The organism is Sorangium sp. So ce448 (genome assembly GCF_051520915.1).
GTDB lineage: Bacteria > Myxococcota_A > Polyangia > Polyangiales > Polyangiaceae > Sorangium > Sorangium cellulosum_B.
On the sequence record NZ_CP150343.1, the window covers coordinates 2,303,671 to 2,361,341 of the forward strand.

Consider the following 57,671-nt stretch of genomic DNA (forward strand, 5'->3'; position numbering starts at 1 on the left):
TCGACGCGCGATCCACGGCGTGCGGAGGCGGAGGCCCGCAGGGTGTCGTCGCGCCCACGGGCTTCCGATCGCGGTCTGTCGTCGGACACGGACACCCACCCTTCGGACCAGGGGAGATGTTGTGTCCTGATGGCTCCATGTCTCACACCATCTTTGCGTGAACAAATCCTGTGTCGTCGAGCTCCGGGAAGCTCGGTTTCATGGGTCTTGAAAAGATCCAGCGAAACGGCGTTAAATCATGCGTGCCAGGGTGTTTCGTATCTGGACATGCCAGCGGTCAGGTGACACCGTGTCGTGAGCGAATCGAAGGGAGGCGCTGCGCTGCGTGGGATCGCGCTGTGCGCTACTCCGCCCCCTGAACAACGCTGTACTGGGGTGGCCCGTCGAGGTGTCGTGTGCCCCGGCGTACCTGCTGGCGCGAGCCGCGACGCAGGGGCGAGCCGAGCTCGGACGGGCTCAGAGAACCAAGGAGCATGCATATGAGCGCTTTGCACAGGACGCTTGTCCTCGCCTTCATCGCTGGCTGTTCTGCCGTCGGCTGCCTCGCCTCGACCGAGGTCGGCGAGGAGCCGTCGGCGGAGCTGCCTGCGGACCAGTCCTCGCCGCTCGCGGGGGCGGTCTGCGATACCGCGTCGGAGGGCTCGGATGTGGAGCTCTCCTGTCCTGCCGGCGAGGTCATCACGGCGATCCAGTTCGCGAGTTATGGCAGGCCGCGCGGCGTCTGCGGCGGCTACGCGGCCACCTCGTGCAACGCGCCGACGTCGAAGGCCGTCGTGGAGCGCGCGTGCGTCGGAAAGGCGAGCTGTACCGTGCGGGCGAGCAACGCGACCTTCTCCGGTGATCCGTGCAGGAGGACCGCGAAGCGGCTCTACGTGCAGGCGGCGTGCGGCCCCGCGACGCCGGGCAGCGGCACGGGAGGCTCGACGAGCGGCACCGGAGGCGCGGGCGGCGCGGGCGGCTCGACGAGCGGCACCGGAGGCGCGGGCGGCGCGGGCGGCTCGACGAGCAGCACCGGAGGCGCGGGCGGCTCGACGGGCGGTGAGGTCTGCGGCAATGGGGTTTGCGGCGCGGGCGAGGATTGCTCGAGCTGCTCGAGCGACTGCGGCGCATGCCAGATGTGCAGCGGCGCCGGGCCCAGCACGACTCCGCTCGACACCGAGGAGCAGGCGTTCCTCACCATCATCAACGAATATCGCGCGCAGAACGGCCTCGGGGCGCTCTCTGCCTGCACCTCGATGAACCGCGCTGCACAGGGGCACAGCGAGGACATGCGCGATCAGAACTATTTCTCTCACACGAGCCTCGACGGCCGGACGCCCTGGACCCGCATGTGCAACGCCTGCTACGAGCTCGGCTGCGGGGGCACCGCCATGGCCGAGAACATCGCCGCTGGCAACTCGGCAGCGCAGGCGACGTTCACCCAGTGGAAGAACTCGGACGGCCACAACAAGAACATGCTCGGCTCCGCCTACAAGGTCATCGGCATCGGGCGGGCGACCGGAGGCGGGACCTACGGGTCCTACTGGACCACGGTGTTCGGCGGCAGCTCCGAGGCGAGCTGCAATTAGGCCCAGGCACCCGCGGCCGCGGCCGTTTGCTCGCAACAGCGTGTCACGCGTGAGGCGTTCTGCCATGGCGGCGCGGCGCGACCCGGGAGCCGAGATGGCCCGGGCCGCGCCGCGCTCCGCAGCCGGAGAGCAGCGTCCGAGTGCGGCCTGGTGATTGCTTCACACCGGGACGGTGGAACAGCAGACCTCCGCGAAAACACATGTCATCTATCTCCTCGGTCCGTACCGAATTCCCGGCTTCGACGGGGAGCGCAACGTGCGTGTTTACCTGCCCGACGAGGGGGCGCGTGACGGGCGGCCATCGCCTGTGCTCGTCCTGTTCGATGGGCAGAACGTCTTTCACGACGACCCCTCCTACAGCGGAGGGTGGCACCTTCACGAGGCCGTCCATGATCTCGCAAATCGAGGTCTCGAAGCGCCGGTCCTGGTGGGGATCGATCACGGCGGGCCCGAGCGGTTGACGGAGCTGTCGCCATTTCCGGGCGACGGAAGCGAAGGGAAGCTCGACGAGTATCTGGGCTGGCTCACCTCCGAGATCGTGCCGGCCGTACAGGAGCGCTTCGCGGTGAGGCGCGACCCGGCCAGCACGGCGATCGGCGGCTCATCCATGGGGGGCCTCGCGGCGCTCTATGCTCATTGGCGTTGCCCCGACGTGTTCGGGGCCGCGCTCTGCATGTCGCCATCGCTCTGGTTCGCCGAGCGCAAGATCTTCGACGTCCTCGCGTCTCTGGCCGTCCCGGCGAGCTCGAGGCTGTACGTCGACGCCGGCGCTCACGAGGACGGGGGCTCGGTGCTGCGCGACGCCGCGCGGCTGGTCGAGCAACTTCGCCAGCAGGGCTACAGGGAGGACAACCTGCTGTTCTGCCTGGACGAGGACGGAACCCACTCCGAGGACGCGTGGCGCCGGCGCGCCCCGGGGGCGCTTCAGTTCCTGTTCACCGGGGCCGCAAGGGAGCCGCAGGGCGGCGTCGGAGCGCCGGAGGGGTCGCAGCAGGCCGCCTGATCTCCTGCGTTTCGGCGCTCTTCGCGCCGGCGGCCCAGGCCCGACCGTCCCCTACCGCCGCCCCTTGCTCCGCTTGCGCGTCCCCTGGACGATGCGCGCCGCGTAGCGCGGTATCGGGGCGGTCGCGCCGAGCGCCGCGGACAGGCGGTCGACCTCCGCATCCGAGAACGACGTCTTCCGGAGCGCGGCGATCGCGTCCGCCACGACGTCGCGCGACTCGGGGCGCTCCGCCCGGGTCTTCTCCTCGAGCCAGCGCACGACCTCGGGGAAGCGGCCGGCGAGGGCCGCGATCTGCGCGGGCATCCCCTGCCGGAGGACGCGCAGGCCCTGCAGCCGCTCGTCCGCGCGCGGGGAGCGATCCGACAGCACGAACGCCTCCTCGAGGCGCCCGACCACCTCCGCGCCCGCCGAGAGCCCGGCGAGAAGCGTGCGCTCGGCGAGCGCCTCGAGCGCGACATATGCCTGCAGGTAGCCGTCGGTCCACGACGAGAGCTCGCCGACCGCCGCGTCGCCGCGCGCCGCGATGACGGCGCGGAGCGCCGCCACCACCCCGTCGCGCACGACGCGCCGCGGGTCCTCGGCCAGCTCCTCGAGCGCCTCGAGCGGATCGAGCCCGCCCTTCCCGCGGCGCGCGCCGCCCGCGCCTTTCACCCGCCCCGCGTCGCCAGCCCTTCCCGCGCCCTGCACCGCGAGCGACGCGAGCGCCTGCGCCGCCACGATGAGCGCGTACTCCTCGGTGGTCGCGCAGAGCGCCCGCACGAGCCGCTCGGCCGGCGCGCCGCGGTCCGCGATCGCCGCGCCGACCGCCCGCGCGAGATCCATGTTCACGCGTGGTAAGGGGGCGTTCGGTCCGAGGTCGGGGCCGGGGGCGCGCACCCCGCCGCGCCGGGCGGGCAGCCCGGAGCTGCGATCGAGCAGCGCGAGCAGCTCGGCCGGATCGCCGAGCTGCACGGCGCGCTCGATCGCCGCGTCGATCTTCGGGTTGCGCAGCGCGCCCGGGGGAGTCGCCCCCCGGCGCATATCCGAGGTGTCAGCCATTCAGAACCCCAGGGAAAGACCGACCTCCGGGGAGAGGACGGTGGTCACGGCAGGAAAGGTGAGGCTCGCGCGGAGCGCGAGGTTCAGTGAGAGGGCCTCGATCGGGGCATAGGCAACGCCCGCGCCGATCGACGCGAACCCCTGGCAGCCACCCGGCGAGGCTCCCCGCGATCGCGAGGAACGCGCGCGGCGCGCAGGACACAGGGCCGTGGCGTGCGGACATCGGCGCGCAACGTAGCCCACCGGTGTGTCCGCGAGCGCCAGAAAAGCTTGGGGACGGGAACCCCGCTCACCCGATCCTGGAACACGCCACGCGCAGGAGGGACAAATAATCCACAGGTTGTTCCCAGGTTGTGGAAACCCCGTGGGACCCTGGCAACTCCGCGGAGTTACCCGTCCTGCGCCGATCGCGGGGCGGCAGCCCCTCCAAGCCCCGGCGCCAGCCGAAGCCAGCCCGGGCATGGACGCGCCGCCCACACCGATGCAACTGATTTTTCTGCGATTTCTGGCGCTCCGTGCCCCGGCGCGCCTCCCAACTTCCGGGCGCTAAACTCCCTCCTTCGGAACCAATCTGCAACCCAAAAATCACGTTCCCGAGCCCTGTTTGACAGTCCACATGCTTGTCCACAGATTGGCCACCTGATGGCCCCAGACGGCGCGCAGGTTTCGTGTCGGATGGGGGGCGCCGGGCGCGTTCTCGCTTGTCTTTCGGGTGGCGATCGACATGCGATTGACAAGCTCGCGATGACCTGGGTGGGGGAGGCAACGGGCGCCGGGGCTCGGCCGGAGCGCCCGGCGAGCGTCCATCCGGCGGACGCGCGGGCGTCGAGGCTCGTCCGGCCGGAGCGCCCGGCGAGCGGTCCATCCGGAGGCCGACCGGGCGAGGCGGCCGCGCCGGGCGCGGCGTCGCTGGGCCGCGCGGCGCCGCGCCCGGCGTGCTAGCGGGTGCGCATGCGCGTTCCGGAGATCCCCGAAGAGATGGCGTCGCCCCTGCGCGCCGGCGACCCGCCGGCGCAGGTCGCAGGGCGCCCGCTGATCCGGAGGAGCGCGCGCGTCCCACGTTGGTGCGCGCGGCTCGCCGACCACGACGCGGCCTCGCTCGCGGAGCTGCTCCGCCGGGCCGGCGGCACGGCGTCGGCGGCGCGCTCGGTCGCCGGCAAGGTGGTGCGCCACGCCTTCGGCGCCGAACCGGGCGCGCCGGCGCCGGCGCCGGCCTGGGACGCGCGCGCGCTCGCCGCCCTGGGCGTCGGGGCCTGGGCGCACGAGGCGTTGCTCGCGCTCGATCCGGCGCCGTCGCTCGAGATCGCCGAGCGGGCGCCGGCGCAGGATGACACGCTCCGGCTCGTCCTGCGCGCCCACGACGGCGCGCTCATCGAGTCGGTGCTCATCCCCGGGCCCGCCCGCACCACGCTCTGCGTTTCGAGCCAGGTCGGCTGCGCCCGGGCCTGCGCGTTCTGCGAGACGGGGCGCCTCGGGCTCGAGCGCCAGCTCGCCGCCGGAGAGATCGTCGATCAGGTCCGGATCGCTCGGGCGCTCGCGGCTGAGCGCGGCGGCGCGCCCCTCAGGAACCTCGTCTTCATGGGGATGGGGGAGCCGTTCGATAACCTCGGCGAGGTGCTGAAGGCCATCCGGCTGCTCACCGATCCGCGGGCCTTCCGGTTCGCGCCGTCGCACGTCACCGTGAGCACCGTCGGGGTGGCGGACAAGATCGAGCCGTTCTTCCGCGACGCGCGGGCGGAGCTCGCCGTCAGCCTCAACGCCCCGGACGACGCCCGCAGGCAGGCGATCATGCCCGTGAACGCGCGCTTCTCGATGGCGGCGCTGAAGGAGGCGATCGCGCAGGCGCTGCCGCGGGGGCGGCGCGTGCTCTTCGAGTACGTGCTCTTCGATCGATTCAACGACGCCCCGGAAGACGCGGATCTGCTCGCGGCCTACGTCGCCGGGCTCCGGTGCAGGGTGAACGTCATCCCCTGCAACCCCGGCCCGGATCCGGCGCTGCGCCCGCCGTCGGCCGCGCGGCTCGACGCCTTCGTGGCGCGGCTGTCCGGCCATGGCGTGACGACGCTGGTGCGACGGCCGCGGGGGCGCGACGTGGGCGGCGCCTGCGGTCAGCTCGCGGGGATGGCCCGCGTCAGGCAGCCAGAGCCAGCGTGAGGGCGGCGCCGCGGGCGAGCGGGGCCCCGACGCGGAGCGCCCCGTGGCCCGCCGCGAATGCACGGGCGATCTTCCCCGAACGCTGGTTCATCCCGGCGAGCACCGCGCGCTTGCCCGTCTCGCCGGTGTGCCCGAGCGTCGCGAGCAGGGAGAGCAGGTCGGTCCAGACCCGGTCGCGCCAGCGCCTCAGCAGGGACATCACGACGCTCGAGACAGCGCGCTCCACGTCCCGGCTGAAGGTCGCGACACGGGCGAGCGGGCAGCCATAACGAGCGCGCAGGATCGCGAAGATCTCCGGCATCGCCGCCGCGAGAATTTCATTCACAAGGTCGTGGTCGTGACGGTAGCGGTCGAGAAGCCGGGCGTCCTGCGCCGCGCCGTGCTGGACGATGTTCCGGTAGAGCCCGAGGGCCAGGTCGTAGTTGATGTGCGCGTTGATGCCGAGCAGCCCGTGCACCGCCGCCGCCGCCCCGCCCGCGCTGGCGCACTGGAACGCGACGTCCCACGCCTCGACGCCCGTCGACCGCCCGTCGAGCGACGCCGCGAGCGCCGTCAGGTAGTACTCGCAGAAGATCCCCGCCAGGCGCGAGATCCACGCCGGCTCGAGGAACCGGCCGTCCGAGCCCTCGACCGCCTCTTTCACGCGGCGCGTGATCACGGCGTAGACGTCGGGGAACACCGCCCTTGGGTCGTTCCTCTCGCGCAGCCGCGCGGCGACCGTCTCCAGCGCGATCAGCGCCTCGGAGACGGTCGCCGGCGTCATCGTCACGCCCTGCAGGACGGGATGACGCGCGGTGGATACCGCGGGACGGGACGCAGCCAATGACCGCGTCTGCTTGCTCCTCATCGCCAGGGGTTGATCCGAAGTAAGGGTGTTCATGGCTGCGCTGAGCGAGCGAATTCAAGGATCGTGCCCGTATGTCCGGTCCGCAGTCGTACACAGCCACAGGATGTACGAGCGCACGCAGCGCGGAGCTCGAGCGCGCGATCGGTGTCCGCACGCTCGTTCGCCTGCTCTCCCTTCACGTCGGATTTCCCGCGAATACAGCGGAGCGCGCTCGCCCGTCGGCCCGGGGCGAGCGGGTGAGGTCTCGGTGGCGCCACGCGGCTATCGGCGGCGGGAACGTCGAGCGGCGGACGCGTCAGCGCCGTACCGGGCCGCGGTGACAGCGCAGGCCGGCGCACCAAAGTGCCCCATGAGGCAGATTGTTACGCGCAGACGGATCTCCTTCAGGCAAAACAAGGGATCCCCCGACGCCGCACGCACCTGGGTGGCCTGGGTGCGGCGGTGTGTGCTGGATCGCGCGGGCGTTTTCGGGTTTCGGCCGGCCGGGTGATGCGCCGTATCCTGGCGCGGAGCGCTCCGCGCCTGCGCGCAGCCCTCGACGCCGCCTGGCGGTCGACGCCGCCTGGCGGCGGCGAGGGCGGTTGCGCTCCTCCGCGGATGCCCCTGCCGAGCACCATGAGCTTCCTCAAGATCGTCTGTTCCGAGCCCAGAAACGACCTCGCCTCCTTCCTCCAGTCGCTGCCGATCGAGCCGGCAAAGCCGGCCATCGCGCTCGTGATGGGCACCGCGGATCTCGCCTATCCGCTCGTGGCCGCGCGGACCTTCCTCGCGTCGGCGAGGGAGGTGGGCGCGTCGCACCTCCTCTGGGTGGCGCCGTACTTCCCTCCCTCGAGCCGGGTGGGGCAGCAGATCCGCGACGCCGAGGCGTCCGTGCGCGCCTCCGGCCAGGCGGTGACCACGGTCTGGCACGGACCTCTGCTGAGCGCGCTCAACCTCTGGCGCGAGGACATCCGGCTCCGTCGCACGCTGCCGCTGCCGCTCGGCGGCGGCGCGTTGCCCTGGGTGGCGCCCGCGGACGTGGCACGCAGGGCGATCCGCGCGCTCGAGCAGCCCGGCGCGCCGGCGCCCGTCGTCTGCGGCCCCGCCGCGTGCTCGGGCGCCGAGGTGGCGGCCGCGCTCTCCCGCGGCCTCCGCGCCGGCCTGATGAGCGAGCGCTTCGCCTGGCGCCGGTTCGAGGAGATCGATCGCGACCACGACCGCAAGCTCAGCGAGGATGAGCTCCTGCCGTACCTCACCGGCCTCGGGATGCGGGCCGACGAGGCGAAGGCGCTGCTCCTGGCCGCGGACACGACAGGGGACGGGACCGTCGACTTCGAGGAGTTCACCGCCGGGCTGCGGGGGCGGCTCGACAACCTGGTCCAGCAGCTGCTGCGCGAGGACCCGTTCGAGCTCCGGTACGTGGACACGCCGGCCGATCGGGCCGCGGCGGCGCTCGTCCAGGCGGGCCTGCGGAAGGCGGCGGCCGAGGCGCTGATCGAGGGCTGGGCGAGCCTGGCCAGGGAGGGGATCCCCGCGGACGTCCGCGGGTCCGACGAGGCCTGGCTCGAGCTGCCGCCCGCGAGCGTCGACGCCTGGGCCGAGCGGCACGCGCTCGATTTCGTCAACGTCCACCTCCTGCCCGGGCAGGGGCTGCTCTCCCGGCGCGAGGGGGTCGTCGAGAGCGGCGCCGCGATGGGCGCCCTGGCCGGCAAGGAGGCCGCGATCTCGAAGATCGTCGACAGCGGCGGCCGCATCCTGTCGCTCTCCCGCGCGCTCGACGGGAGCGGCGTCTCGGCGCGGTGGCTCGACGCGCCCATGGAGAGCCTCCGGTGGGTGCCGTGCGGGGATCGCGACAAGCGCCGCGCGCTGCTCCTGTCGAGCGGGCAGCTCACGGGGCTGCACGTCGAGGGGGAATGGAACGATCTCCCCTCGGCGATGCGGCTGCTCATGGCGCGCGGCCCGCTGCCCGGCTGGCAGCTCACGACGTTCCGGGAGCTCGGTGAGCTGAAGATCGACCAGCCCGCGGCGCTGTTCGAGCCGAACGAGGTCGTGTGCAACTGCGCCGGGCTCAAGCGCGGGCAGATCACGAGCCTCATCGAGGCCGGGTGCGCGACGCCCGCCGAGCTGTCGGAGCGGACGCGGGCGGGCCAGATCTGCGGCGGCTGCGCCCCCGCGGTCGCCGAGATGTTCGGTGGATCGAGCCTGCAGCAGGCCGAGGTGAAGGCCGCGCGGGAGCTCTCCCCCGGGATCTTCCAGATCACGCTCTCGCCGGTCGGCGGCGCGCCGGCGGCGTCGGTGCCCGGGCAGCACGTCCTCGTGCAGGGGTACCTCGATCGGCGCTGGGTGGCGCGCGCGTACACGCTCTCGGCGCCGGCGCGCGCCGGCGGCGACTACGAGATCACGGTGAAGCGCGAGGAGCTCGGGGTGTTCTCGCGGTGGCTGTGCGAGCGCGCCGCGGCCTCGCTGCTGCGGGCGTCGGCGCCGAAGGGCAGCTTCGTCCTTCCGGCGCCGCCGGTGGAGCGGGTGGTGTTCCTCGCGGGCGGGATCGGCGTCACGCCGGCGATGGCGATGCTGCGGGCGCTCGACGGCACGGCCGGCCGCCCCGACGCGCGGGCCTTCCTCCTCGACTGGTCGGCGTCGCGCGCCGCGGATTTCGCCTATTTCGAGGAGGATCTGCGGGCGATCGCCGGTCGTACGCCCGGCGTCGCGTTTCGCCTGCGCGCGACGAAGGCGGAGGGGCGGCTGTCCAGGGAGCAGGTGGCCGAGCTGTATCCTTACCGGCCGGGATCGCTGGCGCTCGTGTGCGGTCCCGATGCCTTCATGCGCGACGCGCAGGAGCACCTGCGCGCGGTGGGCTGGCCGCCGGACGCCATCCAGCGGGAGCTGTTCAGCTCGAACGTCGACACCGCCGGCGAGGTCCGCCCGACGCCGCTCCGGCGCGCCGGCGCGGCGCGGGCGGCTGGCGGCGTGTGTCCGGTCGAGCACGGGTCGTTTCACGTGACCCCCACCGCGCCCGAGGCGGTGCCGACCGAGGCCGAGGCGTTCCTGCGCCAGTGCTACGCGGAGCTCGGGGTGCCCTCGGCGGCGGACGAGCGCTGGCAGGAGGTGCGGGCGAGCCTGGAGAAGCACGGGACGTACACGCACTTGCCCGACGAGCTCGCCTATGGCGCCCGGCTCGCGTGGCGCAACAGCTCGCGCTGCATCGGGCGCTTCTTCTGGTCGACGCTCCACGTGCGCGACCTGCGCCACCTGAAGACGGAGGAGGAGATCTTCCAGGCGCTTGTCGAGCACCTCGATCTGGCGACCAACGGGGGCGACGTCCGGGCGACCATGACGGTGTTCAGGCCGGGTGAGCCGCGGATCCGCATCTGGAACGGCCAGCTGGTCCGCTATGCGGGCTACCGGCTCCCGGAGGGCGGCGTCCTCGGCGATCCGGGGAACGTGGAGCTGACGGACCAGGCGCTCGCGCTGGGCTGGCCGGGCGGGGAGCGGACGCGCTTCGATCTGCTGCCGCTGATCATCCAGATCGGCGACGGCCGGCCGAAGTGGTTCGAGCTGCCGCGGGAGAAGGTGCTCGAGGTGCCGATCGAGCACCCGCGGTATGCGTGGTTCGCCGAGCTCGGGCTGAAGTGGCACGCGCTGCCGGCGGTCTCCAACCTGGCCCTCGATCTCGGCGGGATCCAGTACACGGCGGCGCCGTTCAACGGCTTTTACATGGGCACCGAGATCGGCGCGCGCAACCTGAGCGACGTGACGCGGTACGACCAGCTGCCGCTCATCGCGGATCGCCTCGGGCTGGACCGGACGCGCAGCGACACGCTCTGGCAGGACGCCGCGCTGGTCGAGCTGAACGTCGCGGTGCTGCACTCGTTCCGGCAGGCCAAGGTGCGGATGATGGACCACCACACGCTCTCGGAGTACTTCAAGAAGTTCGAGCAGCAGGAGCGGCAGTGCGAGCGCCCGGTGTATGCGGACTGGACGTGGATCGTCCCGCCGATGTCGGCGTCGACCATGGCGGTGTTCCACACCAACATGGAGAACAAGATCCTGAAGCCGAACTACCTGTATCAGGACGATCCGTGGAAGCCGTCGAAGGACTAGGGTGGGGAAGGCGCCCTGCTCCGGCGGCTGCGCGCGTCAGCGGCCGCGGCCGCAGCGGAGCCGGCCGTTGTCGTTCTCGATGTCTCCTCTGCACCTCCTCCAGTCCACCATCCGTGTATTGTGGAAGTGGCCCCTCCGATCCTCGCAGCGGGCGAACAGCGTGCCTCGCTCCGTCCGGACGTTCCTGCACGTCTGGAGATACGAGCCGCGTGGCGGACGACCCCTGTCCTGGGCTTGCGCCACATCACTGCTGGACAGCACGGCGGACAGCGAGAGCGCGCCGAGGATCAGCGCGCCGAGCGTATTCTTCATGGTTCCCCCCTTGGCACACCGCCCCGCAGAGCGATGCAGTTGAGGGTTTTCTAGGGCGCGCGCTCCGGAGGCGCAATCCTGCTGGAACTGGGGACTCGGGCCAGCGCGTGGGCCGTCGAGCCGCAGAGACACGGCAGGAGAGGAGCGGAGAGCCGGAGCGCTGGTCTTTCTGTTCTCTCGAAGTGCTGATTCTCTGTGTCGCCATGGATCGAGACGCTCTGCGTCTTCCAGCGAATATCGGCCTACTCCTGCTCTGGCTCGCGGGCAACGCACGCAGATGGCGCGTCTATCGCGCTGGCATGTGATATGGGGAGGTGGCTAGAAGGGGCACGGAATGACGACATCGCGCAGATCCTGATCGGAGCCTGGCCTCCGCTCGCAGCTCATGGTGCTCATCGAAGCTGGGGGTCACCGGTCCGGCCGCGGTGTGCTGCCGCGGCCGTTCCGGTGCTGAGGTGCGCCCGCGGCGGCGCTCAGCGCAGGGCCTGCTCTGCGCTGGACGCCGCGAGCGCCTGACCGAGCCACCTCTCCAGGGTCGCGAGGTCGGTGCACGCCTCGATGCGCGCCGCATCCTCCGCGGTGAGCGCGAACTGCCGGTGCGCGAGCACGCGGCGTAGGGCCGCGCGCGCCTCGTCGAGGCGACCTTCGTCGACCAGACGCTGCTTCATCTTGGGATTGGCCGTGAGCAGGACTTCCAGGATGCGGTCCTGGCGCGCGTCGATCTCGGGATCGCCGGTCCTGGCGAACCGCCACAGGAGCTCCTCACGGGCTGTCGTCGACATGGGCAGGTACTGTAGCATGGACAGCACCCACTCAAGCGGCCGGCGCGGCGCCACCCAGCGGGCGAACTCGTCGAGCGGCTGCCCCGAACGGGCGACAAGGAACGGCACCAGCTCGTCCCGCAGCGGGAGCTCGTTCGCCGCCACCCACACGAAGCAGCGCCCCAGCGGCTCCACCGCGTAGCAGCCAGGAGCGAAGCGAACCGGATGGCGCGCCTGCCTCAGCCACTCCGGAACGTGCGGCGCCGCCAGCCAGAGCGGCGTTTCACCCGGCCAGGACGGAGCCCGCTCCTCGACCCGCTGCACCTGCCTGGCCTGCCGCCGAAGCAGGGCCCGCTCCACCGCGCTCATGTCCAGATGGTCCCCCGCGAGCTTCAGCTCCACCACGATTTCCTCGTACGCCTGCGCCGCCGGCCACGGGGGCGGCAGCCGTGCGAGGAGCCCCGGGCGGCGAATCGCGAGCAGGCCGTCGGTCTGTACCTTCTCCAGCCGTATCTCGGGCGGATCTTGCCACATCACAGCTCCAGCCGTGACCCGCTCTGTCTCTTCGGCAAACGTCCGCTTCGCAAACAGGTCCGGCTGACCCATCGTGTTGCGGGAGGTAGCAGACCGGGAGCGCTGCAGCCAATGTCGCGTGCAGGCGGCAACCTCACCGATCGCCCTCCGAGCACGACCACCGCAATGCCGCCGCTTGAAGCACGATGAAAGGTGCAATTCTCGAACTGAAACCGAGCTGTCTCCGTAAGCACCTGGCAGGTACGTTGCAGCCGGGATCTCGCCGTCAATGGCCTCGCGGATGCGCTGAGAGCATGGCTACGACGGCAAGATCGATTTCGAGAAGGAGACGAATCACCCCGCCTCCTCGGCCATCCTCGGCAAGACGTACTGGGAAGGCGGCATGCCGGAGCAGGTATGGATCGGGTACAAGCAGCTCGTCTACGACCTGCCGAACGGCGATGTGAAGCAGGAGCTCTGGATCGACGAGACCGACGGCGCGAGCGGAGGCACGTGGGTGAAGATCCACGAGCACGTCGACAAGGGGACCGACTTCGGCGTGGGAGGCGAGCCCTGTCGGCCGGGCATCGATCCCGCAATGAAGCTCACGCGGGAGCCGACCCGGGAGGGCTCGGAGACCGGCAAGCCCAACATCAGCGTCTATTTCCGGAGCGACGGGGTGGGCTCCGACGGGCTCCTGTACAAGAAGGGCAGCGTCCGCGAGATCGTGCCCTGACGGCGCCCGCGCACGAGCGGACGAGGGAGAGCGTGTGCGACCGGTTCCCTCGGGAGCGCCGGGGTGGCTAGGATATGCTCGGCGGCGGATGCCCAGCTCGTCGCCGAATCCCTCCGGAGCCCCGCTCGGGCAGGGCGCCCGCCTCGGTCCCTTCCGGCTCGTCCGGCAGCTCGGCAGCGGTGGGTTCGCGCCGGTCTGGCTCGCCGAGGAGATCTACGAAGGCAGGAAGCTCCGCGACGTCGCCATCAAGCTCTTCTTCGTACCCGAGCAGCTCGCGGGCTCCCCCGACGCGACGGCCGCCTGGCGAGACACGGTTCTCGACGAGGCGCAGGCGCTCTGCCGGGTCGAGCACCCGAACGTGGTGCGGTTCTATTCGTTCCAGCGCGACGACGCCCTCGGCGTGGTCGGCCTGGTGATGGAGTATGTGGCCGGCACGAGCCTCGATGAGCTGTCTCGCGAGGCAGGCCGCCTCCCCGAGCGCGTCGTCCTCGAAGCGGCGTCCGCCGTCGCCTGGGCGCTCTCCGCTGTGCACACCGCCGGGCTCGTCCATCGGGACGTCAAGCCCGCCAACGTCGTCCGCGGCTCGGGCGTCTACAAGCTGATCGATTTCGGGATCTCCGGGGGAAACGCGCGGAGCTGGGTCGAGCGGGGGCTCGCCGCCCCCACCGGGCCGCCGCCCACCGTGGCGGTCGACGGATACTCCGGCACGGTGCTGGCCGAGGAGCCGGCGGGCGCGACCATGACCTTGAGCGTGCCCGCGGTCGCCGGCCCCGTCCGGGAGCTGGGCTCCGTGCTCGCGGGCACACCCGGCTACATCGCGCCAGAGTGTGCCGTCGGCCAGTCCGCCACGCCCGCCAGCGATCTCTACGCGCTCGGCGTCCTGATCTTCCGCCTGAGGACCGGCAGCCTCCCCGCCGAGATCGAGCAGCGCAGCGGGGATCCCGCGCACTGGCTCCTCGTGCCGCGGCGACCGGCTCCCCCGCTCGAGGCGCTCGTGCCCGATCCGACGACGGCGACCGGCCTCCTCTCTGGCCTCACGGCGACGCTGGTCGCCCTGGATCCTCAGAGCCGCCCCCGGCACGCCGATCAGGTCGCGCGCGAGCTCGATCGCATCCTCGCCGCGCTCGATCCGGAGCTCGCCCCGCCAGGGAGCAAGGAAGGGTCGCAGCCGCCACTTCGCGGGTCCGACCGGTTCTCGCGGCCGCCGCCCGAGGACCGCCCCGCGCGGCCGTCGCCGGAGAATCGCCCCGCGCGTCCGCCGCCGGAGGACCGTCCCGTGCGGCCCCCGCCCGACGGCCGGCCGCCGATCCTCGGGCGGCGAGCCGAGCTCGACGCGATCGCGCGCGCCGCGCAGGCCGCGCAGGAGGGCCGCGTGCGCGGGATCGTGGTGGGCGGCCACCAGGGGATCGGTCGCAGCCGGCTGCTCGATGCGGCGGTCGAGCGCACCGGATGGGACCTGCGCCACGTCGTCCGGCTCCGGTGCCTGCCCGAGAGGCGGAGCCCGTTCTATCCGCTGCGCCGCGCCGCCGAGGAGCTCGGCGAGAGCGATCTCCCCGAGCTCCGCGCCCTCCCCGCGGCGCTGGAGCGGGCGCTGTCTCCGGCGCTGCTCCCCTCCGCGGACGAGGTCGCGCACACGGTCGAGGCCATCGAGGACGCGCTGCTGCGGGCGAGCGCCCGCGAGCCGCTGCTGCTCCTCGTCGACGATCTGCAGTGGGCAGACGCGGCGACGCTGGAGCTGATCAAGCTGCTCCTGCGGCGCGCCGCCGCGGAGGGGCAGGGCCGGCTGCTCGTGATGGCGGCCGCGCGCAGCGAGCCGAGCCGGCCGGCGCCCCTGCGCGCCCTGCTGGGCGAGGTGCGCGCGCGGGTGTGTCCCGGGGTGACCTACCTCGGCCTCGCGCCGCTCGACCCCGAGGCCGCCGCCGAGCTCGCGCAGGCGGTGGGCCGCGGCCTGCATCCGGAGGCCACGCAGGGCGGGGCCGCGGCGCTTGTTGCCCCGCTTGCCCCGCTCGCGCCCGCGCTGGAGCGGGCCGTTGTCGCGACGTCCGGAGGCGTGCCCTTCTACATCGTGCACGCGCTCATGGCGTGGCACGAGAGCGGCGCCCTGGCGCTCCGCGACGGGACCCTCTGCGCCGCGGACGACCGGGCCCTGCGGGGAGAGGTCCCCGGCGTGGCCGATCTGCTCGAGGCCCGGGTGGCCTCGTTCGCTGCCGACAGCGCCGCCGAGCGCAGCGCCCTGCGGACCCTCGCCGCGGTGGCGCTCTGCGGCGGCGGGCTCGGCGTCGACGTGCTCCTGCGCGTCGTGGGGGACGACGAGCGCGCCGAGGCGGCGCTCGAGGCGCTCGGCGGGTCGGGCGTGCTGACGGCCTCCGGCGACGCGCAGGAGTACAGCTTCCCGCAGGAGATGCTGCGGCAGGCGGCGCTCCACCTGACGCAGCGGCGGCCGTGGTTCCAGCGGCTGCACCGGGCGCTGCTCGACGCGCTCGCGGAGGGCGCGCAGGGGCGCGTGGACGCGGGGCTGCTCGGCGCGGGCTACGAGCGGCTCGGCGCCGTGGCCGAGGCGCGCCGCTGGCTCGGCCGCGCGATGGCCGAGGCGGCCGCCGCGGGGCTCTTCGAGGAGGCGGCGGCGTTCGCGGATCGGCTGGCCGCGCTCGCGGCGGATCCCGAGGCGCGCGCCGGCCTCGAGATCGACGCGGTCCGGGCGCTCATCCAGGGGCGGAAGCTCGAGGAGGCGAGCCGGCGGCTCGCGCGCCTCCCGGAGCACGCCGTCGTGGCGCGCGGCGGGCCGCTCGACGTGCGCCGGCGCATCCACCGGCTCGAGGTGGCGCGCGGGCTCAGCGAGGCGGGGGCCGACGATCCGGGGCTGCTCGCCGACGCGGACGCGCTCGGCGAGGCCGCGCTCCGCTGCGAGGCGCGGATGGCGCTCGCGGGGGTCGCCGCCGGGGCGGGGGTCGCCGCGGATCGCGCGATGGAGCTCGCGGGCGAGGCGGTGGAGCTCGCGGCGGGCGCGGGCCCCGCGGCCGAGCTCGCGGCCCGCGTGCTCCGGTGCGAGCTGAACTACGCGCAGAACCGCCGCGATCACGAGCTGCTGGAGCGCGATCTCCAGCGCGCGCTCGCCATCGCGGCGCCGCTGGCCTCGGCGTGGCACAGGGTCCACATCGGGGGCGATCTCGCGGTGCTCGAGGCCGAGCTCGGGCGGACCGGCGTGGCGATCGACCGGCTGCGCAGGCTCGTCGCCGAGGCCGAGCAGCAGGGGATGCGGGGCCAGCTCCGGCTGCTCCTGCAGAACCTCTCGGCCTTCCTGATGCGCGAGGGGCGCGCCGCCGAGGCGGCGGAGGTCGCGCGGCGGACCGCGGAGCTCGCGGCGCAGGACGGCGACCCCGCGCTCCGCGCGGCGGCGCTCTCGCTCCTGGCGGCGGCGCTCACGCGGGCGGGCCGCCCCGCCGCCGCGCTGGAGAGCGCGGATCAGGCCGAGCAGCTCCAGCGGGCGCGGGGGGACCGATACCACGCGCTGACGCTGCTCCGGCGCGCCGAGATCCACTGGGAGCTGGAGCGGGTGGGGGAGGCCCTCGAGGACGCGGTGGAGGCCCGGCGCGTGGCCGAGGAGCACGGCGACGACAGCATCGCCGCCGGCGCGCGCCTCTGGGCGGCGCTGCGCCGCGCGCAGCTCGGCAAGCTCGAGGCGGAGCGCCGGCGGCTCGTCGGGGAGGTGCGCGCGTCGAGCCCGCGCGTCATCGGCCTCCTGCGGGGCCTGCTGCCGGAGATGGCGGCGTGGCTCGACGGGGGGTGATCATGCACAGGCTCGTGCCATCGAAGCACAGCGCCTTGGCTCTCTTCCGCGTCCGACCGATGAAGACGAAGACATCACCCGAGAGCCGCGTCTTCTGCGTCGCGGCCCGGTGGCTCCTGACGGTGTGACGGTTCAGACGAGCTGAGCGAGGATGGCGTCCGCATAGGCGCGGGCGCCGCGGGCGTTCGGGTGCCCCACCGAAGCGCGCTCCCACAAGAAGCGAGTATGGAGGGGCACGCCGAATCGGTCGCAGAGGCCGCGCCGGACGGCGACGAGCGGGTCCTGGGGCACGAGCCGATCGTCGAGGCCGAACAACCAGGGGTCGGCTGTCTGGATGGCGTGCTGCGGCGGAATGGAGGGCAGCGCCAGCGACGCGCGCCTGCCGGGCAGTGCGTTGAACGCCTCGACCTGCTCGCGCAGGACGTGCTCCGCTGTCTCCGCGAACACCCGGGACAGCCCCACGAGCTTCGCGCGCAGCGGCTCGATCAGCAGATCGCCGAGGCTCACCTGCGGCCCGATCGCCCTGACGCGCTCCACCCCGCTGGAGAGGATGGCTGCCGGGCCGACCTCGGCCGCGAGCAGCTCGCGCTTGTTCTCGAGCAGCGTCGCCGCCGCGAAGACGGCCGTCGCGGACGCGGAGACGTTGTATTCTGGACGCCACCACTCCTCGAAATGCGTGAGCAGCCCCGCGGCGTAGCGTATCAGGGCCGCCACGTCGCTGTGCTCGGTGACGATCTGGTAATAGCCCGTGAGCACGATCCGGCTCGAAGGGAAGGCTGCGTGTACGTGCTCAAGGAGGCACCGGACGCGGTCGCCCATGGACCGGGTGCGTTCCTTGAGGGCGCGGCGCGACTTGAAGGGCAGCACGATGTTGGTCACGTTCACGTCGTTGATGCCCGCGTCGAGGAGCACCACGTCCGGCGGGGTCGCCGCGAGCTCCAGCGCAGCGCGGTCGACTTGATTGAGCGTGTAGGGGACCTCGCGCGGTATCTCGCCGAGCTCCTCTCGCTCCGCCGGCTCCGGGCAGGGCACCTGCACATTCCGGAGGTCGGCCGAGGGAACGCCGTCCATTGGGCCGAGGCGCCTCGGGATCGGGAGGATGATGTCGATGTCGCCCTCCCCGTCGTTCCAGACGTCCGCGCCGCTATGCGCGAAGCTTCGCACCTCCACCGAGGGAGTCCCCGGCCGATCGCTCAGCACCGCCGCCACCCGCGCGGCGATCTTCTCCTCGGGGCGAAGCCCCTGCCCCCAGAGGATCGAGTCTCCAATGACCGCGATTCGCATGCGGACCTCCGTTCTACTCGACGTGCCTGATTGGGTATCGGACCACCGCCGGGGCGTCGCGTCAAACGCGTACGGGGTCGTCGTCGAGCAGGTCGGCCCCCGGGAGCGCGGCCCAGGTCGAGCGAGCGACGCGCGCGACCCTCGCGGCGCGACGGGTACCAAGCGGGCCAGGGGCCCGGGGGCGGCCCGCTGGAGCGAGGCGAGGAGGGGTCGACGGCCAGCTCCTTGTGGCTGTCGCGGCGGAGCTCGCCGCGTGAGGCGCCGATGCTACTTGCGGATGCCACGGATCTTCTCGGGCGACACGGTCCGCCATCACCTCGAAAGTGCCCGGGTGCAACGCGAGGAGATCGTCGCGACCCCACCGAGCGCCGAGCACGAGGCACCGACTCCTGATCAGGCCCTCGAGCGCGAGGAGCGGCGCCTTGCCTTCCTCGAGGCGCTGCACCAGCTACCCGCGCACGAGGGCGACGTGATCGTTGCCCACGACATCTTCGAGATGTTGATTGAGGACGTGGCCGAGCAGCAAGACGCGCCGGTCAGCACGGCTTCCAGGTGGCGCTCCCGCGGGATCGATGCACTGATCAGGGCGCTGCGGCCGCGGCGAGGGTGAGCGACGGGCGGACCTGAACGCCTTGCCCCGCTGCCCGCCCACGGGCAGGCTTCCGTCATGGAGCTGCCCGAGACGGCGTACTTCGCGCTCGCCCCGGACTGGATCTGCGAGGTCCTGAGCGCCTCCACCGAGGACGTCGACCGCGACGAGAAGATGCCGATCTATGCGCGCGAGGGCGTGCGGTACGCGTGGCTGGTCGACCCCATCCAGCGGACGCTGGAGGTGTACGTGCTCGGCGCGGATCGCCGCTGGGGGCCCGCGGTCGTCCACCGCGACACCGCCCGCGTCCGCGTCGAGCCATTCGACGCCGTCGAGCTCGATCTCTCGGTGCTCTGGGCGAGGTGACCGCGGAAGGCGTAGGAGCGGGCGCGCGTCAGCCGCCCGACTCGATCCAGCAGCCGTTCGCCTGCCCTCCCCACGCGCCCGAGAGGTGGAACTTGTCCGGCGGGTAGATGCCACCCGGGGGGCGCCCCGCGACGGTGATGCGGCGTTCGTGGTCATAACAATACGAGCCGCTCAGGTAAAGATAGCGATCCTTACCGCCGTTGATCGTCGTATTGAGCGTGACCTGGGTTCCACTCACGGTCTGCCAGCTTCCGCCGACGCGCCTTTCCATCTTCACCGACAGGTCGTCGTTGCCGTCGCCCTGGCTGACGAAGCACGCCCCCGCGACGATGCGCGAGTATTTGCCCAGGTAGCCGCTCGCCGTCCAGCTCGGCAACGACGTGGTCATGCTCGGGAGGTGCTCGGAATCGTCCACGCCGCCGAACGAGACCGCCGCATTGTCGAAGTAGCTCTGCCACGACGCCGCTGCGCAGTTCCCGGCGGTCACCTCCGGCCCCGCGTCGTAGACCACGGAGAGCATCCGTGTCCCGCCGGCGATCGAGACGTGCTGTTCGAAGAGCCGCGGCGCGACGTCGGCCGAGGCGTCGGCGCTCAGCAGAACCTCGAGCGGCGTGATCTCGGTCCCGTCCTCGTGGACGAGCGGCATGAGCCTGTCGTCCTCGGGCGAAGAGACGACGAGGACGCCGATCTGGGGCGCCGCGCTGCTCGGATCCTCGTCGATCAGCGATACCGTCCCGACGCGCGGCACCACGAATCGATTCAGCACCTTGCTCTCGATCCTGTCGATGGCCCGAGCGGGCTGGTCGCCGGCGCTCTCCTCGGGCGTCTCCCGTCCGAAACCATGCGAGGCCTGGCTCGCGGACGCCTCCTCCGAGACCTGCCCCGCGTCGCCCGCCTCGACCGCGCAGCCTGCCGCGAGCAGCGTGGCTGCGACGAAAACACCCGGAACGCGCCTATCGTTCAACATACTCGCCTCCATTTCTGGTGAGGTCCCCTGCGCATTCCGGGCAGTGCATTGGCCGTACCTGTGCGCGCACGGCGCGGATCGCCCGGATTTCAGCCCATCAGGAGCGAGCGACGTGGGCGACGTGGAACAACGTCGTGACGCTGTCACGCAGGCGCGACGCCGGGTGTCATGCCCGTGCGACAGGGGCCCGCCTGCGGCGCTCGCGGCCGTCGTGGTCTACGCGGACGGCGCGGAGCTCCGGCACGACGTCGTGATGTTGCCCTTCCTGTCCGGAGCCGACCCGGCCGCGCTGAAGGAGCTCGCCGCGTTCGGTGAAGCGTCTCATGCCGCGAGAGGACCGAGGGGAGGTGCTCCGGCCGGCGTGCGCGTTCGAGCGCTTCGAGCCGGGGTATCCGCAGGTCGAGAACCCGCGTGTAAAGGAAGAAGAGCGCGCACAGCGCTTGGTTCTGCGTGGATGCCGCGGCGTGCGACTGCAAGCTCGTCAACGAAAGCCGTGTCCTCTTCCGCGCCCATCTGCCATGGGTGCTTGTCGCTGTGGAAGCGGATGAATTGCCGGAGCCAGTGGACGATTGCCTCTTCGGTGCGCGGAGAGCAATGCAGGCGTCGTAGGGTGGCGCGTACGGCTTCGATGAAGGGCATGTGGATGGTCCTGCGTGCGCAGGGCCGGTTCGTCGGACCCGCGCTGGCCCTCATCGGCACTCGGCGAGCTCTGCCCGATGACGCTGACAGGCGTAAGCAACGGCTCCGCGAAGCCAGGCGTCCGCGCCGCTTGCGCACGGGGTGGATTCTGCTGCGGGTCGTGCGCCGGGCCGTGCGCCGGGCCGTGCGGCCCGCGGGCGTGGAGCTGCTTCGCCCGTGTAGCCGGCAGAGCTTGAGGCGACGGCGGAGGGATGGCATGCTCTTCGTGTCGACGTCGAACGGAGAACATCATGGAAAGGCGAACCCTCGAACAGCTTGAGGCGGCGCTCGATGCCGTCAGCAGAGATCTCTCCCCACGCGTCGAGGAGCTCGCTCGGAAGAGCACCGAAGGCGCGCTCACCCCGGAGGAGCAAAGGGAGTACGCAGAGATCGTCCGCTTGAACGACAGGCTCAGCCTCCTCAAGCTCGAGGCCGAGGAGTTCTGGACGATGCGCGCGGCTTCGTGAAGCTCTCGAACGATGTGCGGGAGACGGTACAGCGGCGCGCCCAGGGCGCGTGTGAGTACTGCCGGATTCCTCAAGAAGCTTCAATCCTCCCCCATCAGGTCGATCACATCATCGGGAGGCAGCATCGTGGCTCCGACGATGTTGCCAATCTGTGTCTCTGCTGCATCCATTGTAATCTGAAGAAGGGGCCTAACATCGCCTCCATTGATCCAACGACTGGGATCCTCGTGGCACTGTATCATCCCAGGCATCAATCTTGGCGCGAGCACTTCGCGGTCGCGATTGAGGGTACGATTCAAGCGTTGACGGCCGAGGGGCGCGCCACAGTCCAGCTCCTGGACATGAATGGTGAGGACCGAGTTCGCCTGCGTGCGTTGCTCTTGCGCCGAAACCGATACCCGTGAGTCGGCGCGTCGGCGCGCTCACCACGAGAAGCGCAACGTGATCTCATCCGCGTCTGGCTCGTCGAACGACCAGCCCGTCTGGATCGCGTCGACCTGCTTGCCGGTCACCTGCTCCAGCGCGCGGCCGGCGAAACCGGCGCACAGCGGTCCGAGGTGCTCGAACCCTGCGACCTCGGTCACGAGCAGCGTCACCTCGTTCCGCTCGAGCTGCGAGCAATCGACCCGCAGCGCCCCGCCCACCATATCCTGCGCCCAGAAGTCGGGGAACTTCCGGAGGAAGAGCCGAGCGCTCATCCCCCTGAGAAGCAGCTTCATCAAGGTGTTCGCTTCCTTCTCGAAGACCGTCCGGCCGCACCTTACGACGTCCAGGTAGCTCTGCGATGGCTCGTTGTGGACCTGGACGATGCCGCGCAGCACCTCGACGTAGTAAGCGCGAGGGTACCACGCCGCGCTGGACATGGTGGCCAGCGCCCTCCTGAGGTCCTGAGAGAGCCCGTGACGAACCGGGCGGACCCCAGCCTCGTCACACAGCACGTCCGAGTAGGCTGCTGCATTGAGTATCAGAGAGCCCCGGGTCATCGGTTCTTGCATACATGCGCTCTCGTGGAAGATCTCGCTGACACGGCAGAAGAAGAGAGCGACGGGTCGCCTCCGTCAAGGCGGCTTGAGCGCGTAGGTAGAAGGAAGCCAGATCGCAGCGCGAGGAAGTGTGGCGCGGCACACCGAAGTGGCGGGCCTCGCCGAGCGTGGAGAAAGTCCTCGGCAAGATCGAGGCGGAGCGCCGGCGGCTCGTCGAGGAGGTGCGCGCGTCGAGCCCGCGCGTCATCGGCCTGTTGCGAGGCCTACTGCCGGAGATGGCGGCGTGGCTCGACGGGGGATGATCACCTCACGGCTTGGGGGCCGTCGTGCCCGGGTTGTAGTGCACGATGATGCCGCGGTCCTTGTTGCACTTCTGGACCTTCTCGTCCCACACGCAGCCCTCTGGGCACGGCTGCACGCTGGGATCGCCCGTGGGGCAGATCTCGGCCTCGCCCTCTTTCGCGGCGGGCTGCTCGGGCGCCTGCGCGCCTCCGCAGGCAGAGAGCATCCAGGTCAGGACGGGGAGCACCAGAACGATCGCCGATCGACGCATGCAGACCTCCACGAGCCCGCGATGGGTGGGCTCCGGCGTCGACGTCTACCAATTCCCAGCCCTGCGGGGCCAGCGCTTCCGCGCGGCCAGGACGAGCGCCGCGGCGAGCGCGGCGAGCGCGGGCGGAGCGCTCGGGCCGCCCTCGCCGGCCGCGCAGGCGCACCCGCGCGGGCTCGTCGCCACGCGCGGGAAGGCCGGCGCGACCTGCCTGCCGTCGAGCGCGGCGCCCTCGCCGGAGGTGATGAAGCCGGCCCACGCGTGCGGGTGCGGGCGCTCACGCCGGATCTGGAGCTGCGCCGACCGCAGCGCCTCGCTGCGCCCTCCGCCGCGCGCGAGCGCCGCGTAGTACGACGTCATGAGATCCCGCGTCGCCATGTCGCCGACCTTCCACAGGCTCATCACCTGCGTCTCCGCCCCGGCGAGGAGCAGCGCGCGGCGCAGCCCGTAGACCCCGTCGCCGCGCGGCACCTCGCCGAGGCCGGTCTCGCAAGCCGAGAGCACCACGAGCTGGGTCCCGTGGAGGTCCAGCGAGGAGATCTCGAGCGCGGTCAGGATGCCGTCGTCCTCGTCCGAGCTGCTCCGCCGCGCGTTGGCCCCTGCCAGCGCCAGCCCCGAGCGAAGGAGCGGGTTTTCGCTCCAGGCGGGGCCTTCGATCGCGGCGCCGCGGGTGCTCGCCGGATCGGCCGGAGAGCCCTGGTCCGGGAGGAAGAAGCCGTGCGTCGCGATGTGCAGCACGCGCGGCCGCTGCGCCCGCTTGATGGCCTCCTCGGTGGCCGACGGGCCGGTCAGCACCGTGGCGCTGGCCAGCGCGCTCCGCACCGCCTCCGCCTCGCGCTCCGTGCCCGGCAGGGGCGGGAAGCGCGCACCGGCCAGCTCGGCGGAGCGCAGGCCGCGCGTGGCGTCGTCGTCCGGCGCGAGCTCCGAGAGGCTGCCGAACGCGGGATCGGCGACGACCAGCACGCTTCCACGCGGCGCTCCGGCCTGCGGCGCCGCGGCGCGCAGCAGATCTCGCCCGCTGGTCAGGTAGGTGAACGAGGCGCGCTCGATGAGATAGCCGCCCTCCTCGTCGACGAGCGCGGCGAACGGCACGAGGTTCAGCGCGCCGTCCGGGCTGAGGAGGACCCAGCGCGCGGGGCCGAGGGCGCCCCGGATCGGCTGCATCACGAGCGCGTCGAGGCGGCGCGCGCTCTCCCGGGGGTCTCGCTCCGGGTTCGAGAGGTCCCGCGAGAGCTCCGCGGCCGCCGCGTCGATGGCGTCGGCGTCGCCGAGATCCACCCCCGTTACGTCCCCGCGCCGCCCGACGACATAGGCCGCGTAGCGAGGCTTGCCCCACGTGGGCCTCACCGGCGGCCCGAACGGGTCGTGGGGCCGGTACTGGACGATCTCGACGAGCGCCGCCCCGTCCGGGATCGCCGCCTGCACGCCCTCGACGGTGATCGGCGGCTCCTTCGCGTCCGCCGGGCGCGCGGCGCGCGTCCGCGCGGCGAGCTGGAACTCGAGCCCCTGGCGCTCGGCCTCGAGCTGCTGCACCTCGCGCTGGTGCTCCTCGGCGGGGAGGTCGATCGGGCCGCGCGTGATCGCGGTGGACAGCCTCGCGTCGAGCTGCGTGAGGGCGCCGAGGAGCGCCCGGCCCTCGGCGTCGAGGCTCCGCCGCAGCGACGCGAAGCTCTCGGCGATGGCGTCGAGCGCGAGCCCCTTGCGCCGGAGGATCGACCGCAGGGCGAGCCGCGCCGCGGCCTGGTCGCGCGGGGCACCCTGGAGGTGCAGCGAGAGGGTCGCGTCGGTGTCGCGCTGGACGAGGCCCATGTACAGGCGCTTCTGCCGCTCGGAGCCCCTCGCCAGGTTGGCCCGGGCGCTCCGGTCCTGGAGGCCGGCGGCCCGCTCGCGCGTCCGCACGGCGACGGCGGTCCGGCCCTGCGCGACGTACAGGTTCGCGAGGTGCCCGAGCGCGCGGACGATGGCCGGGTGATCCGGCGCGAAGACCCGCTCGCGGATCACCAGCGCCTGGAGGAGCAGCGCCTCCGCCCCGGGATCGCCTTTGCGGGTGAAGAGCACGCCGAGCTCCTCCAGCAGATCGGCGCGCACCGCGCTCTGCGCCGGCAGCGCGGGCTCGAGCCGCGGGCGCAGCGCGAGGAGGCGCCGCTCGGCCTCCTCGACCTGCCCGCGCCGCAAGGAGAGCTGCGCGGCGCGCAGATCCGGGATCGCGTAGGCCCACCCCGAGCCGCCGGTGGCCTCCCTGAGGATCACGCGCAGCCTGTCGAGCGCCTCCGCAAAGGAGCGCAGCGCGCGTCGCTCCAGGTACAGCCGCGCGAGCGAGTCGACGGCGTAGAACTCGCCCCAGCCCTGGAGGAGCGGCTGCGCTCGCTTCAGGAGCTCCTCGGCGCTCTGGAGGTCCCCGAGGTCCAGGTAGACGTTGCCGAGCCGGGCATAGAGCATCCCCTCGTCGTTGAAGGAGGGCTGCTCGCGCGTCAGCCCCCGCACCAGCAGCGCCTCGGCGCGCGCGTAGTCGCCGTAGCCGAGGTAGAAATGCGCGAGCTCGCTGTCGAGCCCGGAGGTGCCCTCCAGCAGCGCAAAGTACCTGTCGGCGAGGGCGGCGCCCTCGGCCAGATCGTCTCTCTCGACGGCCGCTCTCCAGCGCGCGTGGGCCGCGGCGAGGTCCTCGCTCGCCTGGTCGGCGGGGCTCGGCTGCGCCGCGATCGGCGCGGGCCGGGCCGCCGAGACGAGCGCCGCCACGGCGAGCGAGAGGAGCCCGGCGCGGCGGCGGGCGCCGCGCGCGGGGCGGAGGGGCGGCATCGCGGAGCAGGGGGATGCTTTGCTGCGCATCAGCCACTCGATCAGGCCCGCCGCGGGGCGCGGCGAGCCGCTGGAACGGCGTCGCGGCCGCCTCGCGCGGCCGCGGCGCAGCTCACTTCGCCTCGACCTTCACGTTGGCGTTCGCCTTGAAGCTCGCCTTCCCGCCCGCGCCGCCGCCGCTGTCGTCCGCGGGCACGGCCGCCTTCAGCTCGAACGACGGCGGGGTGTTGGGATCGCACTCCGGCGGCGGCCCGAACCCGTCGGCGTTGAACTTCCACGCGAGCGACCCCGAGGCCGACGGATCCTTCCGGATCGCCTTGATCTCCACCTCGTGCTCCCCCGCGCGCGCCGGCGTGCAGTACGAGAGCAGGTAGAAGCGCTTCATGTGCGCCTCGATCTTCGCCGCGATCTTGTCGAACGACTCCTTGACCTTCGCCTGGTCCGCCGCGAGCTCCGTCCCGTCGCGCCCGATCTCGTCGAGGCGCGCCTTCTCGATCTCGGCGCCGACGCCGACGACGAAGATCTGGTAGTTCTCGTACTCTTCCTTCTTGAGCTCGTTCAGCATGTCCTCGCGGCTCACGCGGTTCGCGCGATCGGTGCCGTCCGAGAAGACGACGAGCGTGCCGAACTTGAGGGGACGACGGTCCTTGTCGAGCTGCTTCTTGAGCTCCCGGATGCCCTCCACCACGCCGCCGTGGAGGTTCGTCGACGTGTCCTTCGGCTTGTAGCTCCGGAGCCCCTCGAGCCCGCCCTCGACCGAGCCCTGCGCCTCGGTGAACGGCACCACCGAGTGGATTTTTACCTCGCCGTCGAACGCGTAGACGCCGACCTTCTGGCTCTTGCCCACCCGATCGCTGAACGACTGCGCGGCGTCGACGAGGGCGTCGGCCTGACCCGACTCGGTGATGCTGCCGCTCATGTCGACGAGCAGCATCGTGTACATGACCGCCGCGACCTCGGGGTTCTGGATGGTCTGCTTGCTCTCGAACTTCGAGACGATCTCGCCGTCCTCGTAGATCTCGAAGTCCTCGGCCGTGAGGCCGCCCACCGGCTCGTCCTCGCCGGCATCGACGCTGAAGAACACCCAGACGTTGTTCGGCTTCTTCTGGGCGGAGTTGATCCGGGTCACCCGCAGCCCGCCGCCGCACGCCACGCTCGACAGAGCGAACAGGGCGGCGAGCAGGATCCGGAACGCTGGAGAACAAAGGAGGATTTTCACGCGCGCGATTAGCGCGCATCGGACGCCGCGATGTCAATTCGCTGCCGCAGGCGGCCCCTCCCCGCGGCCGCCCCGCCGGGCGGGCACGGCCGCGCGGCCGCGCCGGCGGGGGAGGGCGGCACCCCACACCCCGAGGCGCCGGCCGCGCCGCGCGCGGCGGCCCTGCGTGGCCTCGCCAGGCGCGCGGCCCGCGCGGTCGCCTCGCCGATCGTGCAGGGAGGCGCTCGCGCTGGTTTACTCCGGGAGGGAGACCGCCGTACATAGCCCCGCGCGCGTCGAAAACCGCGCGCGTCGCCCCCGGGCGCTCAGCGAGTTGGTCTCCCCGGGCCGATTTCCGTTACCCTGTCGCCGCATGGCACGCATCCTGATCGTCGAGGACTCGCCGGCAATGCGAGCGTACATCCGCTCGACGCTGGAGGACCGCGTGCTGGGGCTCGCGGGCGACGTCGACATCGTGGAGGCCGTGAACGGCTTCGACGCGCTCCGGCTCCTGCCGCGCGGCGCGTTCGACCTCGTGATCACCGACATCAACATGCCCGACATCAACGGGCTCGAGGTGATCCGCTTCGTCCGGCAGAGCGACCGCTACCGGCACGTCGCGATCCTCATCATCTCCACGCAGGCGACCGAGCGAGACATCCAGCGCGGGCTCCGCCTCGGCGCCGACCGCTTCCTCCCGAAGCCGTTCACGCCGGAGGCCCTGCGCGACGCGGTGGTCGCGAGCCTCGCGGCGCGGGCCGAGGCGCCGCAGGCCGGCGCCTCCCCGTCCGCCGACGGCGTCGACGATCGCGCCTCCGCTGCCTCCCCGCGCGCGGAGGAGCCCGCGGCCCGCACGAAGCATCCCGGCTCCGGCGAGGGAGGCGGCGGCTGATGGTCGACGGCGGCGATCGGGCGCGCGAAGAGTTCTTCTCGGAAGCGCAGGAGATCGTCGAGGGGCTCGGGCGCGACCTCCTCGCGCTCGACGAGGCGGTGCGGACCAACAAGGTCGACCCCGACGTCATCAACGACGTCTTCCGCGCCGTGCACACCCTGAAGGGGCTCGCCGGGCTCTTCGGCGCGACCCGGATGGCCACCCTCTCGCACGAGCTCGAGGAGCTGCTCGACAACCTCCGCCTCGGCCGCATCGAGATCAGCGCGTCGGTCCTCGACCTCCTGTTCCGCAGCGTCGAGCTCTACGGGCGCATCCTCCAGAACGAGAAGGACGGGCGCGAGGCGCCGATGCCCGAGGTCGACGACCTCCTGCGCCAGCTGCACCAGGACGCAGGCCCGAGCGCGGCCGGCCTCCCCGACGACAACTACGATCTCGATCCGGGGCTGCTCTCCGTGCTCACCGAGTACGAAGAGCACCGGCTGCGCACGAACATCGCGAGCGGGATGACCCTGTTCCGGCTCCGCGTGCAGTTCCACCTCGCCACGATCGATCAGGCCCTCGACGACCTGAAGATCACCGCGAAGCCGTACGGCGAGATCATCACCTACCTGCCGACCGGCGCGGGCGCGGATCAGGACTCGATCGAGCTCGACATCCTGATGGCCTCGCGCGCGCCGCTCGAGGAGCTCCAGCGCGCGCTGCACCAGGCCGGCGCCGCCGTCGAGGAGATCCCGCGGCGCAACAACAACGGCCACGGCCGGGTCGCCCCGCCGGGCATGCCGTCGATGTCCGCGGCGCTCCGGGGCGGCGCGCCGACCGGCGTGTCGCGGGCCGTCGACCTGACCGGCTCGATGTCGGCGGCGAGCCCGCCGTCGAGCGCGCGCGGCAACCGCAAGGGGGAGCTCAGCTCCATCCGCTCCGTCGCGCAGACGGTGCGGGTCGACATCCACAAGCTCGACCGGCTGATGAACATCGTCGGCGAGCTCGCCCTCGTCCGCTCCGCGCTCGGCCGCCTCGTCGAGCGGCTCCGCGCGGCGCCCACCGAGCGCGAGCTCTCGCTCGATCTCCACAGGCTCCAGCGCACGTTCGACCGGCACCTCGCCCAGATGCAGGCGGGCATCCTCGAGGTCCGGATGGTCCCGCTCGGGCAGGTCTTCGACAAGCTCGCGCGCGTCGTCCGCCAGATCAGCCGCGACGCCGACAAGCTCGTGAACCTCGTCATCACGGGCGCCGAGACCGAGGTCGACAAGCTCATCGTCGAGGAGCTGAGCGACCCGCTGATGCACATGATGCGCAACGCCATCGACCACGGCATCGAGTCGAAGAGCATGCGCGAGGCGGTGGGCAAGCCGGCGGTCGGCACGATCGCGCTGAACGCCTTCCAGAAGGGCAACCACGTCGTCATCGAGATCGAGGACGACGGCAAGGGCATCGACGTCGACAAGCTGCTCGACGCCGCCCTGCGCCGCGGCGTCATGACGCCGGAGGACGCGCGGACGACGAGCTACCGCGAGGTGCTGAACCTCATCTTCCAGCCGGGCATCTCGACCAAGACCGACGTCAGCGAGATCTCCGGGCGCGGCGTCGGGATGGACGTCGTGAAGACGAACATCAGCAAGCTCGGCGGCGTCATCGACGTGCACAGCGAGCCCGGCATCGGCACCAAGATGACGGTCACGCTGCCGATCACGCTCGCGATCATCAGCGCGCTCATCGTCCGGGTCGCCGACCGGCTGTTCGCGATCCCGCTGACCAACGTGCAGGAGGCGGTCGCGCTCGACGAGGCCACGGTGCGCCAGATCGACGGCCGCGAGATGATCACGCTGCGCAACAGCACGCTCCAGCTCTGCTACCTGGCGCGGCTCTTCGGCCTGAACGAGGAGGAGGAGCTCAGCGCGCGCATCGCCGGCCTGCTCGGCGGCGCGCGCGGCGGCTCGGCGGCGCGCGCCGCGGTGGGCGGCGGGCGCCGGGGCGACGGCGGCCGCTCGACGCTCGGGCTCCAGGGGGGGAGCAAGCGCAAGTACATCGTCGTCGCGTCGGTCGGCGCGCGCAGGCTGGGCCTCGTCGTGAGCACGCTCATCGGGCAGCAGGACGTCGTGATCAAGGCGCTCGGCCCGTCGCTCTCCTCGGTGCGCGGCTTCTCCGGCGCCACCGAGCTCGGCGACCAGCGCATCGCGCTCGTCCTCGACGCCCCCGCGCTCATCGAGGAGATCCTCCACGGCGGGGACCGGCAGCGCAACGATCCGCGGAGCACCCATGGCTAACCTCACCCGAAGGCCCGCCCGGATACCGGTCTCGAAGCGGAACTCGCGTGCGCAGGCGAGCGGCCCGCGGACCGAGTACCTCGCGTTCACGCTCGCGGGCGACACCTACGCCGCGCCCGTCTCGCTCGTGCGCGAGATCCTGAAGCCGCCCCCGCTCACCCCGGTGCCGCGGGCGCCGGACTCGACGATGGGCATCGTCAGCGTGCGCGGGCAGCTCGTCACCGTCATCGACCTGCGGCGGCGGATGCGGCTGCACGAGAGCGCGGCGCAGCGGCGGGCGCGCATCCTGCTCGTCGACGCGGCGAACGGCGAGACGCTCGGCCTCTTCGTCGACGAGGTCCAGCAGGTCTACCGGCTCGCCGACGCCGAGATCGAGCACGCCGCGACGGCGCTCGGGGGGGACGTGGCGGGTTACATCGCCGGCATCGCCCGGCCCATGCACGGGGCGAGCGCGTCGGATGGCACCCAGGGCGAGGCGCAGCCGCGCGTCATCATCCTGCTCGACCTGCAGGCCATACTCGCGTCCTAACGGACGATTCGTCCGCGCCCGGGCGGCTCGTAGAGCCCGGGCGCTCGGAGGCTCAGATGCCGTTGACTGGAGAGCGCAGCCGTCCCGACCCGCAGAAGAGCCTCGTCGGCTTTGTGGTCGGCGACGTCCACTACGCGATCGACATCACGCGGGTCCGTGAAATCGTGAATCCGCTCGAGGTGACCACGCTGCCGCACACGCCCCCCGAGGTCGCCGGCGTCGCGAACCACCGCGGCGAGGTGGTGCCGGTCATCGAGCTCCGCGTGCGCTTCGGGCTGCCCCCGGTCGATCCGACCCGCAGCACCAAGTGGATCCTTGTCGACGTGGGGACGCATACGGTGGGGCTCGTGGTCGACGCGGTGACGGAGGTCTTCGGGACGAGCGGCGATTACCGGCCGACGCCGCCGGTGGGCGGCAGCAGCGATCTGCGCGGCATCACGGGGGTGACGACCCACGACGAGCGGATGATCTTCGTGCTCGACGTCGGGCGCTTCATCGAGCTCGCCCTCGCGCTCGCCGCGTCGGGCGCCCTCCTGGAGGCCCCGTGAGCCGCGCGTTCGACGATCTGGGTCCGTTCGACAGCCCGCGCGCGGGCGACGCGGGCTCCTGGCCGGCCGAGCCGGAGTCCATCTCGCCCAGCGTGCGGAGCACGCCGATGCCGATCGCGGTCATCGCCGCGGCGCTCTCCGCGGACGACGCCGAGGAGCGCCGCCAGGCGGCCGCGCGGCTCGGCAGGGCCGACGTCGTCGAGGCGTTGCCGCTCCTGCTCCGCGCGCTCGGCGATCCCGACTGGCGCGTCCGCAAGGAGGCGACCTACGCCTGCCACCGGCTGATCCAGGCCGCGCCGGCCTCCGCGCCGGCGCAGGCCGCCGAGGGGGAGCGGCCGGCCTCACCCGGCGCCGGCGCGGAGGGCGAGCGGCCGTCCGCCCCGCAGCTCCTCGTCGCGGCGCTCCTCGACGCGCTTCAGAAGAGCGAGGACGTCGGCCTCAGGAACGCGGCCATCGAGGTGCTCGGCTACTGCGGCCGCGACGCCACGCCGGCGCTCGTCGACGCGCTCGGCGCGCTCGCGGGGGACGAGCGCAAGCTCGTCGTCGACGCGCTCGGCCGCACGCGCGACCCGGCGGCGCTCGACCCGCTCTACGCCGCGCTCGCCGAGCAGGACGACAACCTGCGGCAGAGCGCGATCGAGGCGATCGCCGGGATGGGGCTCATCGCGCGCGAGCGGGTGACGGACATCCTGTACGAGCGGCTCTCCGATCGGGATCGCTTCGTGCGGCTGACCTCGCTGAACGGGCTGAACGGGCTCGAGGCGCCGGTGCCGTGGCGGGTGCTCTCGTCGCTCATCGACGACCCGATCCTCCGGCCGGCGGCGCTGGTCGCCGCGGCGCTCGCGGAGAGCCCGGAGGCGCCGCGGGCGCTCTGCGCGGCGCTCGCGACGGCGCGGGGCGGCGCGTTCGCGCAGCTCGTCCGGGCGCTCGCGCGGCTCGCCGAGGGGCCGCTCGCGCCGCACGCGGTGGACGCGCTCCGGGCGGCGCCGCCCGAGGTGGGCGCCCGCCTCGTGCAGGCCGCCTCCGCCGCGCCGGGCTCGGGCGGCGCGGAGCCCCCGTCGTGGCGCGGCGGAGGCGCGGATCCGGTGAGCGGGCGCGCCCAGGCGCTCTTGCTCGCGGCGATGGCGCGCGCCCCGGGCGCGGCCGACGCCGCGGTGCAGGCCATGATCGAGCCCGCGCTCGTCGAGACGGCGCAGCGCGCGCTGGGGCTGCTCGGCGCGGAGGCGCTGCCCGCGGTGCTGTCCTACCTCGAGCGCCACATCGATCCCGACCCGGATCTCTGGGAGGGCGTCGACGACGCGACGGCCGCGCTCCTCGACGGCGCCGTGGCGATCGCGGAGCAGGGCGCGCTCTCGGGCGAGCGGGCCTCGATCGACGCGACGCTCGCCGAGCTGCTCGGCGCGGTGCGGCGGTCGGTCCGGAGCCCCTCGACGCTCGTGGCGACCAGCGCGCTCTACGGGCTCGCGAAGATCGGGGCCGCTGTCGACTTCCCGCTGATCGTGTCGCAGACGCGCGCGATCTCGCTGCCGGTGGCGCGCGCGGCGGAGAGCGCGCTCGCGGGGCTCACGGAGCGCTACCCCGGGACGGCGCGCGAGCTCGCGCGCGGGCTCGCGCTGACGGAGGAGACCCACCTCGCGGCGGCGATCGTGATCGAGGCGCTCGGCGACGCGGAGCCGGAGGAGATCGCGTTCCTCACGAGCGCCGCGTCGGCGGGGGACGTGCGCGCGCGCCGCGCGGCCGTGACCGCGATCGCGGCGGCGGCGGGCGTCTCCGCGCTCGACGTGCTGAGCCTCTCCCTGGCCGACGAGGAGCGCGAGGTCCGGCTCGCCGCGGCGCGCGCGCTCGGCCGCCTGTACGCGTCGCTCCCGGACCGCGCGAGCGACGAGCGGGCGCGCGCGCGCGAGCTGCTCGGGCTGGTGCGCGCGTCGGGGGAGCCCGATCTCATCGCGGCCGCGGCGCAGGGGGGCGCGCCGTTCCGCTCGGATCCTCCCTGGAGCGACGCCGCGGAGCGGCTGAGCGCGCCCGCGGCGATCGACGGCGGTGAGGCCCCGGCGTCCCCCTCGGGGACGACCGGCGGGCCGCCGTCGGGGAAGGTGCTGTGAACCGGCGGCGGGACGACGAGATCCGCCTCTTGCCTGACGAGTTCCAGAGGCTGCGTGACCTGTTCAACAAGCACTGCGGGCTCCAGTTCGGGCCCGAGGCGCGCACGTCGATGGAGCGCCGGCTGCGCGAGCGGGTGGTCGAGCTCGGGCTCTCGTCGTTCGCGCAGTATTACGAGTACCTGCGCTTCCACAGCCGCGGGCGCGCCGAGCTCGACGAGGCGCTCGAGCTCATCACGGTCAACGAGACGTATTTCTTCCGCGAGGACTACCAGCTGCGCGCGCTCATGACCGAGCTCGTGCCCATGATCGTCAAGGCGGGGGGCGCCAGGGGCCGGCTGTCCATCTGGAGCGCGGGCTGCTCGACGGGCGAGGAGGTCTACTCGATCGCGATCGCCGCGCGGGAGTCGGGCGCCGCGGAGCGCCGCGAGGTCCGCATCTTCGGCAGCGACATCTCCCGCCGCTGCGTGATCGCGGCGCGCAGGGGGGTGTACGGCGCCTCGTCGTTCCGCGTGACGCCGCCCGAGCTCAAGCGGCGCTACTTCGTGGAGCGCCCGGACGGGTTCCACGTGGCGGACGAGCTGCGGACGCTCTGCCAGTTCGGCCACCTGAACCTGCTCGACTCGTCGCGCGCGGCGGTGGTCGGGCGCGTGGACGTCATCTTTTGCCGCAACGTGCTCATCTACCTGGACGAGGAGTCACGGCGCCGCGTGATCGACATCTTCTACGAGCGCCTCTCGTCCGGCGGGTTCCTCCTGCTGGGCCACTCCGAGTCGCTCCTGAACGTCACGACCGCGTTCGAGCTCGTGCACCTTCGGGAGGATCTCGTGTACCGCAAGCCGGCGGCCACGCTGCGTCTGGGGATCCCGGAGATCTTGCCCGATCGGGGCGGCCCGGAGCGGGGCGGCGGGGAGGAGGGCGGATGAGGCGCCGACGAAGTCGAGGCTGCGCAGGCGACGGTTGGTCCCATGGCGCTCCGGGTGGGGTAGAATGAACCTCCGGCGGAAGGTTTTGCGCTCATGACATTCGCTCCCCTGCGCGTGCTCGTCGTCGACGACTCCGCGTACAACCGGCGCAACATCGCCGAGATCTTGAGCGGAAGCGACGAGATCGAGGTCGTGGGCAAGGCCGGTGACGGCGACGACGCGCTCCGTCAAGCCGCGCAGCTCCGGCCGGACGCGATCACGCTGGATCTCGAGATGCCGCGCATGGACGGCTTCACCTTCCTCCGCATCCTGATGGCGAGGCAGCCGACGCCCGTCATCATCGTCTCGAGCTACAGCCACAAGGAGAACGTCTTCAAGGCGCTCGAGCTGGGCGCCGTCGACTTCGTGGCGAAGCCGGACCGGCAGTTCACGGCGGACGCGCAGATCCGGCGGGAGATCATCCAGAAGGTCCTGCTGGTGCGCTACCTCCGCCCCCGGTCTCCGATGCCTGCCGCGCCGGCCCCGGCGCGGCCGGCGCAGCCTGCGTCGCCGCGCGCGGTGCAGGAGTCGTCGCGGCTCGGCGTCTCGCTGCGCCACCTCGTGGCGGTCGGCTCGTCGACGGGCGGGCCCACGGCGCTCCTCGAGATCTTCAACCGGATCCCGGATCGTTTCCCCGGCGCGATCTTCATCGCGCAGCACATGCCGGACAAGTTCACCCGCACGTTCGCGGAGCGGCTCGATCGGAAGGGCGGCCTCCGGGTGGTCGAGGCGCAGAACGGCGAGCAGGTGGTGGCCCGCAAGGCCTATGTGTGCCCGGGTAGGATGTGCATGGAGATCGCGGTGACGCCGGGCAGCGGGGTCGGGCTGAGCGGCGACATCCGGATCCGGGTGGGGGCGCCGGCGCCTGGGGATCGGTACGTTCCGAGCGCGGACCGGCTGTTCCGGAGCGTGGCGCAGGTGGGCGGCAGCCGCGCGGTGGGCATCATCCTGACGGGGATGGGCGACGACGGGGTGAACGGCGCGCGGGCGGTCCGTGCGGCCGGGGGCACGGTGGTGGCCGAGAGCGAGGACTCGGCGGTGGTCTACGGCATGCCCGGGGCTGCGGTGCGGGCCGGCGTCGTGAACGAGAGCCTGCCCTTCACGGCGATCGGCGACTTCATCGCCTTGCTCTCCTGAGGTGGGCTGGGTTTCAGCGGGCTGCCAAAGTTGACCCCTCGGGCGCATCGTGAGACAGGTCGGTCCCTGACATGCGGATCCGACGCGCCGCACGCAGGCTTGTATGTCTTGGCTGGTTGGCCGCCCTCTCGGGCGTCGCTTTCGACGGCCTTGCGGCGCCTCCTTCGGAGGTAGCGGCGCCCGCGGCCGACGCGAAGAAGGCGGAGCCGGCGAAGGCCGACGCGAAGAAGGCGGAGCCGGCGAAGGTCGACGCGGCGAAGGCGGAGCCCGTGAAGGCGGAGCCGGCGAAGGCGGAGCCCGCGAAGGCGGAGCCGGCGAAGGTCGACGCGGCGAAAGCTGAGCCCGCGAAGGCGGAGCCGGCGAAGGCCGACGCGAAGAAGGACGGGCCGGCCGAGGGCAAGGCGGAGAAGCCGGCGCCGGTCAGGGTGGCGGCCGTGTCGGGCGGGAAGGGCGGCGCGAAGAGCGCGGCCAAGGCGCCGGCGAAGGCCGCCGCGCGATCGAAGCCTTCGAAGAAGGGCGCGGCGAAGAACACGCGCAAGCCGGGGGAGCCGGGCGCGCCGGACGAGGCGGCGCGGCGGGTCATCGCCGGCACAGCGACGCCGGCGGGGGCGAGCACCGGCGAGTCGCCCGAGCTCCGCACGCTGCGCGCGATCGACCTGGCGCTGTTTCCCGGCGCGGGCCCGACCGCCGGGCCCGCGTGGCCGGTCGACGGCACGCTCCTGCTCGGCGCGGGCGAGCCGCGCCTCGAGGTCTCCGGCCTGCCGCCCGCGGGCCTGCCCGCCCCGCTCGCGCAAGCCGAGGAGACCCGCGACATCTCCTGGCTGCGTCAGCTCGAGCTGCCCGAGATCCCGGTCCGCTGGGACGGCCGGGTGGTGCGCTACCTCGAGTACTACAAGGACGACCCGCGCGGCCGCTCCGCCGTTGTCACGTGGATCAAGAAGAGCGGCCGCTACGGCGCCGCCATCCGCCGCGTCCTCCGCGAGCAGGGGCTGCCGGAGGATCTCCTCTGGCTCTCGCTCGTCGAGAGCGGCTTCGACCCGACCATCCAGTCCCCGGCCGGCGCGGCGGGCCTCTGGCAGTTCATGCCGGAGGGCGCGCGCATCTATGGCCTCACCGTCGACCGCTGGGTCGACGAGCGCATGGATCCAGAGCGATCCACCTTGGCGGCGGCGCGGTACCTCTCGGATCTGCGGCGGCGCTTCGGCGGCTGGGAGCTCGCGTTCGCGGCGTACAACATGGGGTACGGCGGGCTGCTCGCGTCGATCCGGAAGTACAACACGAACGACTTCTGGGAGCTGTCGCGGCTCGAGGCGGGGATGCCGCTCGAGACGGCGCTCTATGTGCCGAAGATCCTCGCGATCGCGATCGTGGCGCGGAACCCGGCGGTGTTCGGCTGCGACGACGTGGAGCTCGATCCGGCGGTGACGTTCGACAAGATCTCGCTGGGCTCCGGGGTGTCGCTGCAGGCGGTGGCGGCGGCCTCGGGCGCGGCGGCGCCGGAGATCGAGGCGCTCAACCCGCAGCTCGTGGCGAAGCGCACGCCGCCGTCGCCGGTGGACGCGAAGGAGCAGGCGCGCTGGGAGGTCCGGGTGCCAGCCGGTGCGGGGGCGCGCGCGGCGAAGTCGATGCCGAAGCTCCTGGAGCGCGAGCCGAAGCTCGAGCGCTACCTGGTCCGCTGGGGCGAGTCGCTCGACGACATCGCGACGTTCCGGGGGACGACGCGGTGGACGCTGCAGACGTTGAACGGCCTGCGGGCGGGCGAGCCGGTGCGTCCCGGGGCGCTGCTGTTCGTCCCGGCGGCGGAGGGCGTCGGGGCGGCGGCGGCCGAGCACCTGCTCGCGAGCGGCGCGCCGCTGTCGTCGGAGGGGAAGCCGGTCGTGGTGGTCCCGGCGCAGCGCTTCTCGTACGAGGGGCGCCGGCGGGTGTTCTATCGGGTGGTCGCGGGCGACGCGCTGCGGGATCTGGCGGCGGTGCTCTCGGTGACGCCCGACGAGATCTGCCGCTGGAACACGCTGGCGCCCGGGGCGTCGCTCCATGAGGGGATGACGCTCCAGCTGTTCGTCCCGAGGTCGCAGCGCCACGACGGCGTGTTCCTGCTCGACGAGGGCGGCGCGCGCGTCATCGAGGTCGGCTCGGAGGAGTTCTTCGCGCACTTCGAGGGGCTGAAGGGGCGGAAGCGCATCGAGATCGCGGTGCGCGAGGGGGATTCGTTCAGCAAGATCGCGAGCCGGTACGGCCTCAGCGTCGGCAGCCTGGAGCGGATCAACCAGCGCTCGCGGCGGAGCCCGCTGATGCCCGGGGACCGGCTGGTTGTGTACGTGCCGACCTCGCGACCGGACGACCCCGCGCCGGTCGAGCCGCGCGAGGACGAGGTCCGCGTGGCGTCGGCTCAGGCCGCGGGTGCTGTGGACGACGGCGACAAGGCGGCGGCCGAGCCGGTGAAGCCGGCGGTGCTGCTGACGCCCGTGGCGCCCGTCGAGGCGGGCGCGGCCGAAGGGAAGCCCGGCGGCGCGGGGGCGGCGGGCGCGGGCGATCTGGCCGGAGCGAGGCCGGAGGAGAAGAAGGCCGCCGAGGGCGAGAAGAAGCCGGCGGCGGGCGGAGGGGACGACAAGAAGCCGGCGGGGCGTGGCGCCGCCGAGCCGCAGCCGGCGGGGCGCGCCAAGGGGGCGCAGGACAAGGAGAAGCCCGCGTCTGGCGCTGGCACCGCGCTGTGAGATCCGGGTGAGCTCGGGCTTCCAGGCGGCGAGACCCCCGCGTCGTGGTCTCAGGTCTTGCCAGAGGGCGTTGCCCCGGTCTCGTCTCGCCCGTGGACGCCGGCGGGCGGGCTCGTCGCCTCCACGGCGGTGAACGGTTCGATGATCTTGTAGGCGTGCGACGCCCCCTTGGGGACCGTCCAGGAGTCGCCCGGCTCGAGGCGCACCATCTGCCCCTCGATGAGCAGCTCGGCCCGCCCAGCGATGACGAACCCCACGGTCTCGTAATCCCGTACGGTCGGCTGTTTGGCGTCGCCTGGCGGCTCGCGTTCCCAGAGCCGCATCGAGACCTGGATCCCGGAGGCCAGGTATTTTTGTCCCATCTGGCCTGTCGGAGAGCGGCCGGAGGAGACCTTCATGACGGTTGTGTCGCTCATGTGCGCCTCGCTTTCCCCCACGAATGATTTGCCGGGTCTGGCGACGAGCGTGGGTCCGGTCCTGGATGGATCGAATCGGGCTTCTCCCTCTTTCCTCGTCGGTTTTCTTCGTGCGTTCGTCCTTGCAGGGAACGTATCGCGCCAGGGAGATCTGCTGTAGGATGCCCGCACAGGAGGCTGTCCCGTGGACCTGGGGACCGGATGTCATGTCGCGCGGGCGCGGGTGGTTGACGGATCGCGCGGCGCGAGCGCTGGGCGGCGGGGGCGTCGCGGGTGCGCCGTGGCTCGCCTCGCTCTGCCGGTCGCGGCCGTCCGTGAGCGCTCCGTGACGGTGGGGCGCGCCGCGCTTCCGGAAAGCCGATGATGCCCTCGCAGAAGAGCTCGACGTTGCTCGCTTCCGGTGTGCTGATCGACAAGAAGTACCGGCTCCTGCGCCAGATCGGCGAGGGGGCGATGGGCGTTGTCTGGGCGGCGGTGAACGTGGCGACGGCCCGCGAGGTGGCGCTGAAGCTGATCCACCGGCCGGAGACCGAGTTCCGGCTGCGGCTGCAGCGCGAGGCGCGCAACTGCGGGGCGCTGCGCCACCGGAACGTCATCGACATCTACGACATGGGGGAGACCGAGGCCGGGGAGCCGTTCCTGGTGATGCAGCTGCTCACGGGGGAGACCGTGGGCGAGCTGCTCGCGCGGCGGCGCCGGCTCGACCCTCCCGTGGCGGCGTCGATCGGGCGAGACGTGGCGAGGGGGCTCGCGGCGGCGCACGCGATGCACATCATCCACCGCGATCTGAAGCCGGCGAACATCTTCCTGCACCGCGAGCCGGACATGGACGAGCCGGTGGTGAAGGTGCTCGATTTCGGGGTCGCCAAGAACCTCTCGGTCAACGACGGCCTGCACACGGTGCAGGGCGGCGCGGTCGGGTCGCCGCTGTACATGAGCCCGGAGCAGGTGAGGGCCGAGCCGAACGTCGATCACCGGGCCGACATCTGGGCGCTCGGCGTGGTGCTCTTCGAGATGCTGACGGGCATGCGCCCGTTCCAGGGGGACGCGCAGGCGGTGTTCATGGGGATCTTGACGGGCGAGATCCCCACCGTGTCCAGGTACCTGAGGCGGGTGGACCAGGGGCTCGTCGACCTGATCGCCCGCTGCATGCGCAGGGATCGCGCGGACCGGATCGGCTCTGCGGCGGAGGTCGCGGCGCTGCTCGATCGGTACGCGGAGCGCGGCGTGAGTCCGGGCAGGGACGCGGCGTTGCGGCAGTCGTCGCCGGAGGGGCGGGGGGCGCTCCCGGACGAGGACGTGGACGGCGGCTGGGAGGAGTCGCAAGGCGGCACGGTGGCGCTTGCGGCGCAACCCGGGTTGGCGCTCGCGGCGCCGCCTGCGTCGGTGGCGCAACCCGGGTCGGCGCTCGCGGCGCCGCCTGCGTCGGTGGCGCAACCCGCGTCGGTGGCGAACCGATCGGGGAGCGTCGAGGGGGGCGCGGGAGCGCTGCCGCTGGCGCTGCTCGGTGGGGGGCCGCGGGCCCCGGTCCCGGTGCAGGAGTCGCCAGAGGCGCACAGGTCGCCGTCGCTCGGGCCGGGGCAGGTGGCTGCGGGGCCAGCGTCGGGCGCCGGCCCTGCGGCGGGCGCGGTTCCTCGGCGTCCGGGCAGCTCGGGCCAGCACCTGGCCGCGGCGTCCGTGGTGCGCGCGTTGCGGGAAGAGGACGTGGCGACCTTGCCCCTCACGCGACGGAACGCGGATGCGGCCGGGGCCGCGGGGCCGCGCGCTGGGTCGGGGGCCTATCCGGCGGCGGGGCCTGCCGCCGCTGCGCCGCGGCCGCCGTCGGCGTCGGTGGCGGCGTTTGCAGCGCCGGAGCCGTCCCAGGCGAGCGCGGCGCCAGCCGCTCCGGTGCAGCCTGCGCCCGTGGCGGCGCCGCAGCAGGGCTCCTGGGCGATGACGGTGCGCATGAACGCGCCGCCGATGCCCGAGGCAGGGGCGGGGCCGGGTGGCCTCGGCCCTGCTGGCGCGCTGCCGCCGGGAGGCATCGCCGCGCAGCCGAGCTGGAGCGCGGCGCCGGCCGCGAGGCTCGGCCCGGAAGCGGGCGCGAGCGCCTCGGACTCCAGATCGGGAGCGACCACGGCAACGGGCGCGCCGCGCCAGGCCGGGAGCTCGTCGACGACCCCGCTCGTCTCGAATCATCCGTCGGTCCATCAGGTCGGGGCGCACCAGGCCCAGGACGCTCAGGAGCGGGCCCCGCAAGGCGGCGAACCGAGGCGCAAGCGTACGGCCGCGACGCTGGCGATCGTGGCTGCTGCGCTGTCGCTGATCGTCGTCGGGATGCTCATCTCGCTGAGGTCGCAGGAGACGTCGTCGGCCGCGCCGGAAGTGTCCGGGAGCGCGATGCCGTCGTTGGACCCCGCCGGAGGAGACACGGTCGCCGCGCCGGAGCGCGGGGGAGCGCCGCCGCGGACCGAGGAGCTCCCGGCGCAGGAACCCTCGGCGCCACCCGCGGAGGCGCTGCCGGGCTCCTCGGCGCTGGCGCCGCCGGGCTCCTCGGCGCTGGCGCCGCCGGGCTCCTCGGCGCTGGTGCCGCCCGTGCCCTCGGCGCCGAGCGCCCTTCCGACGAGCAGCGCGGCCGGCGCGCCGGCGCCAGGCGGCGGCGCGGGCACGGCGCCGGGTACGGCGAGCGGCGCGAAGCCGGGCAGCTCGACGCTCGGGGCGCCTCCCACGACATCGCAGCCCGCGACATCGCAGCCCGCGAAGGCTGCTCCTGCGCCATCCGCGGCGTCGTGCGCTCATCTCAGGTTCCTGGCGAAGAAGCAGTGCGAGGCGAAGCACAAGAAATAGACTCGGCCTCTCCGCGGCTCGGGCCGCCCCTCCCGAGATGACGCCACGGTAGCGCCGCGATTCCTGGGCAGCGACGACGTGGCGGCGATCACGTGCGCTGAGCGCGTGCCTACACAGGAAGCGCCGGAGCCGGCTTCGCGCTCTGCGAGCCTGGCCGGCAGCTTTTCTTGACGGTGCGCTGTCTCACCTGCGACACTTCTTCTCAAGCACCGTCGACCTGCTGCCACGTCCGTCCTTCAGCGAGACCACCCCATGCAGTCCCCTTCGGCTCCTGCCGCGCCGCCGCCAGGTGCGCTCATTTGCGGCAAATACCGCCTTCTTCGACGGATCGGCGAAGGGGCCATGGGCGTCGTCTGGGCAGCGCACAACGAGGCTACCTCTCGGGAGGTCGCGCTCAAGCTGCTGGTGCGGCCCGACCCGGAGCTCCGCGTCCGGCTGCTGCGGGAGGCGCGCGCTTGCGGCGCCGTGAGCCACCGGAACATCGTCGACATCTACGATGCTGCCGAGACGGAGAGCGGCGATCCGTTCCTCGTCATGCCGCTGCTCTCCGGCGAGACGCTCTCGTCCTTGCTCAAGCGCAAGCGCAAGCTGGAGATCCACGACGCCTCGCGCATCGCTCGGGACATCGCGCGCGGCCTCTCCGCCGCGCACGAGCGGGGCATCATCCACCGCGACCTGAAGCCGTCCAACATCTTTCTCCACACCGAGCCTGGCGAGGGTGATGCCATCGTCAAGATACTCGACTTCGGCGTGAGCAAGTTCCTCGCGGGTCCTCAACAGGTGAAGACCGCGACAGGCATCCTCATCGGCTCGCCGGCGTACATGAGCCCGGAGCAGGTGCGGGCGCAGAGCGATATCGATACTCGCGCGGACCTCTGGGCGCTCGGCGTGGTGATGTTCGAGATGCTCACGAGCAGGCGGCCGCTTCAGGGCAAGGCGCATGAGCTCCTGAGAAACGTGCTGCACGGCGACATCCCGGCGGTGTCCCAGTTCGTCTGGCAGATCGATCCCGGCCTCGACGCCCTCGTGACGCAGTGTCTCCAGCGCGATCGCGAGAAGCGACCGCGCTCGGCGGCCGACGTCGCGGCGGCGCTCGAGCCGTTCGTCACGCCGTCGGCGCCGCAGCGCGTGCCCTCGAGGCCGGGGTCGTCGCCGGAGCTGCGGCCCGAGATCCCGCAGCAGCTCGGGCGAGGGTCGTGGGGTGGGGCCGCTCCTGGGCGGTCGCCGACGCCGGCGACCGGGACGCCGCTCCCGGCGTCCATGGCGCACCTGCAGGCCCCGCAGGGACACGCTCCCGGGCGGTCGCCGACGCCTGCGACCGGGACGCCGCTCCCGGCGTCCATGGCGCATCTGCAGGCCCAGCAGGGACACGCTCCCGGGCGGTCGCCGACGCCGGCGACCGGGACGCCGCTCCCGGCGTCCATGGCGCATCTGCAGGCCCAGCAGGGACACCCGAACACGCCGGTGTCGGGGCCGCGCGGCGCGGTCGCGTCGCCGCAGCAGCCGGCGGCGGGCGCGTGGCCGGGGCAGCCGGCGGCGGGCGCGTGGCCGGAGCAGCCGGCGGCGGGCGCGTGGCCGGAGCAGCCGGCGGCGGGCGGGGCGGCGACACCGGGGCATCGGGAGCGGATGGCGAGCAATCATCTGCTGGGGGACCGCGGGACGATCAAGATGTCACCGGAGCAGGCGGCCGCCTATCGATCAGCGTCCAGCGGGTCCAGCCCGTCGCTGGCGCGTCCGGCCGCTCCCCTCGGAAAGGCGCTGTCGCTCGGCGGCACGGTGCCGCTCGATCCGCTCCCCGAGCCGAAGAGGTCGCCTCCTGTGCCCGCGCGCTCGCCTGTCGTGTGGATCGCGATGGCCGTGGTCGCGGCGGCGCTCCTGCTGGGGATCGGCATGGCCGCGGGGTATCTCTTGCGGCGCAGCGAGGTGGAGCGCCCGAGGGATCCCGGCGGAGAGCGTGCTACCTTCCGCGCCGCCCTCTCGTTTGCGATAGGTAAAGCGATCTCGTCCGCCGCGGCGACGCGCCTCGACCCACCCTGCTGAGCTCGATGTCCACCTCCTTCACGCAGATCGCTGCCGGCCTGGTGATCGCCGAGAAGTACAAGCTGGTGCGGCGGCTGGGAGAGGGGTCCATGGGCGTCGTGTGGGCGGCGCTCAACCTGTCCACGTCGCGCGAGGTGGCGTTGAAGCTGATTCACCGCCCGGATCCCGAGCTCCGGAGGCGGCTGCAGCGCGAAGGGCGCAACGGCGGGGCGCTGCGGCACCGCAACGTCATCGACATGTATGACATGGGGGAGACCGAGTTCGGCGAGCCCTTCCTGGTGATGCAGCTGCTCACCGGAGAGACGCTCGCGGACCTGCTCGTGCGCAGGCGGCGGCTCGACGCGGACGTGGCGGCGTCGATCGGGCGAGACGTGGCGAGGGGGCTCGCGGCGGTGCACGCGCTGCACATCGTCCACCGCGATCTGAAGCCGGCGAACATCTTCCTGCACCGCGAGCCGGACATGGACGAGCCGGTGGTGAAGGTGCTCGACTTCGGGGTGGCGAAGAACCTCTCCGTGAACGACGGCATCCGCACGGCGACGGGCGGCGCGGTGGGATCGCCGCTCTACATGAGCCCGGAGCAGGTGAGGGCCGAGCCGAACGTCGACCACCGGGCCGATATCTGGTCGCTCGGCGTGGTGCTGTTCGAGATGCTGACGGGCATGCGCCCGTTCCAGGGGGACGCGAGGGCGGTCTTCACCGGCATCCTGACGGGCGAGATACCGAAGATCTCCCGGTACGTGCGGCGGGTGGACCCGGGGCTCGTGGAGCTCGTGGCGCGGTGCATGGCGCGCCACCGGGACGAGCGGATCGGGTCGGCCGCGGAGATCGCGGACCTCCTCGATGGGTACACGGCGGCGGGGGCGAGGGCGAGGGCGGCCTTCGCCGTCGGGGGTGGGGGCGGCGGGCAGGTGGCGGCGATGGAGGCGCCGGCGTTTCCCGCCGCGGCGCCGGCAGGGGCGGCGGTGTCGCCGACGGGGAGCGGGGCGGCGGTGTCGCCGACGGCGAGCGGGGCGCCGGTGTCGCCGACGGGGAGCGGGGCGGCGGTGTCGCCGATGGCGAGCGGGGCGCCGGTGTTGCCGATGGCGAGCGGGGCGCCGGTGTCGCCGATGGCGAGCGGGGCGCCGGAGCAGGAGTGGAACGCCGAGCTGACCCAGAGGCTCGAGCCGGAGGCAATGGCGAGCGCCGAGGCGGCGCTGGGCGCGTCGCCCGCATGGGGCCACGGTGAGCCGGGGAAATCGACGACCGCGCCGCTCGTGCCCGGCCCGGAGGCTGGCCAAGGCGCGCAGCCGTCGCCCTGGGCAGCGCGCGCAACGCCGGTGCCTGTGCAGGCGCCGCGGACGCCGCCGCGGCGGCAGGCAGGCTGGAAGCGCCTTCCAGGTCCGGCTATCGCGGTGCTCGCTGCCGGCGCGGCTGGCCTGGTGGGCGCAGCGCTCTTCGTCGCGTTGCGCTCGCCAGCGCCCGCGGAGAGCGCGGCCGGGCTCGAGGCGCCGCCGGAGGCCGGGATCGAGAGCGCCGCAACGAGCGCGGCAAGGCCGCCGGACCCGCCGCCCCCGCCTGCGACCGCTGCGTCTCAGGCTTCGGTGGCGGCTGAGCCGCCCAGGGTGGATGAGCCGATGGATGCCGGCGGGGCGAACAGCGCGCCGGACGCGGGGCCGGCGGGCACGGAGCCAGCGTCGGCGGATCGGAGTCAGCCGGCGGTGGAGGCGCCGACTCCAGCGGCGGCGGTGTCGGCTGTCGCGGCGTCGCCTTCTGCTGCGGCGCCTGCGTCGGCGCGGGCGGTCGTCGCGGCGCAGCCCAGGAGTCAGCCTCCGGCGCAGCCCGCGGCCGCAGCGTCGCGTCCTGCACAGCCACCGGCGGTCCGGCGGCAACCCGTGGATCCGTGCGCGGGCAAGACAGGGTTCATGCGGACGAACTGCCTGCGGGACCAGGCGAAGAAGAAGGACCCCTACGCTCCCTGAGCGGTGTTGAGCGCGGGGGAGCCAGGCATCCGTCGTTCCGGCCGCGCGAGCGCAATGGTAAGCCTGCGCAGGTGGGGGAGCTACCTGGGGGCCTATGTCGGGGCTGATCGAGGCGTACAAGCTGCTTCCGGGCATGCTGCTCGCCAGCAAGTACCGCTTGCACCGCAAGATCGGGCAGGGGGCGATGGGGGTCGTCTGGGCCGCGACCAACGAGGCCACGGGGCGCGAGGTGGCGCTCAAGGTGATCGCCCGGCCGGATCCCTCGCTGCGGAAGCGGCTGCTGCGCGAGGCGCAGTCGTGCGGTGCGCTGCAGCACCCGAACATCGTCGACGTGATCGACGTGGCCCGCACCGAGAGCGGCGAGCCGTGCCTGATCATGGAGATGCTCGTCGGGGAGAGCGTGGCGGCGCTGCTCGAGGCGAGGCGGCGGCTGGACGCGCCGCTGGCGGCGCGGATCGCGCGCGACGTGGCGGGCGCGCTCGCCGCGGCCCACGCCGTGCAGATCGTGCACCGCGACCTCAAGCCGGCGAACCTCTTTCTGCACCGGCCGCCGGAGGCGAGCGACTTCGTGGTGAAGGTGCTCGACTTCGGCGTGGCGAAGAACCTGGCGATCGCGAGCGGCGCGACGTCGACGCTCGACGCGGCGGTGGGCACGCCGTTCTACATGAGCCCGGAGCAGGTCCGCGCCGACCGGGACATCGATCCGCGGGCGGATCTCTGGGCCCTCGGGGTGGTGCTGTTCGAGATGCTGACCGGCGTGCGGCCGTTCCAGGGCGACGGGACGCAGCTGATCTCGCAGATCCTGGAGGGGGAGATCCCGAAGGTGTCGCGCTACCTGCGGCGCGTGGACGAGCGGCTCGTGCGGATCGTCGATCGCTGCCTTCGCAGGGCGCGGGAGGAGCGGTTCGCGTCCGCGGAGGAGGTGGCGCGGGAGCTGGCGGTGTTCGTGCCACGGGGCGCGGGCATGGCAGGAGGCGCGGGCGTGGAGCGGGCCGCGGCGGCGGCGGAGCGCTGGGAAGTGCAAGGAGCGGCGGGAGAGGGCGCGGAGGCGCTGCCGGAGACGGTCGCGAGGCAGGACGGCGTGGAGACGGCGGTGGCCCCGACGTGGAGCCAGGGGGCGAGCGTGGATGAGCTCGCGACGACGGTGCCGGTGGCGCGGTCGGAGCGGGAGAGCGGCGGGGGGAAGACTGCGGCTGGGCAGGGCGGGCAAGCGGGGGTGGAGGCGGAGGCGACGAGGCAGGGGCTTCATGCAGCCAGCGCGGTGTCGGGCTGGGGTGGGAGGCCGGTCGGCGGGGAGGCGCGTTTCGGAGGGCCGGGCGCGGGGGAACAGGTCGGTGGGGCCTCGAGCGCCGGGATGCCGACCGGGGCGCCGGTCGCCGATCCCAGGCCGGTGGTGACGCATCGTGGAACCGTTGTGATGCGAGATCAGCTGGCCGTAGCGCAGCAGCGGGCGGTGGCTGCGATCATGGATGCGGCGAGAGAGCAGGCGAAGAGGGGCGGCGCGCCCGTCGCGAGCGCTCAACCCGCAGCCAAGGTGGCGAGTAACGGCGAGGCGAGGCGAGAGAGAGGAAAATCCAGGACCGTTGACGTGGTCGTGACGCTTGCGGTGGGCCTGATCGTGGGCGCGCTGGTCGCCGTGTGGATTGGCCGCCGGGAGCAGCTGCCGGCAGCACCTGTGGCAGTGGACGGCGGCGGCGCGCTGGCGACGGACGCGGCGGCAGCGTCCGCTCGGGGAGGGGAGCGGTCAACGGCGGCGGCGAAGCTCGGTGCGTCGTCTGCTCCGGAGCAGACGGCGACGGCGGTGGCAGGGGCTCCCGCCGAGGTTGGGGATACGGCGCACAAGGGCGTGGGGGTGGTTGGGGTCGGGGAGGGGGAGGGCAGGGATGCCAGGGCGGGTCAGGCGGTGCAGGTGCCGCAAGCCGCGCCGCAGGGGGGCGCGAAGCCGCCCGCCCCGGCAGCGACGACGGGCCAGGGGAGCGTGCCGTCGCGCGCGGCGGGGATGACGGCGGCGACGGGAGAACGGGCGCTGAAGTCCGGCGAGAGGGCGGGCCCGGCGAAGGCGCCACCGCGGGAGGACGAGGTGTATGGGGCGCCGGCTGCGCGATCCACCGCGCCCGCTGGACTTGGCGCACCGCCGGGCGAGGCGCCTGCGACAGAGAGGAAGAGCGCTGCGCCGCCTCGGCCTTTCTGAGGGACCATTACATCACGAAAGCCGGTGCCATCCGCGCGGTGCGGATCTCCGCGTGGGCGCGTGGCGGAGCGAGGGAGGAGACGCCGGCAGGACGTCATGGCGCCGGCCCTTGCTGAGGAGACGAGAAATTCAGCTGTATGGCGGGTTTACCCGCGTCGCCGTCGTGTGCGACGTCGCTGCCAGCGCCGCCGTCGCCGGGCAGGCCCAATCGGACTCTCACGTTCTCCAGGGACGGGGCGGTGTCCGGCGTGCCCAGAAAGGCGATGCCGAGGGAATGGCCGCCCTGACCGCCGCCGCCCCGGCCGCCGGAGCCTCCCTGGCCTCCCTGCCCGCCGTCGCAGCCGTTGGCCACGAACGCCATGGTCGAACCCATCCCGCCCGGCCCGCCATACGCGCCAGATCCGCCGTTCTGGCCGTAGGCACCGTTGCCTCCCCGGCCGCCATCACCGGCGATCAGCTGGACGACCTCACGGAACGTGAGCATTGCGTTGATGCTCACCAGGGCGATGCTCGACCCACCGGGAGAGCCGCCTTTGCCGCCTCGACCGCCGCAGCCGCCAGCGCCGCCGTTGCCTCCGCTGGCGCCGCCACGGCGGCCAACATCAGGGCACTCGGGGTTCCCGCGGGTGCCGCCGCCACCCCCGCCGCCCTGGGCCGTGGTTCCGTGTTGGCCATCGCTGCCGGACGACCCGGTGTAGCCAGCGCTGGAGAGCTGGCCGATGCCGTGTGCCCCTGCGCCTGGTGCGCCGTCGTCACCCGGTAGGCCGTCCTGGCCCCGGGTACACCCCCCGTTGCTGGCATTGTATGAGCCAGCGTTGGGATGGTCCTCCGCGCCGGGAGAACCGCTGGTGCCATCGGTTCCGCGCGTGTCGAGGCCATTCCCGCCCCGCCCCCCGATAGAGTCGTCGGAGGTATCCGCTGTGCCGCAGGTCTCGGGTTGGGGCGCAGCGGTCGACACAGTGCTCGCTGAGCATGCAGATGCTCCCCGGATGCCCTGGAAGGGGGGCGCGGGCAGTGGAGGAGGGGCGGCTCCCGGGGCGCCGGGCGCCGCATCGCCCGCCTCGAAGGTGCACCGGGCCAGGTCGATCGTGCAGCGCTCGGCGATCGCTGCGATGGCGGAGATACCCGCGGCGGCTGGATCGATCGACGGAGCGATGACATGAAGATCCTCCAGGCGCACCGTCTCGCCTTCGGCGCGCATGGCCAGGGGCACAACCCCGGGCGCCGCCGTGAGGATGGTTTTCTTCGCCTCCCGCCATTGCCAGTCTGCGTCGCAATCGAGGCCACCGTAGAGGGTGACCCCCGCCGTCACGGTGAGCGATTCCTCGAACGTCTGGGCGCACGCGTACACGCGCCGCGCCTCCTTGTCCTCGATCTGCGCGGCGAGCTCGATGGCCTTCGCGAGCGTCTTCACCGGCGCATCCGGGCTCCCGTCACCGCCGTCGCTCGCCGTGGCCGACACGAACACGCCGCAGCTCGCGTCCGCGGTCCAGCGCGCCACCTCGCTGGGCACGCACCCCACGGTCATCGGCCCTCCCCCGGCACTCCCGGTCCCAGCAGCGCCGCCAGTCCCTCCGACCCCCACGCCGCCCGCTCCTCCTGCCCCGGCCAGATTCGCTTCACAGCGTATGGCCTTGTGCTCGCAATCGTCTCGCGGCGGGAACGGGAAGCAGCCCGCCACAGCGAGGCTGGAGGCCATCGTGCCGAGGGCGAACAGCGCGGGGGTACGAGCAATCCGAGGCATCAGCCAACCTTCATCATCCGGAGGTCACCGTCGTCAGAAGGCTCCGCCCACCGAGAGCCCCACGTCGTTCATTCCCACCGCGGGCGTTACCTGAACGGGGGCTTCAGGGCGGTGAACGAGGGCATAGAGCAGCGTCCCGAGGCCGACCCCGGCCCCCGCGAAGCTCCAGAACGCCAAATTGCTGTACAGTTGGCTCTCGTTGACCGCCTGGCTTTGCGCTGTACACGCCGCTGGTGCGGGCCGGGTGGTGCACGGGTTCCGACCGCCGGCGAGCAGCGTCGTCTTCTGCGTCTCGGCGTCTCCGGCCCGGTTGTTCGCGAGCACCGTGAAGAGAACGCCCGTTGCTGCGCCGACGCCGGTCGCGACCCCGCCGCCGACGAGCACGGCCATGTTCACGTCGCTCCTGGCGGCATGGGTCACATTGCCCGAGGGGGGCGCCGATCGCGTCACCGGCGCGGGGGCGGGCGTCAGCACGAGGGCGACGCGCTCCTTCGCGCCCTCGCTCAGCCGGATCGTCCTCGTCACCGGAGCCTGCCCCGGCACGCTCGCGACGACCGTGTGCTCGCCGGGATCGCGTTCCAGCGGCCCGGTCTGAAAGACGGGCTCTCCGTCCAGCGTCAGCTCCACCGCGCTTGGCGCCACACCCGTGATCGCGATCTCCAGGGTCGGGATGCGGGCGGCGAGCGCGGCGAGCTCGACCCGGGCTTTCGCCTGGGCCTCATGGAACTCCGGCGGCGCTCTGGCATCGAGCGGCTCGTCCACGACACGCTGGAAGAGCGAGCGCGCCTCGATCAGGCGGCCGAGCCGCTCACAGGATCGCGCCGCGTAGCGCAGGATCGGAGGCGCGTGGACTTGGTCGTAAGCGTCGCGGAAGGCAGCGAGCGCCTCCTCGTAGCGGCCGGCCTGGAAGTGCTCCCAGCCCTTGTCGGCGAGAGCCAGGGCCGCGGCCTTGGCCGCTTGGGTCGGCTGGGCCGGCCGGGACATTGCGGTGGCCGGCACGGCCGGGAGCGCAAGCGCGAGCAGCAGAGCCAAGGGGAGCCGTCGGCGGGATCTCATGACGGACAGGTGCATGGGGGCGGCAGGTGGTGCAGCGGAGATCGAGCGGATGGCTCGCGATCCGACCTGGCGCTGGCGTGGTCGAGGGGCACTCCCTGACCACCGGGACCAGCGGTGCCGGGTGATCTTCTCGGAAGGCCGCCGGAGCGCCGCGCGGGCGTGGTGCGGAGCAGCGAGGAGGAGACGCCGGCGGATGTCATGGCGCCGGAGCACGCTGCGGAGGCGAGAAGTCCAGCAGGCCGCTGGCCTGCCCCGCGTCGCCGTTGTGCCCGGCGTCGCTACCCCTGCCGCCCTCGCCGCGCGCGCCCAGTTGGAGGGACATCACATCCTCGAGCGACGGCGCGGTGCCTGGCGTGCCCAGGAAGGCGATGCCGAGGGAATGGCCGCCCTGACCGCCGCCGCCCCGGCCGCCGTTGCCTCCCTCGCCTCCCCTCCCGCCGTCACAGGCATTACGCACGAAATTATTTTCGTCAAAAGTCCGGCCCGTTCCGCCGGGGCCGCCATACGCGCCAGGTCCGCCGTCCTGGCCGGCGGCACCGTCGCCGCCCCTGCCGCCCTGCCCGGCGATCAGGCGGAGCCCACGGAACGTGAGCGTTGCGTTGATGCTCACCAGGGCGATGCTCGACCCCCCGGGAGAGCCACCCTTGCCGCCAGCACCGCCGCAGCCGCCAGCGCCGCCATTGCCGCCGCTGGCGCCGCCATCGGTGCGACCAGGGCATTCGGTGGTTCCGCGGGTGCCGCCGCCACCCCCGCCACCCTGGGCGGTCTTCCCGCGTTCGCCATCGCTGCCGGACGACCCGATATAGCTATCGCTGGAGAGCTGGCCGATGCCACGTGCCCCTGCGCCTGGCGCGCCGGGGTCGCCATCGCTCCCCGGATCGCCGCTCGTACACGTCCCGCCCGTGGCAACGTAGGTGCCAGCGTTTACGTGACCTTCCGCGCCGGGAGAACCGCTGCCGCCATCGGACCCGCGGTCGACGAAGCCATTCCCTCCTCGCCCCCCGATCGAGTCGTCGGCGGTGTCCGCTGTGCCGCAGTCGTTGGGCAGCTGCGCAGCGGTAAATACGTCGTCCGCCGAGCATCCATTGTTTCCGCGGGTTCCGTTGGGGGGGCGCAGGGGCGCCAGAGGAGAGGCTGCTCCTGACGCACCGGGCGCCGCATTGCCCGCCTCGAAGGTGCACCGAACCAGGTCGATCGTGCAGCGCTCGGCAATCGCCGCAATAGCAGAGGTCCCCGCATCGTCCGGATTGATCGACGGAGCGATAACATGGAGATCCTCCAGGCGCACCGTCTCGCCTTCGGCGCGCATGGCCAGGGGCACAACCCCGGGCGCCGCCGTGAGGATGGTTTTCTTCGCCTCCCGCCATTGCCAGTCTGCGTCGCAATCGAGGCCACCGTAGAGGGTGACCCCCGCCGTCACGGTGAGCGATTCCTCGAACGTCTGGGCGCACGCGTACACGCGCCGCGCCTCCTTGTCCTCGATCTGCGCGGCGAGCTCGATGGCCTTCGCGAGCGTCTTCACCGGCGCATCCGGGCTCCCGTCACCGCCGTCGCTCGCCGTGGCCGACACGAACACGCCGCAGCTCGCGTCCGCGGTCCAGCGCGCCACCTCGCTGGGCACGCACCCCACGGTCATCGGCCCTCCCCCGGCACCCCCGGTCCCGCCGGCACCTCCGGTCCCGCCGGTACCCCCGGTCCCGCCCGCGCCGCCGGTCCCCGTAGCTCCTCCGCTCCCTGATGCGCCGCCGGCCCCCGCGCCGTCTGCCTCTCCACCCACCCCGCGCCCGCCGTCGCATTCATGCAGCTCGCTGCAGTCGGGGCCGAGGCAGCTCGCCGTCGGGAGCACTGCTGCGATCGAGGCCAGGGTCAGCGTCGAGGCTCCACACGCGGCAAGCCGTATCGCCCTCTGTGTTCGTCGGTTCATGGTTCCTCGGCTCAGAACACGCCGCCGGCGACGAGCCCGCCGCCGCCTGGCATCACGAGCGGAAAGAGAAGCACCCGCTGCTCGGGCTCGCTCGGCGCTCCAGCGAGCCAGGTGTAGCCGAGCGTCCCCACCGCGCTCGCGCCTGCACCGATGAAGCTCCAGAGCGCCAGGTTGCTGAAAAGATACTTGTCGTCGACCAGCGAGCGCAGCTTGCTGCACTGCTGCGTCTGAGCGCTACCAGCGGGGGTCGCGCAGTTGATGGTGAAGGGTTCGCGCTCCATGCCGTCGATCACGCTGTTTTGCCGCGCCGCATCGCTCGCTTTACCGTTGGCGACGAGCGTGAACACGACGCCCGCGGCGATTCCGACGCCGGTCACGATGCCGCCCCCGACGAGCACCGCCGTCTTCCCGCTGTCCCGCGACACCTCGGGCGCCGGCAAGGCGCTCCGTTCAGCGCCGGCACGCCTCGCATCCGGCGCCGGAGGACGCTCCAGCTTGAGGACCACCGTCTCCGTGCCCCCCGCGGTCGCCTCGACCGGCTGGGTCTGCGACACATACCCGTCGAGCTTCGCTCCGACCTCATGCCGGCCCGGATCGAGGAACACGGGATCCGCGAGCGGCGCTCGCCCGACGATCGCCCCGTCGACCGTCACCTCGGCCCCGCCCGGCGCGACCTCCACGGTTACGGCCGCGACCTGCGCCCGCGCCTCCTGCAGCGACGCCTCCGCGCGCTGGCGCTCCTGGACCTTGGTCGCGGGGGCCTCGCGGAGGTAGCGCGTGAGGTACTCGGCCGCGTCGCGCGGCTTGCCCACCCGGAGGCAGGCCACGCCCAGGTTCGAGGCGATCTGGTAGTGCGGCTTGAGACCCCACGCCGCGAGGAACGCCGCGTGTGCATCGGCCCACTTCCCCGCGTTGGCCGCTTTCACCCCGTCTGCGAAGAGCTGGCGCGCCCTGTCCGTCAGCGCGTCGCTCTCCTGCGCCTCGGCCCGAGGGGGCGCCGGCTGCGCCTCGGCGGCGGGCGCCAGCAAGGCGATGATTGCGCTCAGGGTCCACGGCAGCGGGCGGTTCCTCGTCATGGTAAGTTCGGCGTTGCTTCAGGGAGCTGCGTCGGGCGCAAGGGAAGGGTACAGCAGCACCTTGCCTACCCTGGAGCTCGAACCGTACCTCTTCTGTGCGATCAGGGAAGCATTTGATGCTCCCGTTTCATACAGGGCGTGATGGTGCAGCAGCTCCGCAGCGTCCCGCGGCCGTTCCTGCGTCGCGGGGGCGTTGACGCGCGGCTTCATGCACGGAGAGGCACGCCCGGAGCACCGGCGGCGGCTGCTTCCGTCCTTGAGCTCGCTCTCAGAAGATCCCCCAACTGGGCTTCTTTTCCCTCGATGGCGGCGGTGCTCGCTGGGGGGTGGGCTTGTCGGCCGTGGGGCGTCCCCGAGGTGGTGTGCCGGTCCCTGCTGCGGGCAGGCTGGGATCGAGCGTCGGCGTGTTCGTAGGTCGGGCAGCCGGGGCACTGGTGCCGTCGGGGGCTGGCGCGTAGGGGAACTCGGCGGCGGGTGCGCTGGGTTTGGGTGGCGTGGGAGCCGGCGCGGAGGGTTCTGCCGCGGCGTTCGGGCCGGCGTCCGTTACCGGTGCGGACGGCTCGACGACGACGAGAGGCGCAGCGCTCGGCGGCGGCGAGGGAAGCGCTGCGGGGTTGTTGGACGGCGTTTCTCCGGTGGCCTGCCCCAGGCCGGAGGCCGCGAGCTCCGCGGTCGCCGGGGCACCCGCGGCGGAGGGAGGCTCGGCCTGCTGGCCAAAGCGCGATCCGAGGGTCACGCCGATCCCGCTGACGGTGGCCGCTGCTCCCGCGACGAGGATCCATGTCGTCCACGCGAAGGAGCGGCGTCCGCCGGACGGCCTGGCGGGATCGATCGTGCCGGTCAGCGTGCCCGCCGAGACAGCCGCCGTCAGCGGCGCCGGTGGCGGCGCGAGCGGCCCGGCGGGCGTCGTGCCGCCCGGCCCCGGGGGCATTCCGGGTAGGGGCGTCGCCGTGCCCGCGACGAAGCCGGTAGGCGGCGCGTAGAACGGTCCGTGCGCATCGGAGACGGACGACGCGAACCTCGGCGCGCCCGCGATGCGCGCGAACTCGTCGACCAGCTCCCGGACGGTCTGGAACCGGTGGGCCCGATCGCGCGCCAGCGCCCGGTGGAAGAAGGCGTCGATGGTCGGGGGCAGGCCGGGGGCGAGCTGGGTCGCGGAGGGGATCGGGTCGACGAGGATCCTGGTCATGACCTGCGCGAGCACATCGCCGGGGAAGGGGAGGTATCCCGTGACCATGCGGAACAGGATGACCCCGAGCGCCCAGAGGTCGCTGCGCGCGTCGACGTCGCGCTCGGCGCGGAGCTGCTCCGGGCTCATGTAGTGGGGCGAGCCCATGACCTCGCCGGTCGTGGAGGCGTCGGCGACGAGCTTCGAGGTGGTCTCCTTGGCGATGCCGAAGTCGAGGAGCTTCACCATGTCCTCGTCCTCGCCGTCGACGCGCGCGAGGAAGAGGTTGGCGGGCTTGAGGTCGCGATGGACGAGGCCGGCGTCGTGCGCGCTGCGCAGGGCCTTGCCGGTCTGGGCGAGGATGCGATGCGCCTCCAGCAGCGGGAGGCGGCCGCGCCGCAGGAGGCGCGCGTTGAGGTCCTCGCCCTGGAGGAGCTCCATGACGAGGTAGGGGACACCCTCGTGAATGCCGAAGTCCTGCACCTTGACGACGTGCGGGGTCCTCAGCTGGGCGGCCGCGCGCGCCTCGCGCTCGAAGCGGGTGCGGAACGCGGGAGAGCTGGCGTAGGCCGGGTCCATGAACTTGACGGCGACCGGCGTGCCGAGCTGGAGGTGGTGCGCGACCCAGACCGAGCCCATGCCGCCGCGGGAGAGCGGGCGCTCGAGGCGGTACTTGTCGATGAGGACGGAGCCGGCGCCGAGGTGCATGGAAGGGCGGGAAGCAGCAGGAGGCGGGGACGAGCCTAGCGGATCCGGGGGCAGGCGAGGAATGGGGTGAGGGAGAGCGGGGGAGGATTTCGTAGGGACGGCTGGGGGAGGGGGCGCGGGGCAGGCGGCGATGGGGTGGCTGCATGGATACACCCCGCGCGGGGACGTGACGGCCCGCTGAGCCGGCACACCGCGCAGGTCGGGACCGCTGACGACTCCACTGCGCTGCTCTCGGCAGAGGCGTGGCGCCTCGGGAGGCGGGCCGCGCCGGGCGACGCCGGCGGCACGACCGCGCGTCCATTGCTGAAGAGCGGGAGTTCGTTGGGACCATCGAGGAGGCTACGGTGTCACAGGGGGGTGAAATCGAGGGTGGGCTCGGCGGCTCCCGGGGCGCCGTGGGACATGGCGTCGTTCCCGTCACCCTCACCGCCGAGGCCACCGTTGCCGATCTCGAAGAGGATCTCGTCCGCGTCCATCCGCGGTGGCGTGCCGAGGTAGGCGATGCCGACGGAGTGGCCGCCGCGGCCGCCGCCGCCGGTGCCGCCCTGACCGCCGCGGCCGCCGCTGCCGCCATTGCAGGCGTCGTCAAGGCCGAGGGAGTCCGCGGGCTGCCTGCCGCCTGCGCCGCCTTCGCCGCCTGGGCCGCCACGCTGTCCTTTCCCGCCGTTGCCGCCGTTGCCGCCACGCCCTGTTTTCAGGGTAACGTGGTGGAACTCGAGAGTAGAGTAGAGGCTGAGTAGCGCGATGCTCGCGCCGCCGGCGTCACCCCCGGGGCCGCCTTTGCCACCGCAGCCGCCCGCGCCGCCCGCGCCGCCGCTGGCGCCGCCCACCCCCTTGACCCCGCCGGGGCAAGAACGGCCGGGGTTGGCAATGTTGGGAACACCACGAGCGCCGCCGCCGCCGCCGCCACCCTGCGCCGTGAGCCCGGGCAGGCCGGGCAGGCCGGATACCCCGGTGTAGCCGTCTCTTCGTGAGATGGTCCCGAGAGCCGTGGCCCCAGCGCCTGCCTTGCCAGAGGCGCCAGCCGCGCCATCGCGGCCGTCGGTGCAGGCAGCTCCCGTTGACGACTGCCCGGCTCCAGCATTGTCCGAGCCTCCCGGAGTGCCCCGGCTGCCTGGGGCACCACTGCTCGTCTGTCCGACGCCGCCGCTGCCGCTCATAGAATCCTCGCCCCCGTCTTCGCAATCGGTGAATTGTTCGGCACCGCCGTAGGTAATAGGGGCCCCACACGCATCAGCACCTGGGTTTCCAGGTCCACCGGGGGTGGCATTGTTCGTGTCCTGGCGTCCATTGGCGCCTGGCGCGGCATCACCTGCCGCAATCGTGCAGCGCGCAAGGGAAACCGTGACGTCGTCGGTCACGACCGCGATAGACGACGCTCCGAACATCGCCGGATCTTCCGGGGGAATGGAGTTCGCAATGACATCGACGTCCTCCATCCGAACTTCTCCGCCCCCATGCATGATGAGGGGGATGTTTCCAGGAGCGGCCGTCAGCGTCGTCCGAGTCTGCTCGCCTATCCATTGCCAGCCGTTGTTGCAGTCGAGCCCACCAAACAGCGCCACGCCGGCCGCGATCTCGACCGCCTCGTTGAACGTCTCGGCACATGCATACACGTTCTTCGTCTTGGGATCGGTGAGCTTGCTTGCGAGGTCGATGGCTTGTTGCAACGTCTGGACCGGTGCGTCCGGTGTCCCGGCGTTCTCGCCACCTCCATCGGCCCTCACGAATACCCCACACGACCCGTCCGCCGTCCAGCCTTCACCCTCTCCTGGCACACACTGCGGCGATGGATCTGGCGTCCCTTCTGCGACCTCGTCAAAACGGCAATCCGTTAGCTTTTCGTCGCTGGTGTGAGCATCAGGGCAGGCGGTGTTGCAGCGAGGCCCGATGGCACCCATACCCATCGTCGCCAGGAAGATCGCTGCAGCAAGGTGGGCGCGACGACGCATGATAAAGCCTTCTCTTTCCAGATAGATAAGCTCAGAACCTTCCGCTGAACGAAACCCCTGCGATGCCTGGTCCGAGGAGTGGCGCCACCCGTGGGCCTGGGGCCGGCGCCGTGGATTTCCTCGTCACCAGCCCATAGACCAGCGTGCCAACTCCGACCGTTCCGCCCGTCAAGAGACTCCAGAATGCGAGGTTGCCGAAGGCGATCTCCGCGTCCACGGCATCGCTGAGCTCTCTACATCGGGAGACGTCCCCCTCGGGGCATTTTTTTTCACCGTTCCATCGAGCCTTCAGCTCGTTCCTGATCGCTTCCGCACGGCTGGCCCGCCCATTGGCCATCGCTGTCAAGACGACGCCTGCCGCGAGCCCCAGCGTCGCCGCTGCACCCCCGCCGATGAGCACCGCAGTCCGTCCCTTGGTGTCTGACCACTCGGCTGCATCGTGGTCTCCCTGCGCAAGAGGTTGAACTCCGGGCTTCCCAGGGCGATGCGTCCGCGAACCGGCGGTGTCTGCCGGCCGCTTGGCCGCCAGCAACGCGTCGAGCGTGACCTGATCGATTTCGACCCGTTCCCTCGCTCCCTCGGCCAGCTGGACATCCCGGGTCAAGGGACGGCCCCCATGCCAACGAACGACCAAGGTGTGAGCACCGGGATCGCGCTGCACAGGGGTAGAACGCTGGATGGGCAGGCCATCGAGCGTCATCTCCAGCCCGGCAGGAACGGTACCCGTGACATTGATTTCCACGGTCGGGGTGCGTGCTTCCAGGTCGGCGAGTTCCTTCGTTGC

At 72.5% G+C, this 57,671-nt stretch carries 41 protein-coding genes and 1 pseudogene (1 of these 42 running past the window's edge); 23 read left to right on the forward strand and 19 right to left on the reverse strand.

Going from position 1 to position 57,671, the window contains the following annotated elements; genetic code table 11:
* Positions 1-479 precede the first annotated feature (479 nt).
* Together WMF45_RS08845 and WMF45_RS08850 are read left to right on the forward strand one after the other, a co-directional pair.
* Complete coding sequence (locus tag WMF45_RS08845) at positions 480-1,568, forward strand: CAP domain-containing protein (protein WP_437716501.1); 1,089 nt, start codon at positions 480-482, stop codon at positions 1,566-1,568.
* Between the two features lie 172 nt (positions 1,569-1,740).
* A complete protein-coding gene (locus tag WMF45_RS08850; protein ID WP_437716502.1) occupies positions 1,741-2,571 on the forward strand; it encodes an alpha/beta hydrolase in 831 nt (276 codons plus the stop codon).
* 51 nt (positions 2,572-2,622) lie between these two features.
* On the opposite strand, the gene WMF45_RS08855 is transcribed toward WMF45_RS08850, so the two are convergent.
* Complete coding sequence (locus WMF45_RS08855; protein WP_437716503.1) at positions 2,623-3,609, reverse strand: hypothetical protein; 987 nt, start codon at positions 3,607-3,609, stop codon at positions 2,623-2,625.
* A 951-nt stretch (positions 3,610-4,560) separates the two neighbouring features.
* Between WMF45_RS08855 and rlmN the strand changes: the two genes are divergently transcribed.
* On the forward strand, positions 4,561-5,763 hold the full coding sequence (gene rlmN / locus WMF45_RS08860) for a 23S rRNA (adenine(2503)-C(2))-methyltransferase RlmN (RefSeq protein WP_437716504.1): 1,203 nt from the start codon (positions 4,561-4,563) through the stop codon (positions 5,761-5,763).
* Here rlmN and WMF45_RS08865 read toward each other — a convergent pair.
* On the reverse strand, positions 5,741-6,526 hold the full coding sequence (locus tag WMF45_RS08865) for a DUF5995 family protein (RefSeq protein WP_437716505.1): 786 nt from the start codon (positions 6,524-6,526) through the stop codon (positions 5,741-5,743). The genes rlmN and WMF45_RS08865 overlap by 23 nt on opposite strands.
* A 699-nt stretch (positions 6,527-7,225) precedes the next feature.
* On the opposite strand from WMF45_RS08865, the gene WMF45_RS08870 reads away from it, so the two are divergent.
* The gene (locus WMF45_RS08870) at positions 7,226-10,690 is read left to right on the forward strand and encodes a nitric oxide synthase oxygenase (protein WP_437716506.1); all 3,465 of its coding nucleotides are present in this window, start codon (positions 7,226-7,228) and stop codon (positions 10,688-10,690) included.
* A gap of 36 nt (positions 10,691-10,726) precedes the next feature.
* On the opposite strand, the gene WMF45_RS08875 is transcribed toward WMF45_RS08870, so the two are convergent.
* Both WMF45_RS08875 and WMF45_RS08880 read right to left on the reverse strand, forming a co-directional pair.
* Entirely contained in the window at positions 10,727-11,002 is a 276-nt protein-coding gene (locus WMF45_RS08875) for a hypothetical protein (RefSeq protein ID WP_437716507.1), read from the reverse strand.
* Between the two features lie 473 nt (positions 11,003-11,475).
* On the reverse strand, positions 11,476-12,297 hold the full coding sequence (locus WMF45_RS08880) for a hypothetical protein (RefSeq protein ID WP_437716508.1): 822 nt from the start codon (positions 12,295-12,297) through the stop codon (positions 11,476-11,478).
* A 382-nt stretch (positions 12,298-12,679) separates the two neighbouring features.
* On the opposite strand from WMF45_RS08880, the gene WMF45_RS08885 reads away from it, so the two are divergent.
* Both WMF45_RS08885 and WMF45_RS08890 read left to right on the forward strand, forming a co-directional pair.
* Positions 12,680-13,012 carry a hypothetical protein gene (locus WMF45_RS08885; protein ID WP_437716509.1) on the forward strand — a complete coding sequence of 111 codons (333 nt, stop codon included), beginning with the start codon at positions 12,680-12,682 and terminating at the stop codon, positions 13,010-13,012.
* Between the two features lie 88 nt (positions 13,013-13,100).
* On the forward strand, positions 13,101-16,799 hold the full coding sequence (locus tag WMF45_RS08890; protein ID WP_437716510.1) for a serine/threonine-protein kinase: 3,699 nt from the start codon (positions 13,101-13,103) through the stop codon (positions 16,797-16,799).
* A gap of 132 nt (positions 16,800-16,931) precedes the next feature.
* Here WMF45_RS08890 and WMF45_RS08895 read toward each other — a convergent pair whose 3' ends face one another.
* On the reverse strand, positions 16,932-18,083 hold the full coding sequence (locus WMF45_RS08895) for a hypothetical protein (protein WP_437716511.1): 1,152 nt from the start codon (positions 18,081-18,083) through the stop codon (positions 16,932-16,934).
* A gap of 277 nt (positions 18,084-18,360) precedes the next feature.
* Between WMF45_RS08895 and WMF45_RS08900 the strand changes: the two genes are divergently transcribed.
* Positions 18,361-18,693 (forward strand): RNA polymerase sigma factor, encoded by a 333-nt coding sequence (locus tag WMF45_RS08900; protein WP_437716512.1) that lies wholly within the window; start codon positions 18,361-18,363, stop codon positions 18,691-18,693.
* 60 nt (positions 18,694-18,753) lie between these two features.
* Positions 18,754-19,038, forward strand: a pseudogene (locus WMF45_RS08905) (Uma2 family endonuclease); the annotation flags it as partial.
* A gap of 28 nt (positions 19,039-19,066) precedes the next feature.
* Here the strand turns inward: WMF45_RS08905 and WMF45_RS08910 are convergent.
* Positions 19,067-20,005, reverse strand: a complete 939-nt coding sequence (locus WMF45_RS08910; RefSeq protein WP_437716513.1) for a hypothetical protein — start codon at positions 20,003-20,005, stop codon at positions 19,067-19,069.
* Between the two features lie 321 nt (positions 20,006-20,326).
* Positions 20,327-20,902 (reverse strand): site-specific integrase, encoded by a 576-nt coding sequence (locus WMF45_RS08915; RefSeq protein ID WP_437716514.1) that lies wholly within the window; start codon positions 20,900-20,902, stop codon positions 20,327-20,329.
* Between the two features lie 32 nt (positions 20,903-20,934).
* Here WMF45_RS08915 and WMF45_RS08920 point away from each other — a divergent pair, with 32 nt between their 5' ends.
* Together WMF45_RS08920 and WMF45_RS08925 are read left to right on the forward strand one after the other, a co-directional pair.
* Positions 20,935-21,150 carry a hypothetical protein gene (locus WMF45_RS08920; RefSeq protein ID WP_437280616.1) on the forward strand — a complete coding sequence of 72 codons (216 nt, stop codon included), beginning with the start codon at positions 20,935-20,937 and terminating at the stop codon, positions 21,148-21,150.
* Positions 21,151-21,164: 14 nt separating this feature from the next.
* On the forward strand, positions 21,165-21,554 hold the full coding sequence (locus WMF45_RS08925; protein ID WP_437719513.1) for an HNH endonuclease: 390 nt from the start codon (positions 21,165-21,167) through the stop codon (positions 21,552-21,554).
* An 18-nt stretch (positions 21,555-21,572) separates the two neighbouring features.
* Here WMF45_RS08925 and WMF45_RS08930 read toward each other — a convergent pair whose 3' ends face one another.
* Complete coding sequence (locus WMF45_RS08930) at positions 21,573-22,013, reverse strand: hypothetical protein (RefSeq protein WP_437716515.1); 441 nt, start codon at positions 22,011-22,013, stop codon at positions 21,573-21,575.
* Between the two features lie 287 nt (positions 22,014-22,300).
* Here WMF45_RS08930 and WMF45_RS08935 point away from each other — a divergent pair, with 287 nt between their 5' ends.
* Positions 22,301-22,435, forward strand: coding sequence for a hypothetical protein (locus WMF45_RS08935; RefSeq protein WP_437716516.1), 135 nt, complete (start codon positions 22,301-22,303; stop codon positions 22,433-22,435).
* Positions 22,436-22,440: 5 nt separating this feature from the next.
* Here the strand turns inward: WMF45_RS08935 and WMF45_RS08940 are convergent, their stop codons facing one another.
* From WMF45_RS08940 to WMF45_RS08950, 3 genes are all read right to left on the reverse strand, one after another.
* Positions 22,441-22,686 (reverse strand): hypothetical protein, encoded by a 246-nt coding sequence (locus WMF45_RS08940; protein ID WP_437716517.1) that lies wholly within the window; start codon positions 22,684-22,686, stop codon positions 22,441-22,443.
* Between the two features lie 45 nt (positions 22,687-22,731).
* The gene (locus WMF45_RS08945; RefSeq protein WP_437716518.1) at positions 22,732-25,509 is read right to left on the reverse strand and encodes a CHAT domain-containing protein; all 2,778 of its coding nucleotides are present in this window, start codon (positions 25,507-25,509) and stop codon (positions 22,732-22,734) included.
* 82 nt (positions 25,510-25,591) lie between these two features.
* Complete coding sequence (locus WMF45_RS08950; RefSeq protein WP_437716519.1) at positions 25,592-26,698, reverse strand: VWA domain-containing protein; 1,107 nt, start codon at positions 26,696-26,698, stop codon at positions 25,592-25,594.
* A gap of 352 nt (positions 26,699-27,050) precedes the next feature.
* Between WMF45_RS08950 and WMF45_RS08955 the strand changes: the two genes are divergently transcribed.
* From WMF45_RS08955 to WMF45_RS08990, 8 genes are all read left to right on the forward strand, one after another.
* The gene (locus tag WMF45_RS08955) at positions 27,051-27,569 is read left to right on the forward strand and encodes a response regulator (RefSeq protein WP_437716520.1); all 519 of its coding nucleotides are present in this window, start codon (positions 27,051-27,053) and stop codon (positions 27,567-27,569) included.
* On the forward strand, positions 27,569-29,833 hold the full coding sequence (locus tag WMF45_RS08960) for a chemotaxis protein CheA (RefSeq protein WP_437716521.1): 2,265 nt from the start codon (positions 27,569-27,571) through the stop codon (positions 29,831-29,833). Before WMF45_RS08955 ends, WMF45_RS08960 begins: the two co-directional genes overlap by 1 nt.
* The gene (locus WMF45_RS08965; RefSeq protein ID WP_012234230.1) at positions 29,826-30,362 is read left to right on the forward strand and encodes a chemotaxis protein CheW; all 537 of its coding nucleotides are present in this window, start codon (positions 29,826-29,828) and stop codon (positions 30,360-30,362) included. The genes WMF45_RS08960 and WMF45_RS08965 overlap by 8 nt, the downstream gene beginning before the upstream one ends.
* Positions 30,363-30,418: 56 nt before the next feature.
* Complete coding sequence (locus WMF45_RS08970; protein WP_012234231.1) at positions 30,419-30,910, forward strand: chemotaxis protein CheW; 492 nt, start codon at positions 30,419-30,421, stop codon at positions 30,908-30,910.
* On the forward strand, positions 30,907-33,012 hold the full coding sequence (locus WMF45_RS08975; protein ID WP_437716522.1) for a HEAT repeat domain-containing protein: 2,106 nt from the start codon (positions 30,907-30,909) through the stop codon (positions 33,010-33,012). Before WMF45_RS08970 ends, WMF45_RS08975 begins: the two co-directional genes overlap by 4 nt.
* Positions 33,009-33,935, forward strand: coding sequence for a CheR family methyltransferase (locus tag WMF45_RS08980; RefSeq protein WP_437716523.1), 927 nt, complete (start codon positions 33,009-33,011; stop codon positions 33,933-33,935). The genes WMF45_RS08975 and WMF45_RS08980 overlap by 4 nt, the downstream gene beginning before the upstream one ends.
* A gap of 93 nt (positions 33,936-34,028) precedes the next feature.
* Complete coding sequence (gene cheB / locus WMF45_RS08985; RefSeq protein WP_012234234.1) at positions 34,029-35,111, forward strand: chemotaxis-specific protein-glutamate methyltransferase CheB; 1,083 nt, start codon at positions 34,029-34,031, stop codon at positions 35,109-35,111.
* Positions 35,112-35,227: 116 nt separating this feature from the next.
* Positions 35,228-37,825 (forward strand): transglycosylase SLT domain-containing protein, encoded by a 2,598-nt coding sequence (locus WMF45_RS08990; RefSeq protein ID WP_437716524.1) that lies wholly within the window; start codon positions 35,228-35,230, stop codon positions 37,823-37,825.
* A gap of 50 nt (positions 37,826-37,875) precedes the next feature.
* Here the strand turns inward: WMF45_RS08990 and WMF45_RS08995 are convergent, their stop codons facing one another.
* Entirely contained in the window at positions 37,876-38,241 is a 366-nt protein-coding gene (locus tag WMF45_RS08995; RefSeq protein ID WP_437716525.1) for a cupin domain-containing protein, read from the reverse strand.
* A gap of 360 nt (positions 38,242-38,601) precedes the next feature.
* Between WMF45_RS08995 and WMF45_RS09000 the strand changes: the two genes are divergently transcribed.
* From WMF45_RS09000 to WMF45_RS09015, 4 genes are all read left to right on the forward strand, one after another.
* Positions 38,602-41,067, forward strand: coding sequence for a protein kinase domain-containing protein (locus WMF45_RS09000; RefSeq protein WP_437716526.1), 2,466 nt, complete (start codon positions 38,602-38,604; stop codon positions 41,065-41,067).
* A 252-nt stretch (positions 41,068-41,319) separates the two neighbouring features.
* On the forward strand, positions 41,320-43,107 hold the full coding sequence (locus WMF45_RS09005; protein WP_437716527.1) for a protein kinase domain-containing protein: 1,788 nt from the start codon (positions 41,320-41,322) through the stop codon (positions 43,105-43,107).
* Between the two features lie 5 nt (positions 43,108-43,112).
* Positions 43,113-45,068: a protein kinase domain-containing protein gene (locus WMF45_RS09010; RefSeq protein ID WP_437716528.1), complete on the forward strand. Its 1,956-nt coding sequence runs from the start codon at positions 43,113-43,115 to the stop codon at positions 45,066-45,068.
* Between the two features lie 94 nt (positions 45,069-45,162).
* Positions 45,163-47,259, forward strand: a complete 2,097-nt coding sequence (locus WMF45_RS09015) for a protein kinase domain-containing protein (RefSeq protein WP_437716529.1) — start codon at positions 45,163-45,165, stop codon at positions 47,257-47,259.
* A gap of 94 nt (positions 47,260-47,353) precedes the next feature.
* Here WMF45_RS09015 and WMF45_RS09020 read toward each other — a convergent pair whose 3' ends face one another.
* From WMF45_RS09020 to WMF45_RS09050, 7 genes are all read right to left on the reverse strand, one after another.
* A complete protein-coding gene (locus tag WMF45_RS09020; RefSeq protein ID WP_437716530.1) occupies positions 47,354-48,787 on the reverse strand; it encodes a hypothetical protein in 1,434 nt (477 codons plus the stop codon).
* A 249-nt stretch (positions 48,788-49,036) separates the two neighbouring features.
* Entirely contained in the window at positions 49,037-50,059 is a 1,023-nt protein-coding gene (locus tag WMF45_RS09025; RefSeq protein WP_437716531.1) for a tetratricopeptide repeat protein, read from the reverse strand.
* Between the two features lie 196 nt (positions 50,060-50,255).
* Positions 50,256-51,581, reverse strand: a complete 1,326-nt coding sequence (locus WMF45_RS09030) for a hypothetical protein (RefSeq protein ID WP_437716532.1) — start codon at positions 51,579-51,581, stop codon at positions 50,256-50,258.
* A gap of 413 nt (positions 51,582-51,994) precedes the next feature.
* A complete protein-coding gene (locus WMF45_RS09035) occupies positions 51,995-53,059 on the reverse strand; it encodes a PEGA domain-containing protein (RefSeq protein WP_437716533.1) in 1,065 nt (354 codons plus the stop codon).
* Between the two features lie 268 nt (positions 53,060-53,327).
* A complete protein-coding gene (locus WMF45_RS09040; RefSeq protein ID WP_437716534.1) occupies positions 53,328-54,935 on the reverse strand; it encodes a protein kinase domain-containing protein in 1,608 nt (535 codons plus the stop codon).
* Between the two features lie 347 nt (positions 54,936-55,282).
* The gene (locus WMF45_RS09045; RefSeq protein ID WP_437716535.1) at positions 55,283-56,605 is read right to left on the reverse strand and encodes a PGRS family protein; all 1,323 of its coding nucleotides are present in this window, start codon (positions 56,603-56,605) and stop codon (positions 55,283-55,285) included.
* A gap of 313 nt (positions 56,606-56,918) precedes the next feature.
* Positions 56,919-57,671 carry the 3' portion of a tetratricopeptide repeat protein gene (locus WMF45_RS09050; RefSeq protein ID WP_437716536.1) on the reverse strand. 360 nt of this gene lie beyond the right edge of the window, so the window shows 753 of its 1,113 coding nt (coding positions 361-1,113); the start codon falls outside the window, past its right edge; it ends in the stop codon at positions 56,919-56,921.

Excerpts from the sequence above, each read along its gene's own strand:
- WMF45_RS08845 (WP_437716501.1), top strand. The coding sequence starts at position 480 with ATGAGCGCTTTGCACAGGACGCTTGTCCTCGCCTTCATCGCTGGCTGT.
- WMF45_RS08855 (WP_437716503.1), bottom strand. The coding sequence starts at position 3,609 with ATGGCTGACACCTCGGATATGCGCCGGGGGGCGACTCCCCCGGGCGCG.
- rlmN (WP_437716504.1), top strand. The coding sequence starts at position 4,561 with ATGCGCGTTCCGGAGATCCCCGAAGAGATGGCGTCGCCCCTGCGCGCC.
- WMF45_RS08865 (WP_437716505.1), bottom strand. The coding sequence starts at position 6,526 with ATGACGCCGGCGACCGTCTCCGAGGCGCTGATCGCGCTGGAGACGGTC.
- WMF45_RS08870 (WP_437716506.1), top strand. The coding sequence starts at position 7,226 with ATGAGCTTCCTCAAGATCGTCTGTTCCGAGCCCAGAAACGACCTCGCC.
- WMF45_RS08875 (WP_437716507.1), bottom strand. The coding sequence starts at position 11,002 with ATGAAGAATACGCTCGGCGCGCTGATCCTCGGCGCGCTCTCGCTGTCC.
- WMF45_RS08880 (WP_437716508.1), bottom strand. The coding sequence starts at position 12,297 with ATGTGGCAAGATCCGCCCGAGATACGGCTGGAGAAGGTACAGACCGAC.
- WMF45_RS08885 (WP_437716509.1), top strand. The coding sequence starts at position 12,680 with ATGCCGGAGCAGGTATGGATCGGGTACAAGCAGCTCGTCTACGACCTG.
- WMF45_RS08890 (WP_437716510.1), top strand. The coding sequence starts at position 13,101 with ATGCCCAGCTCGTCGCCGAATCCCTCCGGAGCCCCGCTCGGGCAGGGC.
- WMF45_RS08895 (WP_437716511.1), bottom strand. The coding sequence starts at position 18,083 with ATGCGAATCGCGGTCATTGGAGACTCGATCCTCTGGGGGCAGGGGCTT.
- WMF45_RS08900 (WP_437716512.1), top strand. The coding sequence starts at position 18,361 with ATGCCACGGATCTTCTCGGGCGACACGGTCCGCCATCACCTCGAAAGT.
- WMF45_RS08910 (WP_437716513.1), bottom strand. The coding sequence starts at position 20,005 with ATGTTGAACGATAGGCGCGTTCCGGGTGTTTTCGTCGCAGCCACGCTG.
- WMF45_RS08915 (WP_437716514.1), bottom strand. The coding sequence starts at position 20,902 with ATGCCATCCCTCCGCCGTCGCCTCAAGCTCTGCCGGCTACACGGGCGA.
- WMF45_RS08920 (WP_437280616.1), top strand. The coding sequence starts at position 20,935 with ATGGAAAGGCGAACCCTCGAACAGCTTGAGGCGGCGCTCGATGCCGTC.
- WMF45_RS08930 (WP_437716515.1), bottom strand. The coding sequence starts at position 22,013 with ATGTCCAGCGCGGCGTGGTACCCTCGCGCTTACTACGTCGAGGTGCTG.
- WMF45_RS08940 (WP_437716517.1), bottom strand. The coding sequence starts at position 22,686 with ATGCGTCGATCGGCGATCGTTCTGGTGCTCCCCGTCCTGACCTGGATG.
- WMF45_RS08945 (WP_437716518.1), bottom strand. The coding sequence starts at position 25,509 with ATGCGCAGCAAAGCATCCCCCTGCTCCGCGATGCCGCCCCTCCGCCCC.
- WMF45_RS08955 (WP_437716520.1), top strand. The coding sequence starts at position 27,051 with ATGGCACGCATCCTGATCGTCGAGGACTCGCCGGCAATGCGAGCGTAC.
- WMF45_RS08960 (WP_437716521.1), top strand. The coding sequence starts at position 27,569 with ATGGTCGACGGCGGCGATCGGGCGCGCGAAGAGTTCTTCTCGGAAGCG.
- WMF45_RS08965 (WP_012234230.1), top strand. The coding sequence starts at position 29,826 with ATGGCTAACCTCACCCGAAGGCCCGCCCGGATACCGGTCTCGAAGCGG.
- WMF45_RS08970 (WP_012234231.1), top strand. The coding sequence starts at position 30,419 with ATGCCGTTGACTGGAGAGCGCAGCCGTCCCGACCCGCAGAAGAGCCTC.
- cheB (WP_012234234.1), top strand. The coding sequence starts at position 34,029 with ATGACATTCGCTCCCCTGCGCGTGCTCGTCGTCGACGACTCCGCGTAC.
- WMF45_RS08995 (WP_437716525.1), bottom strand. The coding sequence starts at position 38,241 with ATGAGCGACACAACCGTCATGAAGGTCTCCTCCGGCCGCTCTCCGACA.
- WMF45_RS09000 (WP_437716526.1), top strand. The coding sequence starts at position 38,602 with ATGATGCCCTCGCAGAAGAGCTCGACGTTGCTCGCTTCCGGTGTGCTG.
- WMF45_RS09005 (WP_437716527.1), top strand. The coding sequence starts at position 41,320 with ATGCAGTCCCCTTCGGCTCCTGCCGCGCCGCCGCCAGGTGCGCTCATT.
- WMF45_RS09010 (WP_437716528.1), top strand. The coding sequence starts at position 43,113 with ATGTCCACCTCCTTCACGCAGATCGCTGCCGGCCTGGTGATCGCCGAG.
- WMF45_RS09015 (WP_437716529.1), top strand. The coding sequence starts at position 45,163 with ATGTCGGGGCTGATCGAGGCGTACAAGCTGCTTCCGGGCATGCTGCTC.
- WMF45_RS09020 (WP_437716530.1), bottom strand. The coding sequence starts at position 48,787 with ATGACCGTGGGGTGCGTGCCCAGCGAGGTGGCGCGCTGGACCGCGGAC.
- WMF45_RS09025 (WP_437716531.1), bottom strand. The coding sequence starts at position 50,059 with ATGAGATCCCGCCGACGGCTCCCCTTGGCTCTGCTGCTCGCGCTTGCG.
- WMF45_RS09035 (WP_437716533.1), bottom strand. The coding sequence starts at position 53,059 with ATGACGAGGAACCGCCCGCTGCCGTGGACCCTGAGCGCAATCATCGCC.
- WMF45_RS09040 (WP_437716534.1), bottom strand. The coding sequence starts at position 54,935 with ATGCACCTCGGCGCCGGCTCCGTCCTCATCGACAAGTACCGCCTCGAG.